Source organism: Azospira restricta (assembly GCF_016858125.1).
GTDB classification, from domain to species: Bacteria; Pseudomonadota; Gammaproteobacteria; order Burkholderiales; family Rhodocyclaceae; genus Proximibacter; species Proximibacter restrictus.
Map to the genome: position 1 here is coordinate 3,856,068 of NZ_CP064781.1, position 54,634 is coordinate 3,910,701.

Genomic DNA, 54,634 nt, shown 5'->3' on the forward strand with positions numbered 1-54,634 from the left:
CTGTTCACCGGCGGACTGGGCGCCCACTACGGCGCCGAGAAGCTGGGCTGCACGGTGATCCCGATGTCCGGCGGGCAGACCGAGAAGCAGGTGCAGCTGATCATGGACTTCCAGCCGGACATCATCATGGTCACGCCGTCGTACATCCTCAACATCGCCGACGAGTTCAAGCGCCAGGGGATCGACCCGCGCGACACCAAGCTGCGCATCGGCATCTTCGGCGCCGAGCCGTGGACCGACCAGATGCGCAAGGAGATCGAGACCACCTTCGGCATCGACGCGATCGACATCTACGGCCTGTCGGAAGTGATCGGCCCCGGCGTCGCCAACGAGTGCATCGAAACGAAGGACGGCCCGGTGATCTGGGAGGACCACTTCTATCCCGAGATCATCGACCCCAGCACCGGCGAGGTGCTGCCCGACGGCGAGCACGGCGAGCTGGTGTTCACCTCGCTGACCAAGCAGGCGCTGCCGGTGGTCCGCTACCGCACGCGCGACCTGACCCGGCTGTTGCCGCCGACGGCGCGCTCGATGCGGCGGATGGGCAAGATCACCGGCCGCTCCGACGACATGCTGATCATCCGCGGCGTGAACGTCTTCCCGTCGCAGATCGAGGAACTGATCCTGAAGCGCGACAAGCTGTCGCCGCACTACGTGATCGAGGTGTACCGCGACGGCCATCTCGACGCGATCACCGTGAACGTCGAGATGAAGCCGGAATTCCAGTACGCCACCGCGGTCGAGAAGGAGTTCGCGGCGAGCGACCTGCAGCACCACATCAAGTCCTACATCGGCATCTCGGCGAAGGTGCGCGTGGTCGAGATCGGCGGCATCGAGCGCTCGATCGGCAAGGCCAGGCGGGTCATCGACAAGCGCCCGAAGTAAGCCGGCAGGCCGGCGGCGGGCCGCCGCCGGCGTTGTTTGCTATCATGCCGCTGGTTTTCCGGCGGCCTGCCGCCGCCCCTCCACCCTGCCCTGCCGATGCTGCCCACCCCCAAACACAGCGCCGACGTCATCCTTCCCGCCGGACGCGACAAGAACACGGCCTGGCCGACCGAGAAGCTGATCGCCATCGGCACCTCGACCGGCGGCACGCAGGCGCTCGATTCGGTGCTCCGCCGGCTGCCCAGCGCGGTACCCGGCATCGTCGTCGTCCAGCACATGCCGGCGCAGTTCACGACGACCTTCGCCGAACGCCTGAACACGCACTGCGCGATCGAGGTGCGCGAGGCGACGGACGGCGACCGCGTCGAACCCGGGCTGGCGCTGATCGCGCCCGGCGGCAAGCACATGCTGGTCCGCCGCAGCGGCGGGCATTACTGCGTGAGCGTGATCGACGGCCCCCCGGTCAATCGCCACCGGCCGTCGGTGGACGTGCTCTTCCGCTCGGTCGCCAACTGCGCCGGGCCGGCGGCGACCGGCATCATCATGACCGGCATGGGCGACGACGGCGCCCGCGGCATGAAGGAGATGGCCGACGCCGGCGCGCACACGGTGGCTCAGGACGAGAAATCCTGCGTCGTCTTCGGCATGCCGAAGGTGGCGATCGAACTCGGCGCGGTCCGGGAAGTGCTGCCGCTCGACCGCATCCACGAGGCGATCGTCGCCGCCGGCCGGCGCTGAGCGCCCGCCCCCTCCCTCACACCAAACGGATCTTCAGTTCGCCGACGCCGGCTACGCCGCCTTCCAGCACGTCGCCGCGCACCACCGTCGACACGCCGGCCGGCGTGCCGGTGAAGATCAGGTCGCCCGGCGCCAGGCGGACGAAGGTGGACAGGTTGGCAACCACCTCGGCGACCTTCCACGACATGTCGGCGAGGTCGCCCTGCTGCCGCATCTCGCCGTTCACCCTGAGCCAGATCGCGCCCTGCTGCGGGTGGCCGATCGCCGCCACCGGATGCAGCAGGCCGGTCGGCGCCGAGGCATCGAAGCCCTTGCCCATGTCCCACGGATGCCCCTTTTCCTTCGCCCGGGCCTGCACGTCGCGGCGCGTCAGGTCGAGGCCGACGGCGTAGCCGTAGACGCACTGCAGCGCCTTCGCCACCGGGATGTCGGCGCCGCCGTTGCCGTGCGTCGCGGTCTCCGGGCCGAGGGCGACGACCAGCTCGACCTCGTGCTGCAGCTTGGCGGTGGCCGGCGGATAGGGCACGTCGCCGCCGGCAACGACGGCGTCGGCCGGCTTGGAGAAGAAGAACGGCGGCTCGCGGCCGTCGGCCTGATCAAACGCGCCCATCTCGCGCGCGTGGTCGGCGTAGTTGCGGCCGACGCAATAGACGCGGCGGATCGGAAAGCGGGCGGTACTGCCGGCGACGGCGAGGCCGGGCTGCGGGGCAGGGGGAAAGACGTAGCTCATGGGCTTCCTGTCGTTGTGTTGTCGTGTCAGACGGGGTTATCGATATCGACGAATTCGCAGTCGAGGCCGAAGCGCTCGGCGAGGTGCGCGGCCAGCGCCGCCGCGCCGCCGCGCTCGGTCGCGTGGTGGCCGGCGGCGAGGTAGGCGACGCCGGACTCGCGCGCGAGATGCACGGTCTGCTCGGAGATCTCGCCGCTGACGTAGGCGTCGACGCCGAGCGCGATCGCCTGCTCGAACCAGCCCTGCGCGCCGCCCGAGCACCAGCCGATGCGCGCCACCGGCCGCGACGACTCGCCGACCAGCAGCGGCTGGCGGCCGAGGCCGGCGGCGATCGCGGCAGCGAGGTCGCCGGCGGTGGTCGGCGCCGCCGGGCGGCCGAGCCAGGCGATGTCCTGCTCGCCGAAGCGGCCCTCGGCGATCCAGCCGAGGCGGGCGGCGAGCTGCGCATTGTTGCCGAGCTCGGGGTGTGCGTCGAGCGGCAGGTGGTAGGCGTAGAGGTTGAGGTCGTGGGCGAGCAGCGCGCCGATGCGCGCGCGGCGCAGGCCGGTGATGCGGCCGTCCTCGCCCTTCCAGAACCAGCCGTGGTGCACCAGCAGCGCGTCGGCGCCGCGCGCGACGGCGGCGTCGATCAGCGCCTGGCTGGCGGTGACGCCGGCGACGATGCGCCGCACCTCGGGTCGTCCTTCCACTTGCAGGCCGTTTGGGCAATAATCCCGGAAGCGCGCCGTGGCAAGGGTTTCGTCCAGGTAGCGCGCCAATTCGTCACGATTCATGCGGGGTTCCGTTCGCTGGCTATGAACAGGTTGTGGCTGATTTTTGCACAAACGGTGACGGTTAGTCTTGCCGTCTTCTTCGTCGTCAGCACGCTGAAGCCGGAGTGGCTGGGCGAGAAGCCGGGGATCGTGCGCATCCGCGAGGCAGCGACGAGCGGCGAGCCGGCGAAGGCCGTCGCCTCCTACAACGACGCGGCGCGCAAGGTGGTACCGAGCGTCGTGCACATCTACACGACGCAGGCGCCGCGCAAGCAGCGCCACCCGCTGCTCGACGACCCGATCTTCCGCCATTTCTTCGGCGACGGCCTCGAGGACGAGCAGCGCAGCCGCTCCGGGCTCGGCTCGGGGGTGATCGTCAGCGACGAGGGCTACGTGCTGACCAACTACCACGTGGTCGAGATGGCCGACGCGATGGAGGTGGCCCTGAACGACGGCCGCAAGCTGCGCGCCAAGGTCGTCGGCGCCGACCCGGAGACCGACCTCGCGGTGCTGCGCATCGTCGCCGACAAGGCCAACGGCAAGGCGGAGGATCTGCGCCTGACGCCGATCACCTTCGGCCAGATCGACAACGTCCGCGTCGGCGACGTCGTGCTGGCGATCGGCAACCCCTTCGGCGTCGGCCAGAGCGTGACGATGGGCATCGTCTCGGCGCTCGGCCGCTCGCAGCTCGGCATCAACACCTTCGAGAACTTCATCCAGACCGACGCGGCGATCAACCCCGGCAACTCCGGCGGCGCGCTGACCGACGCCGCCGGCAACCTGATCGGCATCAACACCGCGATCTACTCGCGCTCCGGCGGCTCGCTCGGCATCGGCTTCGCGATCCCGGTGTCGACGGCGAGGAACGTGATGGAGCAGATCATCCAGACCGGCAGCGTCACCCGCGGCTGGATCGGCGTCGAGGCGCAGGAGATCACCCCGGAGCTGGCCGAGAACTTCGGCCTGCCGGATACGCGCGGGGCGCTGATCGCCGGCGTCGTCCGCGGCAGCCCCGCCGACGGCGGCGGCATCCGCCCCGGCGACGTGCTGCTGGCGGTCGACGGCAAGCCGGTGAACAATCCGCAGGGCATGCTCGACCTGATCGCCGCGCTGAAACCGGGCGAGGCGGTACCGTTCAAGCTGCGCCGCGACAAGGCGGTGGTCGACGCGCAGGTGAAGATCGGCAAGCGTCCGGCGGCGACGCGCAGCCCGCGGGAGTAACGGAGGCGCACCATGTGCCAGCTGCTGGGGATGAACTGCAACGTCCCCACCGACATCTGCTTTTCCTTCACCGGCTTCCAGGCGCGCGGCGGCGCCACCGACGTGCATGCCGACGGCTGGGGAATCGCCTTCTTCGAGGGCCGCGGCGCGCGCGTCTTCCTCGATCCGCAGCCCTCGTGCCGTTCGCCGATCGCGGCGCTGGTGCGCCAGTATCCGATCCGCTCGAAGAACGTCGTCGCCCACATCCGCAAGGCGACCCAGGGCGTCGTCGCGCTCGAGAACACGCACCCGTTCATGCGCGAGGCCTGGGGCCGCTACTGGATCTTCGCGCACAACGGCAATCTGCTCGGCTTCGGCCCGGCGCTCGACGGCAGCTTCCTGCCAGTCGGCAACACCGACAGCGAACGCGCCTTCTGCTGGCTATTGCAGCGGCTGCGGCAGGCCTGCGGCGCGACGCCGCCGAGCCATGAGCGGATCTTCGACGTCGCGCGCGAGGTCGCGCTGGAAGTCGGGGCGCTCGGCGAGTTCAACTTCCTGCTCGCCGGCAGTGACTTCCTGCTTGCGCACGCCTCGACGCAGCTCGCCTACATCGTCCGCCAGGCGCCGTTCGCGCAGGCGCACCTGAAGGACGAGGACGTCACCGTCGACTTCAGCGAAGTGACGACGCCGGACGACCGCGTCGCGGTGATCGCGACGGTGCCGCTGACCGACAACGAGGACTGGCAGACGATGCCGCCGGGAACGCTGTGGCTGTTCGCCGAGGGCGAGCCGGTGCGGCAGGCGGCGACGGTGCCCGGCGCCAAGCGCAAGGCGGCGGACGCCGCCGCGGGGGATCAGGAGCGGTCCTGAATGCGCCGCTCGTCGGCCTCGCTGGCCGGCGCCCAGGCGTCGGCCGGCGCTTCCTTCGGCGGCGGCGCGCTGACGAAGCGGGCGAAGAGGATGCCCAGTTCGTAGAGGATGCACATCGGAATCGCCAGCGCCAATTGCGAGACGACGTCCGGCGGCGTGACGATGGCGGCGATGATGAAGGCGATGACGACGAAGTACGCGCGCCACTCCTTCAGCTTGTCGATCGTCACCACCCCCATCTTGACCAGCACGACCAGCACCACCGGCACCTCGAAGGCGACGCCGAAGGCGAGGAACATGGTCATCACGAAGGACAGGTAGGCCTCGATGTCCGGCGCCGGCGTGATGCTCTTCGGCGCGAAGCTGTTGATGAAGGTGAACACCTGGCCGAAGACGAAGAAGTAGCAGAAGGAGACGCCGATCAGGAACAACAGGTAGCTGGCCACCACCAGCGGCAGCGCCAGCCGCTTCTCGTGCGCATACAGGCCGGGGGCGACGAAGGCCCACAGCTGGAACAGGATCACCGGCAGCGCGAAGACGAAGGCGACCAGCATCGTCACCTTGATCGGCACCATGAACGGCGTGATGACGCCGATCGCGACCATCTTCGTGCCCTCGGGCAGCGCCTGCGTCAGCGGCAGCGCCAGCACGTCGTAGACCTCGCCCGGACCGGGGTAGATGCAGAGGCCGACGAAGACGACGGCGAGCGCGATCAGGCAGCGCAGCAGCCGGTCGCGCAGTTCGACGAGATGGGAAACGAAGGATTCTTCCGGCTGGCTCATGCGGGCTCGCGTGCGGCGCTCAGGCCTTGGCCGCCGGCTCGGCGGCAGGGGCGGCCGGCGGCGTGGCAACGGCATCCGCGCCCGGCACCGGTTGCGCAGCCAGCGCCGAGAGGCCGGCGACGGCATCGTCGACCGTCGCCTTCGGCGTCTCGGCGACGCTGTTCGCGACCTCGTTGAGCGAGGCCTCGGCCGACTGCATTTCGGTGCTGATGCTGCGTTCGAGGCTGCGTGCCGAATCCTGGACCTGCGCCTGCAGCTTCTTCAATTCCTCCAGCTGCATCTCGCGGTTGATGTCTGCCTTGACGTCGCTGACGTAGCGCTGCAGCCGCCCGAGCAGGTGGCCGGCGGTGCGCGCCACCTTCGGCAGCCGCTCGGGGCCGAGCACGACCAGCGCCACGACGGCGATGACCACCATTTCGGAGAAGCCGATGTCGAACATGTAAGGATGGAATCAGGCGGCGGAACGCAGCCGGCACCGGGATGAGGCCGGCGCCTGCGGGCTCACGCGCAAGCGCTCAGGACTTGGTCTTTTCCTTGACCTCGCCCTCGATCGTCTGGCCGGAGCCGGAGACCTGCGGCGGCGTCTGCGCGGCGTCGGCCGGCTTGTCGCCGTCCTTCATCCCTTCCTTGAAGCCCTTCACCGCGCCGCCGAGGTCGGAGCCGATGTTGCGCAGCTTCTTGGTGCCGAAGACGAGGAGGATGATGACGAGGACGATCAGCCAGTGCCAGATGCTAAAGCTACCCATGTGTGTCTCCTAAGATTCTGTCTCAGATTCTTTTCAGCATCGGCCCGACCGGTTCCGGCCCGCCGACGATGTGCAGGTGCAGGTGCGGCACTTCCTGGTTGCCGATCCGCCCGGTGTTGATGATGATGCGGAAGCCGTCGGGGCTGCCCTGCTCCACCGCGATGCGGTTGGCGACGGCGAGCATCCGCCCCAGCACCGGCGCGTCGGCGTCGGTGACGTGCGCCAGCGACTCGACGTGGCGCTTCGGGATGACCAGCACGTGCACCGGCCGCGCCGGGTTGATGTCCTTGAAGGCGAGCAGCTCGTCGTCCTCGTAAACCTTGCCCGAGGGGATCTCGCCGCGGACGATCTTGCAGAAGATGCAGTTCGCGCTCATGCCGAGGTTCTCGACTTCTTCTCGTCGACGCCGGAGATGCCCTCGCGACGGCGCATCTCCTGCAGCAGGTCGTCGATCGACAGGTTGTTGAAGGCCAGCAGCACCATCAGGTGGTACATGACGTCCGCCGATTCGCGCACGACGTGCAGCTTGTTGCCTTCCTTGCCGGCCATGATCAGCTCGGCGCATTCCTCGCCGATCTTCTTCAGGATCGAATCCGGCCCCTTGGCGAACAGCTGCGCGGTGTAGGAACTCTCCGGGTCGGCATTGCGGCGCGAGGTCAGCGTCTCCGACAGGCGGTGCAGTACGTCATGCGTGTTGTGCATCATTTTGCGTAGATTTCCTTCGGGTCTTTGACAACCGGATCGACGGGCACCCAGCGCCCGCCCTGCAATTCGTGGAAGAAGCAGCTCTGCCGGCCGGTGTGGCAGGCGATGCCGCCCTCCTGCGCGATCGCCAGCAGGATCACGTCGCCGTCGCAGTCGGTGCGGATCGCCGACACCTTCTGGTAGTGGCCGGATTCCTCGCCCTTCTTCCACAGCCGGGAACGCGAACGCGACCAGTATACCGCGTTGCCGCTGCGCACCGTCTCCTCCAGCGCCTCGCGGTTCATCCACGCGAACATCAGCACGCGGCCGCTTTCGGCGTCCTGCGCGATCGCCGGCAGCAGGCCGGCGTCGTCCCATTTCAGCGCCTCCAGCCACGGCAGGGCCGGGTTCAGGTCGCTCACAGCCGGACCTCGATGCCGCGCTCGCGCATGCGCTCCTTGGCCTGGCGCACGGTGTATTCGCCGAAGTGGAAAATCGACGCGGCGAGCACCGCGTCGGCATGCCCCTCGAGCACGCCGTCGGCGAGGTGGTCGAGGTTGCCGACGCCGCCCGAGGCGATCACCGGGATGTCGACGGCGTCGGCGACGGCGCGGGTCAGCGCCAGGTCGAAGCCGTTCTTGGTCCCGTCGCGGTCCATGCTGGTCAGCAGGATCTCGCCGGCGCCCAGCTGCTGCACCCGCTTCGCCCATTCGATGGCGCACATGCCGGTGCCCTTGCGGCCGCCGTGCGTGAACACTTCCCAGCGCCCCGGCGCCGACTGCTTGGCGTCGATGGCGACGACGATGCACTGGTTGCCGACCTTGGCCGACGATTCGGCGACGAGGTCGGGATTCTGCACCGCGGCGGTGTTCATGCTCACCTTGTCGGCACCGGCGTTGAGCAGGCGGCGCACGTCGGCGATCGCGCGCACGCCGCCGCCGACGGTGAGCGGGATGAAAACCTGCTCGGCGCAGGCCTCGACGATGTGCAGGATGATGTCGCGCTGGTCCGAGGACGCCGTGATGTCGAGGAAGGTCACCTCGTCGGCGCCCTGCTCGTCGTAGCGGCGCGCGATCTCGACCGGGTCGCCGGCGTCGCGCAGGTCGACGAAGTTGGTGCCCTTGACGACGCGGCCGGCGGTGACATCCAGGCAGGGAATGATGCGCTTGGCGAGCATTACTTCTGGCCGAGCTCGTCGGCGAGCTGCTGCGCCTTGGCGAAATCCAGCGAGCCGTCGTACACGGCGCGGCCGGCGATGGTGCCGGCGATGCCTTCGGCCTCGACCGCGCACAGGTTCCTGATGTCGTCGAGCGAGGACAGGCCGCCGGAGGCGATCACCGGGATGCGCAGCGCCTGCGCCAGCTTCACCGTGGCGTCGATGTTGATGCCGGAGAGCATGCCGTCACGGCCGATGTCGGTGTAGATGATCGCCTCGACACCGTAGTCCTCGTATTTCTTCGCGAGGTCGACAACGTCGTGGCCGGTCATCTTCGACCAGCCGTCGACGGCGACCTTGCCGTCCTTGGCATCGAGCCCGACGATGATGTGGCCGGGGAAGGCGCCGCAGGCATCGTGCAGGAAGCCGGGATTCTTCACCGCGGCGGTGCCGATGATCACGTAGGAGAGGCCGTCGTCGAGACAGCGCTCGATGGTGTCGAGGTCGCGGATGCCGCCGCCGAGCTGCACCGGAATCTCGTTGCCGACCTCGGCGAGGATCGCCTTGATCGCGCTCTCGTTCTTCGGCTTGCCGGCGAAGGCGCCGTTCAGGTCGACCAGGTGCAGGCGGCGGGCACCCTGCTCCACCCACGCGCGCGCCTGCGCGGCGGGGTCGAGGTTGAACACGGTCGCCTCGTCCATGAGGCCTTGCTTGAGGCGGACGCACTGCCCGTCCTTCAGGTCGATCGCGGGAATGATCAGCATGGGAAAACGCTAGATGCGATAAATGAGTGAACCGGAACGCGGATGGCCGAACAGCTCAGGGTTTCCAGTCGATGAAGTTGGCCAGCAGGGCGAGACCCGCCTGCGCGCTCTTCTCCGGGTGGCATTGGACGGCAAAGATATTATCCCGCGCACAGGCACTGGTAAAGGGGATGCCGTAGTCGGTGGTGCCGGCGATGCAGCCCGCGTCGTCGGGGGCGACGTAGTAGCTGTGCACGAAGTAGAAGCGCGCACCGTCGGCGATGCCGTTCCACAGCGGGTGTGGCCGGGTCTGCCACACCTCGTTCCAGCCCATGTGCGGCACCTTCAGCTTCTGGCCGTCGGCCGTATGCATCTTGTCCGCCGGGAAGCGGCGGACCTGGCCGCGCAGGATGCCGAGGCCGGGCACGTCGCCCTCCTCGGAATGCTCGAACAGCATTTGCTGGCCGATGCAGATGCCGAGGAAGGGCTTGTTCGCGGCGGCGTCGATCACCGCCTGCCGGAGGCCGCGGGCCTCCAGCTCGCGCATGCAGTCGGGCATCGCCCCCTGGCCGGGGACGACCACGCGCTCGGCGGCGGCGACCGCCGCCGGGTCGGCGGTGACGAGCACCGGCTTGCCGCCGGCGACGTGCTCGAGCGCCTTCGCCACCGAACGCAGGTTGCCCATGCCGTAGTCGACGACGGCAATGGTGCCAGCCGCCATCACAGCGCACCCTTGGTCGAGGGAATCGCGCCGGCGGCGCGCGGATCGGCCTCGGCGGCCATACGCAGCGCGCGACCGAAGGCCTTGAACACCGTCTCCGCCTGGTGGTGGGCATTGTTGCCGCGCAGGTTGTCGACGTGGATCGTCACCAGCGCGTGGTTGACCAGCCCCTGGAAGAATTCGTTGACCAGGTCGACGTCGAACTGGCCGATCCAGGCGCGGGTGAAGGCGACGTGGAACTCCAGCCCGGGGCGGCCGGAGAGGTCGACGACGACGCGCGACAGGGCCTCGTCGAGCGGCACGTAGGCGTGGCCGTAGCGGCGCAGCCCCTTCTTGTCGCCGAGCGCCTTCGCCAGCGCCTGGCCGACGGTGATGCCGATATCCTCGACGGTGTGGTGCGCGTCGATGTGCAGGTCGCCCTTGGCCGACACCTCGAGGTCGATCGCGCCGTGGCGGGCGATCTGGTCGAGCATGTGGTCGAGGAAGGGGACGCCGGTGTCGAACTTGCCGACGCCGCTGCCGTCCAGGTTGATCTTCACCGAGACCTGCGTCTCGAGCGTGTTGCGAGTGATTTCGGCCTGCCGCATGGTAGCTGCCACAAGGGGTTGGAACAGGGGGGCATGATACCATTTCGCCCTTCGAACGGTCTGGATCGATGCCCCCATGAGCAAGTACTGGAGCGCCGTCGCGCGCGGCCTGACCCCCTACGTCCCGGGCGAGCAGCCCAAGCTCGACCGGCTGGTCAAGCTGAACACCAACGAGAACCCCTACCCGCCCAGCCCGCGCGCGATCGCCGCGCTGCGCGACGAACTGGGCGACGACGGCGCGACGCTGCGCCTGTACCCGGACCCCAACGCCGACCGGCTGAAGGCCGCCGTGGCCCACCACTTCGCCGACTGCGGCCTGGCGCCGGCCAATGTCTTCGTCGGCAACGGCTCCGACGAGGTGCTGGCGCACGCCTTCCAGGGACTGCTCAAGCACGACCGGCCGATCCTCTACCCGGACATCACCTACAGCTTCTATCCGGTCTATTGCGGGCTGTACGGCGTCGATTATGAACAGGTCGCGCTGAACGCGCAGTTCGAGATCGAGGTCGGGGACTACCTGCGGCCGAACGGCGGCATCATCTTCCCCAACCCGAACGCGCCGACCGGCCGCCTGCTGCCGCTCGCCGCGGTCGAGCGCATCGTCGCCGGCAACCCGGACGCAGTGGTCGTCGTCGACGAGGCCTACATCGACTTTGCCGGCGACGCGATCCCGACCGCCGCCGCGCTGGTGACGAAATACCCCAACCTGCTGGTGGTGCAGACGCTGTCGAAGTCGCGCGCGCTGGCCGGCCTGCGCATCGGCTTCGCGCTCGGCGACCCGGCGCTGATCGAGGCGCTGGAGCGGGTCAAGAACAGCTTCAACTCCTATCCGCTCGACCGGCTGGCGATCGCCGCCGGCGTCGCCGCGATGGAGGACGCCGCGCATTTCGACACGGCACGCAAGGCGGTGATCGGGAGCCGCGAGGCGCTGGTCGCCGAGATGGGCAAGCTCGGCTTCGAGGTCCTGCCGTCGGCGGCCAACTTCATCTTCGCCCGCCACCCGCAGCACGACGCCGGCACGCTGTCGGCGGCGCTGCGCGAGCGCAGCATCATCGTCCGCCACTTCAAGCTGCCGCGCATCGACCAGCACCTGCGCATCACCATCGGCACCGACGCGCAGTGCATGAGCCTGCTCGCCGCGCTCCGGGAGATCCTGTGATGTACGACCGAGACGACCAGGTCGCGGCCGTCGCCCACGTCGACCACGCCATCACCTCGCGCCGCTCGGTGCGCCGCTTCCTGCCGACGCCGGTGCCGCGCGCCACCGTCGAGGAACTGCTGGCGATCGCCGCCCGCGCGCCCTCCGGCACCAACGTCCAGCCGTGGAAGGTCTATGCGCTCGCCGGCCACGCCAAGGACGCGCTGTCGGCGGCGATCCTCGACAAGCTCCACAGCAGCGGCATGGACGGCCGCGAGTTCGACTATTACCCGACCGAGTGGAGCGAACCCTGGCTGTCGCGCCGGCGCAAGATCGGCCTCGACCTCTACGGCCTGCTCGGCATCGGCAAGGAGGACAAGGCCGGCATGAAGCACCAGACGGGGCGCAACTACCTGTTCTTCGACGCGCCGGTCGGTTTCATCTTCACCATGGACCGCAGCCTTGGCCGGGGCATGTTCATCGACTACGGCATGTTCATGGCCAACCTGATGACCGCCGCCCGCGCGCGCGGGCTCGACACCTGCGCGCAGGCCGCCTTCGCCGACTACCACAGGACCATCCGCAACGCGCTCGACATTCCCGACAACGAGCTGGTGGTCTGCGGCATGGCGCTCGGCTACGCCGACAACGAGGCGCCGGAGAACCGCCTGGTCACCGAGCGCGAGCCGGTCGCGGGCTTCACCAGCTTCCGCGGTTTCTGACATGTACTGCCCCGCCCATTTCGCCGAATCGCGGCCGGAGGAGCTGCACGCGCTGATGCGCGAGCACCCGCTGGCGACGCTGGTGACGATGGGCGACCACGGCCTCAACGCCGACCAGATTCCGCTGCTCCTGGAAACGGCCGCCGACGGCACGCCGGTCCTGCGCGGCCACGTCGCCCGCGCCAATCCGATGTGGCAGACCCTGCACCCCGAGATCGAGGCGCTCGCCGTCTTCCGCGGCCCGGAGGCCTACATCACGCCGTCGTGGTACCCGACCAAGCGCGAGCACGGCAAGGCGGTGCCGACCTGGAACTACGCGGTCGTCCATGCCCGCGGCCCGCTGCGCATCATCCATGACGCCGACTGGCTGCGCCGGCAGGTCGATGCGCTGACGCAAATGCAGGAAAGCACCTTCGCCGAGCCGTGGGCGGTCAGCGATGCCCCGGTCGATTACGTCGAGAAGCTGCTCGCCGCGATCGTCGGCATCGAGCTCACGGTCACCGCGCTCGAAGGCAAATGGAAGGCCAGCCAGAATCAGCCGGCAGGGAATCGCACCGGCGTCATCGCCGGCTTGTGCGACCTTGGCCGCACGGACGCAGCAGCGCTGATCGGGCGCGACTAGACGACGCCCGCCAACCCCAGCGCCGCCCCGGCGGCGATACACCACAGCGGGTGATATTTCGTCTTCGTGCAGAAGGCCGCGACGGCGAGCACGAAGCCCCACCCCGCCCAGCCCAGGCCGGCCGACTGGCCGACCAGCGTCGCCCCGGCGAAGATCAGCCCGACCGCCAGCGGCGCGACGCCGAGCTGGACGGCGCGCTGCCAGCGCGCGCCCTGGAAACGGTCCCAGTGGGAAAAGAGCAGGTAGACGACCACGCTCATCGGCAGGCACATCGCCAGCGTCGCGACGAGCGCGCCGGCGAGCCCGGCGACCTGCCAGCCGATCAGCGTCACCACCAGCACGTTCGGCCCCGGCGCCGCCTGCGCGATGGCGTAGAGGTGGGCGAAGGTGGTCGCGTCCATCCAGCGGTGATTGTCGACGACGACGCGGTACAGCTCCGGCAGCAACGCGGTGGCGCCGCCGAAGGCGACGAAGGAGAGCAGCGCGAATTCGCCGAACAGCTCGAGCAGCGTGCTCATGCCCCTTCTTTCTTCAGCAGGCCGTAGGCGACCGCGCCCGAGAGTGCGACGCCGGCCAGCATCACCGCCGGCAGCGGCCAGCGCAGCAGCGCGACGGCGACGAAGACGAGCGCGGTGAAGGGGAGGAAAAACGGCTTCCGTTTGATCGCCAGCGCCATGCGGAAAGCCATCGCGAAGAGCAGGCCGGAACCGGCGGCGGCGATGCCGCGCAGCATCGCCTGCGCCTGCGGCAGCGCGCCGTACGCATCGTAGAGCAGCGCCAGCAGCAGCACGATCGCGACCGGCCCGGCGAGCAGGCCGAAGGGCGCGAGGCAGGCACCGGCCAGCCCGCCGTAGCGGCGGCCGACGACCACCGCCAGATTGACCACGTTCGGCCCGGGCAGGAACTGGCACAGCCCCAGCTGCTGGTTGAATTCCTCGGCCGTCAGCCAGCGGCTGGTGTCGACCAGATAGTGCCGCGCGAACGGCAGCACGCCGCCGAAGCCGGACAGGCCGATCCTCGAGAAGCCGAAAAAAAGCGCCGCGAGCGAAACCGCCGGCGGCGCCTGCTTTTCGCCGACCACGCTCAGTCGAGCCGGAACTCGGCCGACTTGGCGTGCGCCGGCAGGCCTTCGCCGTGCGCCAGCGTCGAGGCGATGCGGCCGAGCGTCTGCGCGCCGGTTTTCGACACGCGGATCAGGCTGGAGCGCTTCTGGAAATCGTAGACGCCGAGCGGCGACGAGAAGCGCGCCGAGCCGGAGGTCGGCAGCACGTGGTTCGGGCCGGCGCAGTAGTCGCCGAGCGATTCCGAGGTGTACGGGCCGATGAAGATGGCGCCGGCGTGGCGGATCTTCGGCACCCACTGTTCGGCGTCGGCGATCGAGAGTTCGAGGTGCTCGGGCGCGATGCGGTTGGCGATGGCGCAGGCTTCCTCCATGTCGCGCACCTGGATCAGCGCGCCGCGGCCGGAGAGCGAGGCCTCGATCACCGCACGGCGCGGCATCGTCGGCAGCAGCTTCTCGATCGAAGCCGCGACGCGGTCGAGGTAGGCGCCGTCCGGGCAGACGAGGATGGACTGCGCCAGTTCGTCGTGCTCGGCCTGCGAGAAGAGGTCCATCGCCACCCAGTCCGGGTCGGTCGAGCCGTCGCAGACGACGAGGATTTCCGACGGGCCGGCGACCATATCGATGCCGACGATGCCGAAGACGCGGCGCTTGGCGGCGGCGACGTAGGCGTTGCCCGGGCCGACGATCTTGTCCACCTGCGGCACGGTCGCGGTGCCGTAGGCGAGCGCACCGACGGCCTGCGCACCGCCGATGCAGAACACGCGGTCGACGCCGGCCAGCGCGGCGGCGGCCAGCACCAGCTTGTTGTGCTCGCCGTCCGGCGTGGGCACGACCATGATCAGCTCACCGACGCCGGCGACGTGCGCCGGAATCGCGTTCATCAGCACCGACGACGGATAGGCGGCCTTGCCGCCCGGCACGTAGAGGCCGACGCGGTCGAGCGGCGTCACCTTCTGGCCGAGCAGCGTGCCGTCGGCCTCCTCGTACTGCCAGCCCTGCAGCGGCTGCTTCTCGTGGTAGGCGCGCACGCGTGCGGCAGCAGCTTCGAGCGCAGCACGGCGCTCGGCCGGCAGGCTGGCCAGCGCCGCTTCGAGTTCGGCGCGCGACAGCTCCAACTCGGCCATGCTCTTCGCCGACAGGCGGTCGAAGCGGTTGGTGTATTCGATCACCGCCGCGTCGCCGCGCTTCTTGACGTCGGCGAGGATGGCGGCGACGGTCTGTTCGATCCTGTCGTCCTGCGCGCCCTCGAAGGCCAGCAGTTCGTCGAGCGCGACCGTGAAGCCGGCGTCGGCGGAATTGAGTCGCTTGATCGCTACCATGGTCAGTCCTTCTTTACTGCGCCGGCGAAGGCGTCGAGGATCGGCGCCAGCGTCTCGCGCTTCAGCTTCAGCGCGGCCTGGTTGACGACCAGGCGCGACGAGATCGGCATGATCTCCTCGACCGCGACCAGCTTGTTGGCCTTCAGCGTACCGCCGGTCGACACCAGGTCGACGATGGCGTCGGCCAGCCCGGCCAGCGGCGCCAGTTCCATCGAGCCGTAGAGCTTGATCAGGTCGACATGCACGCCCTTCGCGGCGAAGTGCTCGCGCGCGGTCTTGATGTACTTGCTCGCCACCTTCAGCCGCGCGCCCTGGCGCACGGCGCGCGCGTAGTCGAAGCCCTCCGGCACGGCGACCATCATCTTGCATTTGGCGATGTTCAGGTCGAGCGGCTGGTAGAGCCCTTCGCCGCCGTGCTCGATCAGCACGTCCTTGCCGGCTACGCCGAGGTCGGCCGCGCCGTACTGCACGTAGGTCGGCACGTCGGTGGCGCGGACGATGACGACGCGCACGTCGTCACGGTTGGTACCGATGATCAGCTTGCGCGAGGTTTCCGGGTTCTCGACCGGCACGATGCCGGCCGCCGCCAGCAGCGGCAGCGTTTCGTCGAAGATGCGGCCCTTGGAAAGGGCGATGGTGATGCCGGTCACGGGATCAGGCCTTTGAATGCACGGAAAAGAAGGGGGATTTTAACGCAAAGTCCGGCGGCGGCCTTGCACCGCAGCATCGCCGCCGACCCCGGGGCCGGGCGCGACCGTCAGCGCAGCAGAAACAGCAACGCAAGACCGGTCACGGCGATGACGATCAGCAGCGTGCGCCGGCCGTCTCCGGACGAGATGCCATACAGCGAAGCGAGCCGGAGCCTTTCCGGGCGGCTCATCGAATTCGGCAACGGGCCGCAGAGCTTCTCCATTTCCCGCAGCCGCTGGTGGTCGTTGCGGCCGATGTCGCGGTCCGCGCGCAACAGCAGCACGAGGAAAACGAGCAGGATGCCGGCGAAGACGATCTCGGCCGGCATGCCGATCAGTGCGCCCGCCGCACGCGGGCGCCGAGCTTCGCCAGCTTCTCCTCGATGCGCTCGTAGCCGCGATCGAGGTGGTAGATGCGGTCGATCGTCGTCTCGCCCTGCGCGACCAGGCCGGCGATGACCAGGCTGGCCGAGGCGCGCAGGTCGGTGGCCATCACCGTCGCGCCCTCGAGCCGGTCGACGCCGCGCACGATGGCGTTGCTGCCCTCGATCTGGATGTCGGCGCCCAGCCGCATCAGCTCGTTGGCGTGCATGAAGCGGTTCTCGAAGATCGTCTCGCGGATCGTCGCGACGCCGTCGGCGACGGCGTTGATGGCCATGAACTGCGCCTGCATGTCGGTCGGGAAGGCCGGATACGGCGCGGTGCGCAGGCTGACCGCCTTCAGCCGCTGCGGCGCCTTGAGGCGGATCGCGTCGCGCTCGGTGACGATGTCGCAACCGGCATCCATCAGCTTGTCGACGACGGCATCGAGGTACGCCGCCGAGGTCTGCGTCAGCCGCACCTCGCCGCCGGTTGCGGCGGCGGCACACAGGTAGGTGCCGGTCTCGATGCGGTCGGGCATGATGCGGTGCGCTGCGCCCGAGAGGCGCTCGACGCCGCGGATGCGGATCACGTCGGTGCCGGCGCCGGAGATGTGGGCGCCCATCGCCACGAGGCAGTTGGCGAGGTCGACGACCTCCGGCTCGCGCGCGGCGTTCTCGATGATCGTCTCGCCGTCGGCGAGCACGGCGGCCATCATCAGGTTCTCGGTGCCGGTGACGGTGACCATGTCGGTGCAGATGCGCGCGCCCTTCAGGCGCTTCGCCTTGGCATGCACGTAGCCGGCCTCGACGGTGACCTCGGCGCCCATCGCCTGCAGGCCCTTGATGTGCTGGTCGACCGGCCGCGCGCCGATCGCGCAGCCGCCGGGCAGCGACACGCGCGCTTCGCCGCAGCGGGCGACGAGCGGGCCGAGGACGAGGATCGAGGCGCGCATCGTCTTCACCAGGTCGTAGGGCGCGAGCGGGTTGTTCAGCCCTTTCGCATCGAGCACCAGCCCGGCCGGACCGTCGAGCGTGACCTCGACGCCCATCTGCGCCAGCAGGCGCAGCATCGTCGAGATGTCGTTCAAGTGCGGCAGGTTGGTCAGCTGCAGCGGCTCGGCGGTGAGCAGCGATGCGCAGAGGATCGGCAGCGCCGCATTCTTGGCGCCGGAGACGGCGACTTCGCCGGCGAGCGGCATGCCGCCGGTGATGATCAGCTTATCCACGTTGCGCCTCCCACTCTTCCGGGGTCAGCGTCCTCATCGACAATGCGTGCAGCACGCCGGTATCGAAATGGCCCTTGAGCACGGCGTTCACGCGCTGCTGGCGCTGCACTCGGCTCTTGCCGGCGAATTCGGCGCTGACGATCACCGCCTGGAAGTGTTGGCCGTCGCCCTCGACGGTCAGGTAATCGCAGGGCAGGCCCTCGCGCAGCAGGGCTTCGATGGTTTCGGGGTGCATCATGGTGCTTCAGTTCCTGAGTTTGTAGCCGCGCTGCAGCAGCGCGAGGGAAAAAGCGGAGACGGCGACGAAGGCGCCGGCGACGACGGCCAGACTGAGCAGCGGCGAGACGTCGGAAGCGCCGAAGAAGCCGTAGCGGAAGCCGTCGATCATATAGAACACGGGGTTGAAATGCGACACCCGCTGCCAGAAGGCCGGCAGCGAATGGATCGAGTAGAAGACGCCGGAGAGCATCGTCAGCGGCAGGATCAGGAAGTTCTGGAAGGCGGCGAGCTGGTCGAACTTGTCGGCCCAGATGCCGGCGACGACGCCGAGCGCACCCATGATCGCGCCGCCGAGCAGCGCGAAGACGAGAATCCACAGCGGCTGCTGGAAGCCGGGCGGCGCGAACCAGACGGTGACCAGCAGCACGCCGAGGCCGACGGCGACGCCGCGGATCGCCGCGGCGATCACGTAGGCGAGGAAGAATTCGAGGTAGGAGATCGGCGGCAGCAGCACGAAAACGAGACTGCCGGTGACCTTCGACTGGATCAGCGACGACGACGAGTTGGCGAAGGCGTTCTGCAGCACCGACATCATCACCAGCCCCGGGATCAGGAAGGCGGTGTAGCGCACCGATTCGTAGACCCGCACGTGCTCGTCGAGCACGTGGCTGAAGATCAGCAGGTAGAGCAACGCCGTCACCACCGGCGCGGCGACGGTCTGGAAGCTGACCTTCCAGAAGCGCAGCAGCTCCTTCCAGAGCAGGGTGCGGAAGCCGATCACGACACCCTCCCCCGCTGCATGACGCGGACGAAGGCCTCTTCCAGGTCCGGCGGCGTCAGCCGCATGTCCTCGATCGCGATGCCGGCCTCACGGAGGGATGCGAGCACCCGTTCGACCGCAGCAAAGTCGGGCAGACTGAGCAGCCAGCTGCCGTCCGCCTGGGCGCTGGCCATGCCGGCCAGCGCCGCCGGCAACGCGGCGCCGCCGGCGAGCCGCAGGCTCAGCGCGTGGGCGGAGAATTCGCGCAGCAGGTTCTCGGTCGAATCGAGCGCGACGACCCGCCCCTGCTGCAGCATCGCGATGCGGCCGCACAACGCTTCCGCCTCTTCCAGATAGTGCGTGGTCAGGATGATCGTGTGGCCCTCGCCGTTCAGCCGGCGGATGAACTGCCACAGCCCCTGCCGCAGCTCGACGTCGACGCCGGCGGTCGGCTCGTCGAGGACGATCACCGGCGGCTTGTGCACCAGCGCCTGCGCCACCAGCACGCGCCGCTTCATGCCGCCGGACAGCCGCCGCATGTTGGTGTCGGCCTTGTCGGCGAGGTCGAGGTTGGCGAGGATCTCGTCGATCCACGCGTCGTTGTCGCGCAGGCCGAAGTAACCGGACTGGATGCGCAACGTCTCGCGCACCGTGAAGAAGGGGTCGAAGACCAGCTCCTGCGGCACGACGCCGAGCAGCCGCCGCGCTTCGCGGTAGTCGGCGACGACGTCGCGGCCGAGCACGGCGAGGCGGCCGGCGTCCGGCCGGGCGAGGCCGGCGAGGCAGGAGATCAGCGTCGTCTTGCCGGCGCCGTTCGGTCCGAGCAGACCGAAGAACTCGCCTTCGGCGATCTCCAGCGAGATGCCGGCGAGCGCCTGCAGCGCACCGAAGCGCTTCTCGACCTGCTGAATGGAAACGGCAACGCCCATGGCGCTCAGGAAGTCCGAAAAAACAAAAAGCCGCTCAGGCGAGCGGCAGGAATTCATCGACGCCGTAGAGCGCCGCGAGGCTCATCAGCCCGGCGGGCGGATGGGTGATGCGCAGCTCGGCATTCTGCCGCCTGGCGTCGCGCAGCCAGGCGAAGAGCACGGCGAGCGCCGACGAATCGGCATCGGCGTCGCCGATCGCCGACAGGTCGATCTCGCGGACCTCGTCGGTCAGCGCCGCGCGGCCGGCCGCCAGAAGCGACGCCGCGCCGGCGTACAGCATCGGCGCGGTGATTTTCAGACAGGACCCGGAGCGTTCGAGCATCAGGACTTCTTCTCGGCCTTCTCCGCGATCTGCTTGTTCTTCGCCGCGATCGACGCGATCAGGCCGTCGATGCCGCCGGCGCGCACTTCCTGGGCGAAGGTCTCGCGGTAGTTGGTGACCAGGCTGATGCCGGCGACGACGACGTCGTACACCTTCCACGCGCTGTCCTGCTTCTCCAGCCCGTAGTCGAGCAGCACCGGCTGCTGGCCCGGCTGGCGGATCTCGGTGCGCACCAGCACGTCGGTCTCGCCGGGCTGCATCTTCAGCGGCTTGTAGACGACGGTCTGGTTCTTGTAGGCGGTCAGCGCGTTCGAGTAGGTGCGCACCAGCAGCGTGCGGAATTCCTCGGCGAGGCGCTTCTTCTGCTCGGGATTGGCCTTGTTCCAGTCCTTGCCGACCGCCAGCGCGGTCATCCGGGTGAAGTTGAAGTGCGGCAGCACCTTGGCTTCGACCAGCTCGATCGCCTTCTTCGTGCTGCCGCCCTGGATGTCCTTGTCGGCGCGGACGATGGTCAACACCTCGTCGGTGACCCGCTTGACCAGGGCATCCGGCGTTTCTTCACTGGAAAATGCGTTGCCGCAGAGGAGGAACAACCCTGCGAACAGGGAAAACAGCTGCTTCATGAACTTGCCTTGAATGGTTCGGAAATTAGCGGCCCGCAGGCTTCTCCGGGCTCGACTTCAGCTCGACCGGCGCCTTGCCGTCGGGCACTTCCAGTTCGCGCGGCGGATTGCCGTCGTACACCGCGTTGCGGCGGTGCTGCAGGTAAGCATCGCGGATATAGGCGTACTTGTCGAGCGCGCCTTCCTCGATGATCTTGTCGGTCGGCAGCAATGCGGCGCGCTGGTCGACGTAGCGCAGGCCGACGAAGCTGTTGCGCACGGCGATCGGTTCGACGTACCACACCGGGTCGGCGTAGGAGTCGACGACGAAGCCGGCGGTGTCGCGCACCGTGCGCGGCCCGATGATCGGCCAGAACAGGTAGGCGCCCTCGTCGACACCCCAGCTGCCCATGGTCTGGCCGAAGTCCTCGTAGTGCTTGTCGAGCCCCATCTCGCTGGCGACGTCGAAGGCGCCGCCGATACCGACGGTGGTGTTCACCAGCACCCGGCCCCAGTCGTTGAAGGCTTGGCCGGGCTTGCCCTGCAGCAGGTTGTTCACGCCGATCATCACGTCGGCGATATTGCTGAAGAAGTTGCCGACCACGGCCTTCACCGGCAGCGGCGCGACATAGTCATAACCCTTGGCAAGCGGCTTGGCAACCGCCGTGTCGAGACCCTCGTTGACCGCGAACATCGCGCGGTTGAAGCCTTCCGCCGGATCCTTCGGATTGTCCGCAGCGACCACGCTGCCGGACAGGACGGCGCCGACTGCGAGCGAAACGACCGACTTCACGAGTGTCTTCTTCACAATAATCCCTCAGAGTTGTTGTGACTTCACTTCTGTTCCGGCCCTTCGGAGGCCTTGTTGAATAGGAACTGGCTGATCAGCTTCTCCAGCACGACGGCCGACTGCGTCTTGGCAATCGTGTCGCCGGCCTTCAGCATCTTTTCGTCGCCGCCGACATCGAGGCCGATGTACTGCTCGCCGAGCAGGCCGGAGGTCAGGATCGACGCGAAGGTATCTTTCGGGAAGCGGTAGCGGGTGTCAACGTTCATCGTAACGACCGCCTCATAGGTCGCCGGGTCGAATTGTATGTTTGCAACACGTCCGACGACGACGCCGGCGCTTTTCACCGGCCCGCGCACTTTGAGGCCGCCGATATTATCAAATTTCGCTTGCAATACATAGGTTTCCGCGAAATTGGCGGAGGACAGATTGCCCACCTTGAGCGCCAGGAACAACAGCGCCGCCATGCCGATGGCAACAAAGAAGCCGACCCACAGGTCGAGTACCGTCCGATTCATCAGAGGCTCCGGAACATGAATGAGGTGAGGACGAAGTCCAGGGCAAGAATGGCCAGCGCCGAGGTCACGACGGTGCGGGTGATGGCGCGGGAAACGCCCTCCGCCGTCGGAATCGAATCGTAGCCCTCGAAGACGGCGATCAGCGAAACCGCGACGCCGAAAACGAAACTCTTGATGACGCCGTTCAGCACGTCCTCGCGGAAATCGACCGCGGACTGCATCTGCGACCAGAAGGCGCCTTCGTCGACGCCGATGAAGACGACGCCGATCAGGTAGCCGCCGAAGACGCCCATCATCGAGAACAGCGCCGCCAGCAGCGGCATCGAGATGACGCCGCCCCAGAAGCGCGGCGCGGCGACGCGGGCGAGCGGATTGACCGCCATCATGTCCATCGCCTTCAGCTGCTCGGTGGCCTTCATCAGGCCGATTTCGGCGGTCACCGCCGAACCGGCGCGCGACGCAAACAACAGACCCGCAACCACCGGCCCGAGTTCCCGGACCAGCGACAGCGCGACGAGAATGCCGAGGGCCTCGGACGAGCCGTAGCGCTGCAGCGTGTCGTAGCCCTGCAGGCCGAGCACCAGGCCGACGAAGAGGCCGGAGACGAGGATGATGATCAGCGACAGCACGCCGCAGAACCAGATCTCGCGCAGCAGCAGGCGCGGGCGCAGGAAGGTCTGCCCGGAGTAGACGAGCAGCATGACAAAGAAGCGCATCGCGAAGCCGAGCCGCCAGATGCGGTCGGTGACGCGCGAACCGAGGCCGACGAGGAGCGTGTGCAGCTTATCCACGGGCACCGGCCCTCAGCAGATCCGCGGCGAAGTCGCCAGCCGGATAGTGGAAGGGCACCGGGCCATCGGCCTCCGCATAGAGGAACTGGTGCACGAAGGGATCCTTGGTGGCGCGCAGCTCGTCCGGCGTGCCTTCGGCGACGACGCGGCCGTCGGACATGAAGTAGATGTAGTCGACGATCAGCATCGACTCCTGGATGTCGTGCGTGACCATCACCGAGGTCGCGCCGAGCGCGTCGTTGAGCTTGCGGATCAGCTGGCCGATGACCCCGAGCGAGAGCGGGTCGAGGCCGGTGAACGGCTCGTCGTACATCATCAGCATCGGATCGAGCGCGATCGCGCGCGCCAGCGCGACGCGGCGGGCCATGCCGCCGGACAGTTCGTTCGGCATCAACGCGTGCGCACCGCGCAGGCCGACGGCGTTGAGCTTCATCATCACCAGGTCGCGGATCAGCTCTTCCGGCAGGTCGGTGTGCTCGCGCATCTGGAAGGCGACGTTGTCGTAGACCGAGATGTCGGTGAACAGCGCGCCGAACTGGAACAGCATGCCCATCCGGCGGCGCATCTGGTACAGCTCGTCGTGCTTCATCTCGTGCACGACGCGGCCGTTCACGGTGACCGAGCCGGACGACGGCCGCAGCTGCCCGCCGATCAGGCGCAGCAGCGTCGTCTTGCCGCAACCCGAACCGCCCATGATCGCAACCACCTTCCCGCGCGGGAATTCCATGTTGATTCCCTTGAGGATGGCGCGATTGTCATAGGAGAAGTTCAGATCGCTGATCTTGACCAGGCTGTCGGTCGACACAAAAAATCCCGCTTTAAGCAAATTTTTCAATTCTACCAGAACGACCCTGCCACCCCCGCGAATTCATTACGCTGTACTAACCCCCTCCGCGAAGCCGGCCTTCGCCGCCCCCAGCTGCGGCGCCTCCGCAGGCTCTGCAGGACGCCCAGCCGTACGTCGGCAGTGTCGCTAGGCGACGGAGCCCCTCCCGCACCAGCCGAAATAACCCATTGACATAGAGCGCATCTTTGCGTTCTATTATTCACCTCGCATACACGCGCCAATGGGACAACGCACGATGCCGACACGCCCACTGAACGCCTGCCTTCTCGCGCTGCTGCTCGCCGCCTGCGCCTCGCCGACGATCAGGGAGCCGTCGCCCGCGCACCTGCGCGCCGAAGCGGCGCCGCCGGTGGGACAGCCGCTGCCGCAGCCGGTCACCCGGTCGCTGACGCCGCCGCGCCCAAAACCCGCCGCACCGACCGAGACCTACAGCGTCGTCGTCAACAACGTGCCGGTGCACGACCTGCTGTTCGCGCTGGCCCGGGACGCCCGGATCAACGTCGACATCCACCCCGGGATCGGCGGCAACGTCACCCTCAACGCGATCGACCAGACCCTGCCGCAATTGCTCGCCCGCATCGCCCGGCACGTGGATATGCGCTTCGAGATCGACGGCCCGAACCTGGTCGTGATGCCGGACACACCCTTCCTCCGCAACTACCCGGTCGATTATGTGAACATGAGCCGGGACACCGCCGGCAGTGTCACCGTCAACACCCAGCTCGTCGGCGTCGCCGCCGGCGGCATCGGCGCACCGACGATCGGCGCCGGGTCGAACAACTCGACGACCAAGGTCGACAACAAGGCGCAGCACCGCTTCTGGGAGACGCTGATCCAGAACGTGAAGGACCTCCTGCGCGAGACCGACAAGGTCCTGCCCGAGGGGTCCAGCGAAACCGTCGTCGAGCAGGCCGGCACCCAGACCACCAGCGGCACCGGTGCCCCGCCGGCGACCGCCGGGCCGCGCGCCGGGCAGGCGGCGCCGGGACTGGCCGGCAGCCCGAACCCGGCGACGCTGCAGGCCGCTGGCACCACCCTGGTCCGCCGCACGACCTTCCGCGAGGCCGCCGCGGTGATCGCCCATCCGGAGAGCGGCATCCTCGCCGTCCGTGCCACCTCGCGGCAGCACGAGAAGATCAGGGAATTCCTCGACCAGGTGCTGGCCAGCGCCCGGCGCCAGGTCATGATCGAAGCGACGATCGTCGAAGTGCAGCTGTCGAACAACTACCAGCAGGGGATCGACTGGGGCCGGCTGCCGCTGTCCACGGGACTGGGCTTCGCCCTGCAGTCGAAGACCTTCGACAGCACGCAGGGACTGTTCACCGCCCAGTACAAGAACGACCGCTTCAGCAGCGCCATCCGGCTGCTCGACGACTTCGGCACGACCAAGGTCCTCTCCAGCCCGAAGATTTCGGTCGTGAACAACCAGAGCGCCGTGCTCAAGGTGGTGGACAACGAGGTCTATTTCACGATCAAGGCCGACACCACGCAGAACCAGACGACTACGGTGACCACCTACACGACGACGCTGCACCAGGTGCCGGTCGGCTTCGTCATGAACGTGACCCCGCAGATCAGCGACGCCGACACCGTCCTGCTCAACGTGCGACCCAGCGTCTCGCGCATCGTCGGCACCGTCCAGGACCCGAACCCGGCCCTCCGCAAGTCCGCAGCCAACAACTTCGCCGACGACATCAAGAGCGAAATCCCGATCATCCGCATGCGCGAGATGGAATCGATCCTGCGCGTGCAGAACGGCAACATCGCGGTGATGGGCGGGCTGATGGAGGACCAGCTGCAGAACCGGGACCAGTCGGTGCCCGGTGCCGGACGCATCCCGCTCGTCGGCGAGCTGTTCACCCAGCGCGACGACGCCGCACGCAAGACCGAACTGGTCGTCTTCCTGCGTCCGACGATCATCCGCGACCCGAGCGTCGCCGGCGACTTTTCCGGCCTGCGCGAGCACCTGCCGAAGAGCGATTTCTTCACTCGCATCCCCGACCCGCAGACGCCGGGCGACAAGGTCGATGCCCCCGGGAGCGGCCGGTGAGCCGCCTGCTCGACGCGCTGGAGAAGGCCGAGGGGGCGAGCCCGCCCCCGCCGACGGCCGCCGCGGCGAACGAAGCGGCGCGGGAAGCAGCCACCCCGCGCCTGATCGAACTGGCCGCCCGCCTCGACGCAACCGACGCCGCCCTGGCGGCGGCCGCCGCCACCGGCCAGGAAGCCCGCGAACCGCGGCCGGCGACGTTGCATGACGATGCCCGGCGCACGTCGCGGCGGATCGGGATCGCCGCCGGCCTCGTCGTTGTGGCCATCGGCAGCGGCTTCTGGTGGCTGGCGCCGACGCCCCGCGGCGCACTGGCGGCCGCGGCCCCGCCACCAGCTGCCGCCGCACTGTCCCTGCCCGCGTCGCCGGTAACGCCGGCGACAGCCCCGATCGTGGAGGCGGCCCCGCCGCCGCCCCGCGTCGGTGCCGGGGCGGTGCCACGCGCAGCCGCCCCAGCGCCGGCGCAAGCCGCGGCAGGCGCGACGGCCGCCGCCGACACCCCGCTACGCCTCAGTCGCAGCCGGCCGCGCGTCGCCCCGGCCCTGGCCCGGGCTTACGAACAGCTGCTCGCGGACGACGTCGAAGGCGCCGAAACGGCCTACGGCGAAGCGCTGCGCGACGACCCGCGGAGCGTCGACGCGCTGCTCGGCATGGCCAGCATCGCGCTGCACCGGGAGTTGCCGCAGGCTGCCGAGGAGTGGTTCCTGCAGGCGCTGGCCGCCGACCCGAAGAACGTCGACGCGCAGGCCGGGCTGCTCAACCTGCGCGGCGCGGCCGACCCGAGCGCCGCCGAAAGCCGGCTGAAAAGCCTGCTCGCCGCGCAGCCGGAAACGGCGACGCTGCACTTCGCGCTCGGCAACCTATACGCCGGCCAGCAGCGCTGGGCCGAGGCGCAACAGGCCTACTTCAGCGCCTATGCCGCCGACGGCACGAACCCCGACTACCTGTTCAACCTCGCCGCCAGCCTCGACCATCTGCACCTGCCGCAGCTGGCGCTCGGCTACTACCGGGCGGCGCTGGCCGCCGGCGCCGGACGCCGGGCCGCATTCGACGCGGCACGCGTGCGCGCGCGGATCGCCGAGATCGCGCCGTGAGGCCGCCGCGATGAACGCCCCCGCCGCCCAACGCCGAGCGCTCGGCCAGATCCTGATCGCCCAGGGCATCCTCAGCGAGGACCAGTTGCGCATCGCGCTGCTCGAGCAGGCAAAGTCGAAGCAGCCGGTCGGCAAGCTGCTGGTCGCGCTCGGTTTCGTCAGCGAGGCGACGCTGCGCGAGGCGCTCTCGGAAAGCCTGGGGCAGCGGAGCATCGACCTCGCCCGGGCGATCGTCGATCCGGCAGCGCTGAAACTGGTTCCGCACACGCTGGCAAAGTGCCACCGCCTGCTGCCGCTCGACCTCGACCCGCCGCAACGGCGCCTGACGCTCGCCGCCGCCGACGTCGACGACCTGGTCGCCATCGACCAGGTGCGCGCGCTGCTGCCCGAAGGCTTCGCGGTCGACACGCTGCTCGCCGGCGAAGCGGAGATCGAGCGGGCGATCGACCAGTACTACGGCCACGAACTGTCGATCGACGGCATCCTGCACGAGATTGAGACCGGCGAGGTCGATGTCCGCAGCCTGCAGGCCGGCGCCGAATACCGCCAGCCGGTGGTGCGCCTGATCGACGCGATCCTCGCCGACGCGGTCAAACACGACGCCTCCGACGTGCATTTCGAGCCGGAGGCGAACTTCCTGCGCATCCGCTACCGCATCGACGGCCTGCTGCGGCAGATCCGCGCGCTGCACAAATCGTACTGGCCGGCGATGGCGGTACGCATCAAGGTGATCAGCGGCATGAACATCGCCGAGACGCGCGCGCCGCAGGACGGCCGCATCAGCCTGACGATCAGCGGCCGGCCGGTAGACTTCCGCGCCGCGGCGCAACCGACGATCCATGGCGAGAACGTCGTGCTGCGCATCCTCGACCGGCAGAAGGGAATCGTCCCCCTCGCCGGGCTCGGACTGGCCGACGACCACCTCGCCCAGCTCAAGCGGATGATCGCCCGCCCGGAGGGGATCCTGCTGGTCACCGGGCCGACCGGCAGCGGCAAGACGACGACGCTCTATTCGCTGCTCAACCACATCAACTGCGAGGGCATCAACATCATGACCCTCGAGGATCCGGTCGAGTACCCGATGGCGCAGGTCCGCCAGACCTCGGTCGCCGAAGCCGCCAAGCTCGACTTCGCCAACGGCATCCGCTCGCTGATGCGCCAGGATCCGGACGCCATCCTGGTCGGCGAGATCCGCGACGCCGACACCGCCGAGATGGCCTTCCGCGCGGCGATGACCGGCCATCAGGTCTACTCGACGCTGCACGCCAACTCGGCGGCCGGCGCCCTCCCGCGCCTGCTCGACATCGGCATCCGCCCGGACATCATGGCCGGCAACATCATCGGCATCGTCGCGCAGCGCCTCGTGCGCCGGCTGTGCCCGCACTGCAAGGTGCCGTCCCCGGCCGCGGGCGGCGAACTGCGCCTGCTCGCCAGCGCGCCGGAGGCGCCGCGACCGACGCTCTTCCGCGCCCACGGCTGCGCGCGCTGCGACTTCCGCGGCTACCGCGGCCGCCTGGCGATCATGGAGCTGTTGCGCATCGACGGCGAGCTGGACGAACTGATCGCCGGCCGCGCCAGCGCCCGCGAAGTCCAGGCGGCCGCCCGCGCCAGGGGCTTCCGGACGCTGGCCGACGACGGCCTGCGCCGCGTACTCGACGGCTCGACCGCGATCGAGGAAGTCGGGCGCGTCGTGGACCTGACCGACCGGATGTAGCGATGACGATCTTCCGCTACCGGGCGATCACCGCCGACGGACGCGTCGCCCACGGGCAAATCGACGCGCACAACCCGGCCGACCTGGAAATGCGCCTGCAGCGGATGGGGCTCGACCTGATCCGCGGCGAGCCGACCGGCAGCCACGAGCGCAGCCGCGTCGGCGGCCGCGTTCCGCGCCGGGAACTGATCGCCTTCTGCGTCCACCTCGAGCAGCTGCTGCGTGCCGGCGTGCCGATCGTCGAGGGCCTCGCCGAGCTGCGCGACAGCATCGGCCACCCGCGGCTGCGCGCGACGATCGCCGGCGTCATCGAATCGATCGCCGGCGGCGACCCGCTGTCGACGGCGATGGGCCGCCAGCCGCGGGCCTTCGACCCGGTCTTCGTCAGCCTGATCCGCGCCGGCGAATGCGGCGGCCGGCTGCCCGACGTGCTGCGCCACCTGACCGAGTCGCTGAAGCTGGCGGACGAGCTTGCCGCGCACACCCGCACGCTGCTGATCTATCCGTGCTTCGTCGGCGGCATCGTGCTCGCCGCGACGATCTTTCTGCTGGTCTACCTGGTGCCACAGCTGAAACCGTTCCTCCGCAACCTCGGGCACGACCTGCCGACGCAGACCCGCCTGCTCTTCTTCGTCGCCGATACGCTGGCCGCCCACTGGCACCTCGCGCTGCTGCTGGCGCTCGCCGCCACGATCGCCGCTGCCGTCGCGCTGCGCGCCAGCCCGGCGGCGCAGCGGGCGGTCGACGGCCTCAAGCTGCGCCTGCCGCTGCTCGGCACGATCCTGCACAAGATCATCCTCTCCCGCTTTGCCGACATCTTCGCGCTGCTCTACGCCGCCGGCATTCCGGTCCTCGACGCCCTGCGCACGACCCGGGAGGTGGTCGGCAACCGGCAGGTGGCGGCGGGGCTGGCCCGCGTCGAGCGGCTGATCGCCGACGGGCACGGCGTGACCCAGGCGTTCGCCAGCAGCGGCCTCTTTCCGCCGCTGGTGATCCGCATGCTCCGCGTCGGCGAGGGCAGCGGCGCGCTCGACCAGGCCCTGGCCAACGTCAGCTACTTCTACAACCGCGACGTGCGGGAAGCGGTCGGCCGGGCGCAGGCGATGCTCGAGCCGCTGCTGACCGTGCTCCTCGGCGGCATCCTCGGCTGGATCATGCTGTCGGTGCTCGGCCCGGTGTACGACGCGATCGGCCGGGTCAGGATCTGATGGCCGGGCGGCGCATTCTCTACCTCAGCGCCCACGAGCTGACAGCCTACCGCTGGCAGGCCGGCGAAGTCTGCGCCGACGGCAGCTTCGCGGACTCGGCGGCGGGGCTCACGGCCTTTGCCGATTACCTGCGGGCGCAGCCGAAGGTCCCGTGCACGCTGCTCGCCAACCTCGCCGAGGAAGCCTTCCACGCGGAGACGATTCCCTGCCTGCGGGCGGGAGACCGCCGCGCGCTGATCGCGCGCAAGCTGGCGCAGCGCTTCCCCGCGACCGACTACGCCTGCGCCGTCTCGCTCGGCCGCGAGCGCAACCGGCGCCAGAACGAGCGTCTGCTGCTGGCCGCGCTCACCGCGCCGGCGGCCCTCGCCCCCTGGCTGGCGATCCTGCGCGACCTGCAGGCGCCGCTTGCCGGCGTCTGCTCGCTGCCCTTCGCCGGCGCGGTGCTGCTCGAAAAACTGCGCCTCGGCGGCGAGCCCTGCCTGCTGCTGACCGTGCAGGACCGGAGCCTGCGCGAAAGCTACTGCGTGCGCGGCCGCCTGCGCTTCAGCCGCCTGCTGCCGCTCGCCCAGGCCGGGGACGACCTCGCCGAAACGCTGGCGACGGAAGCGGCGAAGCTGCGCCAGTACCTGCTCGGACAGCGCCTGCTCGCGCCGGACGAGCCGCTGCGCGCGGTCGTCGTCGTCCATCCGCAGCTTGCGGGAGCGGTCGCCGCCCGCTGCATCAACGGCGGCGGGCTGCATTTCGAGATCCTCGACAGCGACGACTGCGCCCACCGGATCGGCCTGAAGACGCCGCCGACGGACTGCCGCCTCGACCTCGCCTACGTCCACCTGATCGCCACGGCACCGCCGGCGGCGCAATTCGCGCCGCCCCCGCTGCGGCACGAGTGGCGCGTCCGGCAAGCGCGGCGGGCGCTCCACGGCTGCGGCGCGGCGGCATTGGCGGCCGCGCTGCTGTTCGCCGGCGGACGTTTGTTCGAGGCCCACGCCCTGAAGCAGGCAACGACGGCCTCCCTGGCCGCAGCGCACGACGCCCGCGAGCGCTACGCGGCGATCGCACGCACCTTCCCGCCGCTGCCGGCGAGTCCCGACGCGCTGCGCCGGATCGTCGGCGAGCACGCCGAACTGGCGCGCGGCGACGCGACGCCGGCCGGCTTCTACCGCGACCTCGGCGCGGTGCTCGCGGCGATGCCGGCGATCGCCATCGACGAGATCGCCTGGACGGCCGGCGACGGCGGCGCACAAACGCTGCGGCTGCGCGGCCGCGTCGAGCTCGGCCCGCACGCGACGCCGCGGCAGCAGCTCGCCGCCCTGCGCCGGTTCATCGCCGCACTCGACGCCAACCCGGCGCTGCGCACCGCGGTCGACCAGGAGCCGCTCGCCGCCGGGCCGGGCCAGACCTTGCACGGCGACGCGGCCGGAATCGACGGCACCGCGCATCCGTTCGCGCTGCAGATCGTCCGACGGAGCAGCCCATGAAGGCCGTTCGCGCCGATCTCGCTCGCCTGCGGGCCAGCCTCGCCGCCGTGCTGGCGCTGCTCGCCGTCGGCGGCGGCATCGCCTGGTTGGCCGAGCGCGACCTGCGCCAGGCCCGCAGCCGGCACGCGGACGCCGAGCGCTTGCGCGCCGAGTTCGCGGGCCGGCTGCTGCGGGTACGCGACGAAGCGCACGAGCTCCGCCAGCTGGCGGACCGCTTCTACGCGCTGCGCGTGCGCGGCATCGTCGGCGACGAGCGGCGGCCGGACTGGGTGGCGCTGATCGGGGACCTCCGGCGCAGGCGACGGCTCGCCGAGTTGCGCTACGAGTTGTCGCCGCAGCAGCCGGCGGCGGCCGAGCACGCTTTCCGCAGCAGCGCGATGCGGCTGCAGATGAAGCTGCTGCACGAGGGCGACCTGCTGGGATTCATCGACGACCTGCGCGCGCAGGCCCAGGCCACCGTCCGCGTGCGCAGCTGCACCGTCCGTCGTAGCGACCGCCCCGCCGCGACGCCCGACGATGCGGCGGGGCTCGACGCCGACTGCACGCTCGAATGGATCACCTTTCCGCCGCCGCAGGAAGGAACATGAGCCGCCGTCGACACCTCCGCCGGAAGGCCGTTGCGCTGGCTGCGGCAAGCCTCGCCGTCGCCGGCCCGGCCGCCGTCGCCGACGACGACGGACTGGGACGGCTGTTCTTCACGCCGGAACAGCGCCAACAGCTCGACCGGCAGCGCCTGCACGCAGCGCGGACGGATGCGGCGCAGCCGCGGATCGTCGTCGACGGCGAGGTCCGCCGCAGCTCGGGACGGCATACCGCCTGGATCAACGGCGAGGCGCAGCGCACCGGGGAAGCGAAGGCCGGGATCGTCGTCCGCCCCGACCCGCGGCAGCCGGGACGGCTCGTCATCGGCACCGACGAGATGCCGGCGGCAGGCACGGCGCACGTCGGCGAAACCGTCGATCGCGACACGCTGGCGACGGGGAGCCCGCTCGGCACGGGCAGGATCGTCGTCCATCGGCGCGCGCCGGGCGATGCGCCCGCAACGACAGCGTCGCGCCCATGAATCGAATGCGAACACGCCCGAGGCCGCCCGCACCTCGGCGGGAGGCCGGCGCCGCGCTGCTGCTGGCCTTGCTGGCGCTGCTCGGCGGCGGCCTGTCGCTGCTGCTTGGCCGGCTCACAGCGGGCGATGCGCGCCAGGCCGCCGAGCGCGGCAGCCAGGCGGCGCTGGCGCGCGCCAAGGCGGCCCTGATCGGCCGCGCCGCCGTCGACGACAACCGGCCGGGCGCGCTGCCCTGCCCGGCCGAGGATGCCAGCGGCGAAGTGCCGCTGCTGCGCGGCAACCACTGCCCGACCTATCTCGGCCGCTTCCCGTGGAAGACGCTGCGTACCGGCGAGCTGCGCGACGGCCACGGCGAACTGCTGTGGTACGCGCTGGCGCCGGCGTTGCGCGACGACGACAGCGCGCGGATCAACAGCCGGACGACGCCCGAGTTGCGCGCAGACGACCAGCCGGACATCGCCGCCATCGTCTTCGCACCGGGTCCGCCGCTGGCGGCACAGCGCCGCCCGGGCAACGCCGTCGCCGACTATCTCGAGGGCGGCAACGCCGACGGCGACGCGGCCTACACGAACGGCCCGGCATCCGCCGCGTTCAACGACCGCCTGCTGCCGATCTCCCGCGACGAGCTGTTCCGCATCGTCGGCAAACGGGTGCTCGCCGAAATTCGCGGCCCCGCGACGCCGACGGCGCCGCCGACCTACGGCTTGCGGCACTATTACCACGCCAGCGCCGCACCGCAGGCTTTCCCGTGGGCCGATGCCGACGGTGACGGCCACGGCGACACCGGGCGCGTCAGCGGACGCCTTCCCCAACGGGACATCCATCTGCTCAGCGCGCCGCCACCGGCTAGACAGCCGGCAGACTGGCTCGAGAAGAACCGCTGGCTCGAGCTGATCGTCTACGAACGCCTCGGTCCGGCCGCGGCGCGACTGAGCCTCGGCGACCTGCACGCGGACGTGGTTCCCTGTCCGGGAGTCCCTTGCCGATGAACCAGCACCATCCGCCCGGACGCCATCGCCGCGGCTTCACGCTGACTGAGGTCGCGATCGTGCTGACCATCGTCGGCCTGCTGCTGACAATGCTGCTGCCCTTGCTCGGCGCGCAGCTCGACCAGCGCAACGAGCACGAGACGCGGCAGGCGCTGGCCGAGGCGCAGGAAGCGCTGATCGGTTTCGCCGTCGCCAACGGGCGCCTGCCGCGACCGGCCACGTCGGCGGTCGACGGCGCCGAGGCGCCGGTCGCCTGCGCCAGCGAGACCGCCTGCACCGGCTTCCTGCCATGGCAGACGCTGGGCGTCCGCCACACCGACGGCTGGGGCAAGCTGTTGCGCTACAGCGTCACGCCGGCCTTCGCCAACGCCGGGTTCACGCTGGCGACCCCGGCCACCAAGAAACTCCAGTCGCGCGACGGGGCGGGCAACCTGGTCTATCAGGTCGGCAACGCCAGCGCCTGTTCCGCCGCCAATCCCTGTGCGCCGGCCGTCGTCTACTCGGCCGGCAAGAACAACTGGGGAACGCGGGCCGACGGGACGGCAGTCGGCGACGCCTCGGCAACCAATGCGGACGAGGATCGCAACGACAGCGCGACGACGCTGTTCATCGTCCGCACACCCGCCGCCGCGGGCGCCGGCGGCGAGTTCGACGACCTCGTCGGCTGGCTGCCGACGACCGTGCTGTTCAACCGCATGGTCGCCGCCGGCCGGCTTCCCTGAGGCTCCGCAGAATCTCAAGCAAGCCTTTGACGCGGCGCGAAAAATCCGTATAATGCGCGGTTCTTCGTTTCACGTTCTGTATGGAGTCCAACATGTACGCGGTCGTAAAAACCGGTGGCAAGCAGTATCGCGTTGCCGCTGGCGAAAAACTTAAAGTAGAACAGATACCGGCGGACGTTGGCGCAGAAATCACGCTTGACCAGATCCTGATGGTAGGTGAAGGCGAGTCCGTGAAGATCGGCGCCCCGCTCGTTGCCGGAGCCACGGTGAAGGCCACCGTGCTGGCCCAGGGCCGTCACGACAAGGTCAAGATCTTCAAGATGCGCCGCCGCAAGCACTACCAGAAGCACCAGGGGCATCGCCAGTATTTCACCGAACTGCGCATCGACGCGATCAACGCGTAAGCGCTGGCCAGAAGCAAGGAGTCTGAAACATGGCACACAAAAAAGCTGGCGGCAGTTCCCGTAACGGCCGCGAATCGGAATCGAAACGCCTTGGCGTGAAGCGCTACGGCGGCCAGTTGGTCGCTGCCGGCAACATCATCGTTCGCCAGCGCGGCACCGAGTTCCACCCGGGCGAGAACGTCGGCATCGGCAAGGACCACACGCTGTTCGCGCTGGTCGAGGGCCGCGTCCAGTTCGCGATCAAGGGCGCTCAGAAGCGCCGCACCGTGAGCATCGTTCCCGCCGCCGAGTGATCGACCGGCGAGGCGCACGCTGACTCGCAAAAAGCCCTATCCGTGCGATAGGGCTTTTTTGTTACTGAGAGACGAAAAATGAAGTTCATCGACGAAGCCAAGATCTACGTGGCTGCCGGCGACGGCGGCAACGGCATGGTTTCGTTCCGCCGCGAGAAATACATCCCCAAGGGCGGCCCCGACGGCGGGGACGGCGGCAAGGGCGGCAGCGTCATCGTCGTCGCCGACCGCAACATCAACACGCTGATCGATTACCGCTACACGCGCAAATTCCTCGCCCAGCGCGGCGAGAATGGCGGCACCGCCGACTGCTACGGCAAGGCCGGCGAGGACATCGTGCTGCGCATGCCGGTCGGCACGGTGATCAGCAATGCCGCCACCGACGAGGTGATCGCCGACCTCGACACGCACGACAAGCGCATCGTCATCGCCCGCGGCGGGCGCGGCGGGCTCGGCAACATCCACTTCAAATCCTCGACCAACCGCGCGCCGCGGCAAAGCACCAAGGGCGAGCCGGGCGAAGAACTGGACCTCAAGCTGGAACTGAAGGTGCTCGCCGACGTCGGCCTGCTCGGCCTGCCCAACGCGGGGAAAAGCACCTTCATCCGCGCCGTCTCGGCAGCCCGGCCGAAGGTCGCCGACTATCCGTTCACGACGCTGCACCCGAACCTCGGCGTCGTCCGCGTCGACGAGAACAAGAGCTTCGTCATCGCCGACGTACCGGGGCTGATCGAGGGCGCCGCCGATGGCGCCGGCCTCGGCATCCGCTTCCTCAAGCACCTCTCCCGCACGCGGCTGCTGCTGCACATCGTCGACCTGGCGCCGCTCGACCCCGAGGCCGACCCGGTGCGCGACGCGCGCGCGATCGTCGGCGAACTCGAGAAGTACAGCCCCGAGCTCGCCGCGAAGCCGCGCTGGCTGATCCTGAACAAGCTCGACCTGATTCCCGAGGAGGAACGCGATGCGCGCATCCAGTCCTTCCTCGACGAATACGGCCACGACGGCCCCTGGTTCGGCATCGCCGCGATCAGCGGCGACGGCTGCCGGCCGGTGGTCTATGCCATTTACGACGCACTGCAGGCGCTGCAGCCGTCGCCCTCGGCAGAACCGAACGCCGACGAATCCGATCCGAACGCCACCACCGACTCCGCCATCGACGAATGACTCCCACCCGCCTTGCCGCTTCCCGCCGACTGGTCGTCAAGGTTGGCTCCGCCCTCGTCACCAACAACGGCACCGGCCTCGACCTCGCTGCGATCGGCGAATGGGCCCGGCAGATCGCCGTGCTGCGCAAGCAGGGCAAGGAGGTGGTGCTGGTCTCCTCGGGCGCGATCGCCTGCGGCATGCAGCGGCTCGGCTGGAGCAAGCGGCCGCACGCCGTCCACGAACTGCAGGCCGCCGCCGCGGTCGGCCAGATGGGGCTGGCGCAGGTCTATGAAAGCGCCTTTGCGAAACACGGCCTCGCCACCGCGCAAGTTCTGCTCACGCACGACGACCTCGCCGACCGCAAGCGCTATCTGAACGCACGTTCGACGCTGACGACACTGCTGCAACTCGGGGTGGTGCCGATCATCAACGAGAACGACACCGTCGTCACCGACGAAATCAAATTCGGCGACAACGACACGCTCGGCGCACTGGTCGCCAACCTGGTCGAGGCCGAGGCGCTGATCATCCTCACCGACCAGCCCGGCTTGTACACCGCCGATCCGCGCAAGGACCCGAACGCGACGCTGATCGGCGAGGCCGCCGCCGGCGAGGCGCGACTGGAGGCGATGGCCGGCGGCGCCGGCACCTCGATCGGCAAGGGCGGCATGATCACCAAGGTACTCGCCGCCAAGCGCGCCGCGCGCAGCGGCGCGCACACGGCGATCGCCAGCGGCCGCGAGCCCGACGTGATGCCGCGACTGGCCGCCGGCGAGGCGATCGGCACCCTGCTCGTCGCCGGCACGCAGCCGCTCGCCGCGCGCAAGCAATGGCTGGCCGACCACCTGCAGTTGGTCGGCAAACTGATCCTGGATGCGGGCGCGGTCAAGGCACTGCGCGACGGCCGCAGCCTGCTGCCGGTCGGCGTCAAGAGCGTGGAAGGGGAATTCGAACGCGGCGCCGCAGTTGCCTGCGTCACCCCGGAGGGCCAGGAACTCGCCCGCGGCCTGACCAACTACGCCAGCAGCGAAACCCGGCTGATCGCCGGCAGGAGCTCCGGCGACATCGAATCGATTCTCGGCTACATCGACGAGCCGGAACTGATCCATCGGGACAATCTGATCCTGTTGGGCTGACAGGCACGTCGCCCCCGTTTCGGTCGCAACAGGCAGCCTCCCCGCCCCTTACCTCTTAAGTTTTCCCCAGCACACCAAAGCAAAACGGGCGCCGAAGCGCCCGTTTTCATTTCCAACTGACTGAACGTCAGATTAGAACGTGTGGCTGATACCCGCGGCGAAGGTGCCGTTACGCTCGTCAAGAGCGGAGACGTAGCCGGCGCCGGCGGCGACCAGGGCGTCGTTGTCGTTCTTGACCGAGGTGTAGGTGGTGTACAGCGTGGTGCGCTTCGACAGGGCGTGCGTGTAGCCCAGGCCCCAAGCCTTCGAATCACCCGCGCCGGAACGGTCCCACGACAGCTTGGCGTAGCTGGCGTGGAGCTTGCCGTTGCCGAAGACCGGAACGGTCGCGCCAACGCTCCAGACCTTGTTGCCGAACTGGGCGGCAGAGGTGTTCACGTCGTCATCCTGATCCTGATAGGACGCGAAGACCTTGACGACCTTGAAGTCGTAGGAGGCGCCGAGCATCCACTCGTCGACATCCTTGCCGTTCTGACCGCCGGTACGGGTCACCGTGCCGGCCCAGTAGCCGGTGCCGGCGGCAACGCTGAAGGCGGCCTGATCCAGACGGGTCTGGTAAGCCAGATCGACGTTCAGCGGGCCGTTGGCGTAGTTCAGGCCGAGACCGGCTTGGCCGACCGAGCCGCTCGACTCGGAAACGGCAGTCGTGCCTGCCTCACCGTAGCTGTAGATACCGCGGACGCTGAAGCCGGCCCAGGTCGGCGACTGGTAGACCGCCGAGTTGTTCCAGCGGGCGTTCGAAGCGGCCTGGATGGTGTTGCCGGCAGCGGTGTTCAGGACGGCCAGCGGGCCAACGCTCGCGCCAGCGAAGGCGTCGTTGCGCACTTGCGTGAAGTAGCCCGGAGCATACTGACGGCCGAGCGTCACGGTGCCGAGCTTGTCGCTGCTCAGACCGACGAACTGCTGGCGAGCCAGGGCGGTACCGACGCCGGCGTTGGCGTCCAGCGACAGGCCGTATTCCAGCGTGAACACAGCCTTCAGACCGTTGCCGAGAGCCTCTTCACCCTTGAAGCCGAGGCGCGAACCAGCCAGGATGCCCGACTCGATGCCGTTCCAGGCATTGTTGCGGCCGTTGTCGCCGTTGGCGTTCACGTAGCCGGCGTCAGCAACACCGTAGATGGTAACGTTGCTCTGCGCGAAGGCAGCCGTCGAAGCCAGACCGGCGACAGCCAGGGCGATCAGTTTCTTTTGCATCAGATTTCTCCTCTGTGATTAAGACGGGTTCTTCGTGTTGCCACTAAAACCGGGCTTACCTCTCTTGAAATGAGGGGTTGGACGGATTCTGGCAAACAGCAATCGTCCGAGCAACGAGCATTTGCCTTCAAGGCGCCCAACAACAGCCTCTTTGTTGCAACAATACAACAAGAATCACTGTCCGCCCTGCCGCCACATTTCCCACATCGCGTTCTCGAAATCCTTGGCGAAATCTACCGGCTGAAAAACAGCGGACCTGGACAAGCGTGCCCGCATCGAGGCACGGGTTTCTGCCAACCGCTCGATGGTGCTCGAAAATGCTGCCGCTTTCTCGACGAAGACAGACTCGTCTGTGGCGACCCAATCACCAAGACCCGCACTTTCGAGAATACCCATCCCTTGCCGCGACAAAAAGCGGCTTCCGGCCAACGTAAGCACCGGCACCCCCATCCACAGGGCCTCTGCAGTAGTCGTAACGCCGTTGTATGGGAACGTATCCAACGCGATGTCGACCGCCCCGTAGGCGGCAAGATGTTCCGCCCGCCTATTTATCGGGCCTAGCAGCTGGACACGGCCGGGTTCGACACCACAAGCCGAGAAACGCGCGTGCGTCATGCGGCACGCCTCGGGATCCTGCAACTGACTTGCTTTAATAATCAGGCGGCTATTCGGAACGGCATGAAGCACGTCCGACCAAACCTTCACAACGCGGCTGCCGATTTTCGACAGATTATTAAACGAGCCAAAAGTAACTCGGCCGGCAGCTAATGCCGGCAAGGGAGCAACGGGAATATCAATTCGGGGCCGAGAGAAACATAGATAACTCCTCGGCATCCTCCAGACCCTCTCAACGAACTGCGCCTCCAATTCGGAGGGCAGTGTCGAGGCATCCGCAAGGTAATACCCCATTGCCGACAGACCTGTAGTGGCACAGTAGCCGAGCCAACAACACTGTACTGGCGCCGGCCTGAGTGCAAACACGGGCAGACGCCCATCCAGTGAATGCCCGGATAGATCAACGAGAACATGTATACCGTCGGCGCGAATCATTTCGGCCGCAGCCCGATCCGTCATGCCGGACAACGGCTTCCACGCTGAAAAATGCGGCAGGATACGTGCTGTCAGTTCGTCGGCACGCCGGTGCGTCGGATATGCGTAGAGCTGAATACGCGACTGATCGACCGAGGATAGGAAATCCTCAAGGAAGTGCCCCACCGAATGCTCGCGCAAATCACCCGACACGAATCCGACTTTTAACCGGCCAGGGTCCGCCTCAACCGACCAACTCGAGAACGGCGCCCCCACATTCCGCTCGACCAGCCGCCCATATTCTCGGGCAAGCCGTATGTTCTCTTCGGCGTCGCAAGTATCCGAATACAAGCCAACGGCAAGCTTTCCAGAGATTGCCGGCAAATTGTCCGGAGACATTGCGAGCACATCGTCAAATCCTTGGCAGGCGCGATCAAAGTCCCCTTTGTCACCATACAGCGCCGCCAGCGAATACTTGGGCTGTATATCATCAGGCGCCAATTCAGCGGCTCGCATAAAAAGGCGTTCAGCCTCGTCAAGCTCCCCATACTTTCGACGACACTCCCCTAGCCACATCAAGGCGTCCGGTGCTCCCGGGGCCAAATCGCACGCCATGGCAAACGCCTCCGCCGCCCCTTCCCGGTCAAGCGAAAGCAAAGATCTTCCTCGCAATAGATGAGCTGCAACATTTTGTCTGTCCAATTTCAAGACATGCTCGCTCACCACCACCGCATCATCGGGGCGACCTGCCTCAATAAGGGTTTCGCAGAACTCGACCAACACCTCGACGTCACTGCCATAAGCGCCGACGACATCACGAAAGGTGGCTACGGCCTGTTGCAAATCACCTTGTGCCCGGCAGAATCTGGCACGGTTAAGCAAGGCGGGAGGAAACCCCTGGCGAAGGTGCAACGCGCGATCGCAGGCAGCCAGTGCCGACCCGACATCCCCCAAGGCGAACTTCATCACGCCAACATTCACCCATCCGGCAACGTGATCAGGAGAGATAGCAACGACGCGCTCTGCATGAATGAGCGCTTCACGATAACGCTTTTGAACACTGAAAGCCTCAGACAGTGCAAGATGCGCCGCCACGTAATTCTTGGACAGAGCAACTGCTCGCTTCAAGCTTTCAATGGCTGACGGTACAGCATCGCTTTTCAGGAGACCTTGGCCCAGATTGTAATGAGCCTCGGCGAAGTCTGGTTTCAACTTGATGCACTTCTTCAGGCACTTAGCCGCCTCGGACGGATCACCACGCTGAAAACACAAAACTCCGAGAAAATTCAGGACATTGATGTCCCGCGGATTGGTTCGAAGCAGACTATGGTATTCAGCGTAGGCCGGCTCCAATAGCCCCTGTTGATGCAAATTTAGCGCGCGACTGAATCTGCTCGAGTAATCATGCATGGTTAAGGTAAAAAACCAGTTACGCGAACAACGCTGCCAAAGCCTCACCCGGCTTAGCCGCACGCATAAAAGCCTCTCCGACGAGGAAAGCGTTAACGGCATTCCGCCGCATCAGCACGACATCGGCCGGCGCCAGAATGCCGCTCTCGGTGACCACCAGCTTGTCTGCTGGAATCCGCGGCAGCAGGTCAAGCGTCGTCTGCAGGCTGACTTCGAAGGTGCGCAGGTTGCGGTTGTTGATGCCGACCAGCGGCGTCTTCAGCTGCAGCGCCAGCTCCAGCTCGTCGCCGTCGTGCACCTCGACCAGCACCGACATGCCGAGGCCGTGGGCGATCGCTTCGAACTCCCGCATTTCGGCCAGACTCAGCGCCGAGACGATGAGCAGGATGGCGTCCGCGCCCATCGCCCGTGCCTCGTAGACCTGGTACGGATCGACGAGGAAGTCCTTGCGCAGCACCGGTAGCGCACAGGCAGCGCGAGCGGCCTGCAGGTAGTCGGGCGCGCCCTGGAAATACTGGCGGTCGGTGAGCACCGATAAACATGCCGCCCCATGCCGCTCGTAGCTCGCGGCAATCTCGGCTGGCCGGAAGTCGGCGCGCAGCACACCCTTCGACGGGCTGGCCTTCTTGATCTCGGCGATCACCGCCGGCCGGCCGGCAGCGACCTTGGCCTGTAGCGCGCCGGCGAAATCGCGTGTCGGAGCCTGCGCCTCGGCTTCGGCGCGGACCACCGCCAGCGGCTTCACCGCGCTCGCCGCGGCCACTTCCTCGCGCTTGGTGGCGAGGATTTTCTTCAGGATATCGCTCATGCGAACTGCTTCGTAAAGGTGACGAAGGCATCGACCTTGGCACGCGCGGCGCCGGAGGCGATGGTCTCGAAGGCGAGGTCGACGCCGTCGGCCAGGGAGCCGGCGACGCCGGAAACATACAAGCTGGCGCCGGCGTTCAGCGCGACGATGTCGCGCGGCGCGCCGAGCTTGTTCTCCAGCGCGCCGAGCAGCATCGCCTTCGATTCCTCGACGGTGGCGACGCGCAGCACCTTCGGGTCGTGCACGGCGAGGTTGAACTGTTCCGGATGCACCGCGTATTCGCTGACGCGGCCGTCCTTCAGCTCGCCGACCAGCGTCTCGCCCGAGATCGAGATCTCATCGAGCCCTTCGCGACCGAAGACGGTGAGCGCCCGCTTGCTGCCGAGACGCTGCAGCACGCGCACCTGGATGCCGACGAGGTCGGGATGGAAGACGCCCATCACCTGCTGCGGCGCATTCGCCGGGTTGGTCAACGGACCGAGGATGTTGAAGATCGTGCGCACGCCCAGCTCGCGGCGCACCGGCGCCGCGTGCTTCATCGCGCTGTGGTGGCTGGGGGCGAACATGAAGCCGAGGCCCAGCTCGTCGATGCAGGTGGCGACCTGCTCCGGGTTGAGCATGATGTTGGCGCCGAGCGCCTCCAGCACGTCGGCGCTGCCCGACTGCGAGGACACCGAGCGGCCGCCGTGCTTGGCGATGCGCGCGCCGGCCGCCGCCGCGACGAACATCGCGGCGGTCGAGATGTTGAAGGTATGCGCGCCGTCGCCGCCGGTGCCGCAGGTATCGACCAGCCGGCTGTCGTCCTGCACCGTCACCTTGGTCGACAGCTCACGCATCACCGAGGCGGCGGCGGCGATCTCGCCGATCGTCTCCTTCTTCACGCGCAGGCCGGTGATGATCGCCGCGATCAGCACCGGCGACACCTCGCCGCCCATGATCTGGCGCATCAGCGACACCATCTCGTCGTGGAAGATCTCGCGATGCTCGATGACGCGTTGCAGGGCTTCTTGCGGCTTCATTTGGCGTGCTCCTCGAGGAAGTTCTTCAAGAGGTCGTGACCGCGCTCGGTCAGGATCGATTCGGGATGGAACTGCACGCCCTCGACAGCCAGCGTCTTGTGGCGCACGCCCATGATCTCGCCGTCGTCGGTCCAGGCGGTGATCTCCAGGCAGTCGGGGCAGGTCTCGCGCTCGATCGCCAGCGAGTGGTAGCGGGTGCAGGTCAGCGGGTTCGGCAAGTCCTTGAACACGCCGACGTCCTCGTGGTGCACCGGCGAAGTCTTGCCGTGCATCAGCTGCCTGGCGTGCACGATACGGCCGCCGAAGGCCTCGCCGATCGACTGGTGGCCGAGGCAGACGCCGAGGATCGGAATTTTGCCGGCGAACTCGCGGATCGCGGCGAGCGAGATGCCGGCCTGCGCCGGCGCGCAGGGACCGGGCGAGATCACCAGGTAATCGGGCTTCAGGCGCGCGATCTCGGCGAGCGAGATCGCGTCGTTGCGGAACACCTTCACCTCCTGGCCGAGCTCGCCGAAATACTGGACGAGGTTGTAGGTGAAGGAATCGTAGTTGTCGATCATCAGCAGCATGGCAGCGCCCTCCTCAATCGATCCGGGTGTCGAGGCCGTGCTCGGCCATTTCCGCGGCACGCAGCACGGCGCGGGCCTTGCTCTGGGTTTCCTGCCATTCGGCGGTCGGGTCGGAGTCGGCGACGATGCCGGCACCGGCCTGGACGTTGAGCTGGCCGTCCTTGATCACCGCGGTGCGGATCGCGATCGCCAGATCCATGTCGCCGTGGAAGCCGAGGTAGCCGATGGCGCCGCCGTAGATGCCGCGCTTCACCGGCTCCAGTTCGTCGATGATCTCCATCGCCCGCACCTTCGGCGCGCCCGAGAGCGTGCCGGCCGGCAGCGTCGCCTTCAGCACGTCGAGCGCGTTCAGGCCCGGCTGCAGCTTGCCTTCGACGTTGGAGACGATGTGCATCACGTGCGAGTAGCGCTCGATGGTCATGTTCTCGGTGACCTTGACCGCGCCGACCTGCGCCACGCGGCCGACGTCGTTGCGACCGAGGTCGAGCAGCTGGACGTGCTCGGCGCGCTCCTTCTGGTCTGCGAGCAGTTCCTTCTCGAGCGCCAGGTCCTCGTCGTGCGACGCGCCGCGACGGCGCGTGCCGGCGATCGGGCGGACGGTGACGATGCCCTCGCCGCCCTCGTGCTCGAGGCGGACGAGGATTTCGGGCGAGGCACCGACGATGTGGAAGTCCTCGCAATCGAAATAGAACATGTACGGCGACGGGTTGAGCGTGCGCAGCGCGCGGTAGAGCGCCAGCGGGCTCGCCGTGAACGGCTTGGTCATGCGCTGCGACAGCACCACCTGCATGATGTCGCCGTCCCGGATGTACTGCTTGGCCTTGGCCACCGCCGACTTGAACGCCGCCTCGCCGAACACCGAGACCGCCGGCTGCGAGGCGGTCGGCTTCTCCTCGGGAATCTGCACCGGCGCACGCAGTTTGGCGAGCAATTCCTTCAGCCGCGCCCGCGCCTTCTGGAAGGCGCCGGGGACGCCCGGCTCGGCGTAGACGACCAGCGTCAGCTTGCCGGAGAGGTTGTCGACGACGGCGATTTCCTCGGAGAGGAAGAGCAGGATGTCCGGCGTGCCGAGGTCGCCCGCGAATTTGCCTTCTTTCTGCGTGCGCGTCAGCTTGGTCTCGACGTAGCGCACGGTGTCGTAGCCGAAGGCGCCGACCAGGCCGCCGCAGAAGCGCGGCAGGTTCGACGACGGCGCCGCGCGGAAGCGGCCCATGAACTTCTCGATGAAGTCGAGCGGGTTGGTGTCGTCCTCGCGTTCGGAGATGCGCTGGCCGGTCAGCACCAGCACCTGGTGGCCGTAGACCGCGATGCGCGTCGGGCTGGAGATGCCGATGAAGGAGTAGCGGCCGAAGCGTTCGCCGCCCTGCACCGATTCGAGCAGGTAGGAATACGGCGAGTCGGCCAGCTTCAGGTAGATGGACAGCGGCGTGTCGAGATCGGCGAAGGTCTCGAGCGTGACGGGAATGCGGTTGTAGCCCTGCGCGGCGAGCGCGTTGAATTCGGTTTCGGTCATGATGCCCTCAAGCGGGAATTTCGTTTTCGGTCCGGGGTTCGTGTGTTCTTGTCCGCCCCGGCGACGGACGGCAGGTATCAGTGTTGGCGCGAACGCCACCACTCGCGGCGCCAGGCGCCGGCGACCATTTCCGTCCGGATAACGAAGGGCTTGCGGGTCACGATGTGGGCAGGGTCTGTCGGTTGATCTCGGCCACGCGGCGCGCGGCTTCAAGCAGATCGGATACTAGCGCATCGCAGTTGGCCGTGTCCACCGGGCCTTCCTCGGTGTAGCCGTAGGGCACGGCAAAGGCACGGCAGCCGGCCGCGCGCGCGGCGAGCAGGTCGTTGTCGGAGTCGCCGATATGCAGGTTCGCTTCCGGGCGAACGCCGAGGATGGCGCAGGCGTGCAGGATCGGCTCCGGATGCGGCTTCCTGTTGGCCGTGGTGTCGCCCGACACGGCGACGACGAAGAAGTCGGCGAGCCCGGTGCGTTCGAGCAGCGGGCCGGTGAAGGCGGCCGGCTTGTTGGTGACGAGGCCGAGCGGCAGGCCCAAGGCGCGGAAGGCCTCGAGCCCCGCGCGCACGCCCGGATATTCGCGCGCCGCGCGGCCGTTGACGACGGCGTAGTGGCGGCGGAAGACGGCGATCGCCCGGGCCAGCAGTTCAGCATCCGGCGCCCGGCCGTCGGCGGCGGTCAGGCAGCGCTCGACGAGTACCGCCATGCCCTTGCCGACGAAGCGGCGGACCTTGTCGACGCCGTGCGGCGCCCGGCCCAGCTCGACCATCGTCGCATCGCAGGCGGCGGCGAGGTCGGCGATGGTGTCGAGCAGCGTGCCGTCGAGGTCGAAGGTGACCGCGCGGATCATCAGACCTTGGCCAGTTCGGCGCGTAGCGCGGCGACCACCGAGTCGTAGCGGTGCGGGTCCGCATCCCGGCCGGCGCCATAGACGGCCGAGCCGGCGACGAAGGCATCGGCGCCGGCGCGGGCGATCTCGGCGATGTTGTCGACCTTCACGCCGCCGTCCACCTCGAGCCGGATGCGGCGGCCGGTACGCGCCGCATAGGCGTCGATCTTCGCCCGCGCCGCGCGCAGCTTCTCCAGCGTCGCCGGGATGAACTTCTGGCCGCCGAAGCCGGGGTTCACGCTCATCAACAGCACCAGGTCGAGCTTGTCCATGACCCAATCCATATGCTCGAGCGGCGTCGCCGGATTGAACACCAGGCCGGCCTGGCAGCCGCTGTCCCTGATCAGCCCGAGCGTGCGGTCGACGTGCTCGGAGGCTTCCGGGTGAAAGGTGATGATGTCGGCGCCGGCCTTGGCGAAGTCCGGCACGATGCGGTCGACCGGCTTGACCATCAGGTGCACGTCGATCGGCGCCTTGGTCAGCGGCCGGATCGCCTCGCAGACCAATGGGCCGATGGTCAGGTTCGGCACGTAGTGGTTGTCCATCACGTCGAAGTGGATCCAGTCGGCGCCCGCGGCGATGACGTTCTGCACCTCCTCGCCGAGCTTGGCGAAGTTGGCCGAGAGGATGCTGGGGGCGATGACGTGCATGGCGATGGCTCCGTGGGTGAAGCGGCGATTTTAGCAAGAACCTCGAGCCGCCCGGCTTGTCTTACCCGGCGCTTTCGTGTGCAATCCCCCGACCACCGACAACGAATCCCCCCTGACATGAGCGACCGCAAGTACGCCATCGAAGTCCGCCCCGCGCCCGAGTTCATCGCCGACCAGTCAAACCCGGAGGACGACCACTACGTGTTCGCCTACACGATCACCATCCGCAACGTCGGCAGCGTCGCAGCGCAACTGGTGTCGCGCCACTGGATCATCACCGACGCCGAGGAGCGGGTACAGGAAGTGCGCGGTATCGGCGTCGTCGGCCAGCAGCCGCTGCTGCAGCCCGGGGAGAGCTTCCAGTACACCAGCGGCTGCGCGCTGCCGACACCGGTCGGCACGATGCGCGGCAGCTACCAGATGGTGGCCGAGGACGGCACGCATTTCGATGCCGAGATTCCCGAGTTCACGCTCGCCGTCCCGCGCGTGCTGCATTGACGCTGCAGACTTCCTACACGCTGATCGCCCCGTTCTATGACGCGGCGATCGACCGGGCGACGCGCGCCGCGCGCCGGGCCAGTCTGGCGCAGCTGCCGGCGGCGCCCGGCCGGGTGCTGGTCAACGGCGTCGGCACCGGACTCGACCTGCCGCTGCTGCCGCGCCAGCACGCCTACGTCGGCCTCGACCTCACCGCCGCGATGCTGCGCCGCGCACTGCCGCGCGCCGACAGGCTCGACTTCATGGCGGTCCAGGGCGACGCGCACGCGCTGCCCTTTGCCGACGCCAGCTTCGACCACGCCGTACTGCACCTGATCCTCGCCGTCGTCCCGAACCCGAACGCCTGCCTCGCCGAAGTGGCGCGCATCGTGCGCCCCGGCGGCAGCGTCCTGGTCTTCGACAAGTTCCTGAGGAGCGGCCAGCCGGCGCTGCTGCGGCGGCTGGCGAATCCGCTGGTGCGGCGGCTGGCGACGCGACTCGACGTCGTCTTCGAGGACGTTCTCGGCGCGACCGCTGGCCTGCGCCTGGAGCGCGACCAGCCGGCGCTGGCCGGCGGCTGGTTCCGGCTGATCCGGCTAAGCCGCGTCTGACGCTGCGTCGGCGTCCTCGGCCGGGCCAAGGGCGTCGGCGATCCAGGCTTCGAGCAGGGTATAGGTCACGGCCAGCACGACCGGGCCGATGAACAGCCCGATCAGCCCGAAACCGAGCATGCCGCCGATGACGCCGGCGAAGATCAGCAAGAGCGGCAGGTCGGCGCCGCGCTTGATCAGCGCCGGGCGCAGGAAATTGTCGAGGGTGCCGACGATCAGGCTCCAGACGAGCAGGAAGATCGCCCAGCCGGTATCGCCGGCCCAGAACAACCAGCCGACCGCCGGCAGCAGCACGACCATCGGCCCGACCTGGGCGATGCACATCATCAGCATCAGCGCCGACAGGAAGCCGGCGAACGGCACGCCGGCGACCGCCAGCCCGATGCCGCCGAGCACCGTCTGCACGATCGCGGTGACGCCGACGCCGAGCGCGACGCCGCGGATCGCCTGGCCGGCGAGGACGATCGCGTTCTCGCCGCGCTCGCCGGCGAGCCGGCGGCCGAAGCGATGCAGCTTGCCGGCCGCCGTCTCGCCGCTGCCGTACATGATCGCCGCCAGCACGACGACGAGCAGGAACTGGACGAGCATGGCGCCCAGGCTGCCGGCTTCGGCGACCAGCCACCTGCCGACGTTCGCGGCGTACGGCGTCGCCCGCCCGAGCAGGCCCTGCGGACCGGCAGCAGCGACGTCGCGCCACAGCGCGGCGAGCTTCTCGCCGACCAGCGGCAGCGCCCGGACGAATTCGGGCGGCGGCGGCAGGCCGTGCTCGGCCAACGTCCGCGCCCAGGTCGCGATGCGGTCGGCGTTGTCGACCAGCGTATCGATCGCCAGCCACAGCGGCACGACCAGCAGCAGCAGCAGCGCCACGGCCATGATCGTCACCGCCAGGCTGCGGCGGCCGCCGAGGCGGCGCTCGATCTGCAGGAACAGCGGCCAGGTGGCGACGACCAGCATCGCTGCCCACACCGCCGCGCCGAGGAAGGGCTTCAGCACCCAGAACGACGCCCCGACCAGCCCGGCAATGCAGGCGATCGCCAGGATCGTGCGGGTCAGGTCGCGGCGGATCTCGGGCACCGTTCAGCTCCGGTAGTCGGCGTTGATCTTCACGTAGTCGTAGGAGAAATCGCAGGTATAGACGCTCGCCGCCGCCGTGCCGCGCCCGAGGTCGATGCGGACGGTGATCTCGGCCGCCTTCATGATGTGCGCACCGGCCTCCTCGCGGTAGCTGGCGGCGCGCCCGCCCTGCTCGGCGACGAGAGTCTCCTCGCCGGCGCTGCCGAGCCAGACGCGGATGCCGTCGACGTCCAGATCATTGATACCGGCGTAGCCGATCGCGGCCAGGATGCGGCCGAGGTTGGGGTCGGAGGCGAAGAAGGCGGTCTTTACCAGCGGCGAGTGACCGACCGCGTAACCGACCTTGCGGCATTCGTCGCGGTCGCGGCCACCCTGCACGGCGACGGTGATGAACTTGGTCGCACCCTCGCCGTCGCGGACGATGGCCTGCGCCAGCTCGCGGGCGACGGCGATCACCGCCTCGCGCAGCTGCGCGTAGCCAGGCGCGGCGGCGTCGGCGAAGCTGGCGCCGGATTGGCCGGTGGCGATCAGGATGAAGGAGTCGTTGGTCGAGGTGTCGCCGTCGACGGTGATGCAGTTGAACGACTCGTCGGCGGCCTCCTTGACCAGCTGCTGCAGCAACGACTGACTGACGCCGGCGTCGGTGGCGAGGTAGCCGAGCATGGTCGCCATGTTCGGCTTGATCATGCCGGCGCCCTTGGAGATGCCGGTCAACGTCACCGTCCTGCCGTCGATGACGATGCGGCGCGAGGCGGCCTTGGCGACGGTATCGGTGGTCATGATGCCGTGCGCGGCGGCATGCCAGTTGTCGGCCTTGAGGTCGGCGGCAGCCGCCGGCAGCCCGGCGACCAGGCGCTCGACCGGCAGCGGTTCGAGGATGACGCCGGTCGAGAACGGCAGCACCTGCGCGTCCGCGACGCCGAGCAGCTGCGCCACTGCGGCGCAGGTCTGTTCCGCCGCCTGCAGCCCCGGCTCGCCGGTGCCGGCGTTGGCGATGCCGGTATTGATCACCAGCGCGCGAATCTCGTTGCCTCCGGCCTGATGGCGGCGGCAGACCTGCACCGGCGCCGCGCAGAAGCGGTTCTCGGTAAACACGCCGGCGACGGTGGCGCCGGCGTCGAGCGCGAGCAGCGTCAGGTCGCGGCGGTTGGCCTTGCGGATGCCGGCCTCGGCGACGCCGAGGCGGACGCCGGCGACGGGGAACAGGGCTGCGGGGGCGGGAGTGGCGTAATTGACGGGCATGGTCGGATCCGGAAAGACGAAGATTGTGCGGGGACGATCAATGACGAAGGCACAGAGGATAACGCATCCGCGTCATGCCCTGTGCCTTCGGTTCGGCCGCAGCCGGGGGTCAGCTCAGCTTGCCGTGGCAGTGCTTGTACTTCTTGCCCGAGCCGCAGGGGCAGGGGTCGTTGCGGCCGACCTTGGGCCCGGCCTGCGCCGGCGGCGGCGCCGCTGCCGCTTCGCCTTCGCCTTCGCCTTCGCCGCTGCCGAGCGCCTCGGCGTAGTCGGCATGGTGGTATTGGACGTTCTGCACCTCGGCGTGCGGCGCGGTTTCCTCGACGTCCTCGGCGGAGCGGATCTGCACCGTCACCAGCAGGCGGGTGACCTCGTTGCGCACCGACTCGAGCAGCCCCTCGAACAGTTCGAAGGCCTCGCGCTTGTACTCCTGCTTCGGGTTCTTCTGCGCATAGCCGCGCAGGTGGATGCCCTGGCGCAGGTGGTCGAGCGCCGCCAGGTGCTCGCGCCAGTGCGTGTCGAGGCTCTGCAGCATGACGTTGCGCTCGAACTGGTGGAAGTTCTCGGCGCCGACCAGTTCGACCTTGGCGGCATAGGCCGCGTCGGCCTGGGCGACGATGCGTTCGAGGATTGCGTCGTCGCCGAGGTTCGGCTCGCTCTTCACCCATTCCTGCACCGGCACCGCCAGCATCAGTTCGCCCTGCAGCGCCTTCTCCAGCGCGGCGAGCTCCCACTGCTCCTCGACCGACTCCTCCGGCACGTGCGTGCGGAAGATCGAATGGATGACGCCGTGGCGCATCGCGGTGATCGTCTCCGAGATGTCCTCGGTCTCGAGCAGCTCGTTGCGCTGCGCGTAGATCACCTTGCGCTGGTCGTTGGCGACGTCGTCGTATTCGAGCAGCTGCTTGCGGATGTCGAAGTTGCGCCCCTCGACCTTGCGCTGTGCCGATTCCAGCGAGCGGCTGACAAGCGGATGCTCGATCGCTTCGCCTTCCGGCATCTTCAGCCGCTCCATGATCGACTTCAGGCGCTCGCCGGCGAAGATGCGCAGGAGCGGATCGTCGAGCGACAGGTAGAAGCGCGACGATCCGGGATCGCCCTGGCGGCCGGCGCGGCCGCGCAGCTGGTTGTCGATGCGCCGCGACTCGTGGCGCTCGGAGCCGATGATGTGCAGGCCGCCGGCAGCGAGCACCTGCTCGTGCAATTCTTTCCACTCCGCGCGCATGGCGGCGATCGTCGCCTCCTTCTCCGCGGCCGGCACACTCTCGTCGTCCTTCAGCGCGGCGATGCCCTTCTCGACGTTGCCGCCGAGCACGATGTCGGTGCCGCGGCCGGCCATGTTGGTGGCGATCGTGATCACCCCCGGCCGGCCGGCCTGGACGACGATCTCGGCTTCGCGCGCGTGCTGCTTGGCGTTCAGCACCTGGTGCGGCAGCTTCTCCTGGTCGAGCAGCTGCGACAGGATCTCCGAGTTCTCGATCGAGGTCGTGCCGACCAGCACCGGCTGGCCGCGACCGTGGCAGTCGCGGATATCGGCGAGGATCGCGTTGAACTTCTCCGGCGTCGTGCGGAAGATCTGGTCGTGGAAGTCCTGGCGCTGGACCGGCTTGTTGGTCGGGATGACCACCGTCTCCAGGCCGTAAATCTGCTGGAATTCGTAGGCTTCGGTGTCGGCCGTGCCGGTCATGCCGGCGAGCTTGCCGTACATGCGGAAGTAGTTCTGGAAGGTGATCGACGCCAGCGTCTGGTTCTCGTTCTGGATGGCGACGCCTTCCTTGGCCTCGACCGCCTGGTGCAGGCCGTCGGACCAGCGGCGGCCGGCCATCAGGCGGCCGGTGAACTCGTCGACGATGATGATCTCGCCGTTCTGCACGACGTACTGCTGGTCCTTGTGGAACAGGTTGTGCGCGCGCAGCGCCGCGTACAGGTGGTGGATGAGCAGGATGTTGGCCGCCTCGTAGAGGCTGCGGCCGCCTTCCAGGATGCCGAGCTCGGCGAGGATCGCTTCGGCGTGCTCGTAGCCCTCCTCGGTCAGCAGCACCTGGTGGCCCTTCTCGTCGACCCAGTAGTCGCCCGGGCCGTTCTCCTCGGCGCAGCGCACCAGCATCGGCGCCACCTGGTTCATGCGCACGTAGAGGTCGGTGTGGTCCTCGGCCTGGCCGGAGATGATCAGCGGCGTGCGCGCCTCGTCGATCAGGATCGAGTCGACCTCGTCGACGATGGCGAAGTTCAGGCTACGCTGCACCCGCTCGCCGGTCGAATAGACCATGTTGTCGCGCAGGTAGTCGAAGCCGAACTCGTTGTTCGTGCCGTAGGTGATGTCGGCGGCGTAGGCCGCCTGCTTCGCCTCGTGGTCCATCTGCGACAGGTTGCAGCCGACCGAGAGGCCGAGGAAGCGGTGCAGCCGACCCATCCACTCGGCGTCGCGGCTGGCCAGGTAGTCGTTCACGGTGATCACGTGCACGCCCTTGCCCGACAGCGCGTTGAGGTAGCAGGGCAGCGTCGCCACCAGCGTCTTGCCCTCGCCGGTGCGCATTTCGGCGATCTTGCCGTAGTGCAGCACCATGCCGCCGATCAGCTGCACGTCGAAGTGGCGCATGCCGAGCACGCGCTTGCCGGCCTCGCGGACGACGGCGAAGGCCTCCGGCAGCAGGTCGTCGAGCGTCTCGCCCTGGTCCAGGCGCGCCTTGAACTCGCCGGTCTTGGCCTGCAGCGCGTCGTCGGAAAGGACTTCCAGCTGCGCTTCGAGCGCGTTGATCTTCCTGACGGTCTGCGAATACTGCTTGATCAGCCGGTCGTTGCGGCTGCCGAAAATCTTCTTGAGGAGGCCGGAAATCATCGTGGAGACGACCGAGGTCGTGGATTCGGGAAAGCGCGGATTCTACCATGCCGGCAGCACGCGCCGCCGGCACGGGAGGCGGGCGGATTACCTGCGGCCGCGCGACGCCTGCGCGAGCTGGCCACCCTGCTGCAGGAAGCGCGAGGGATTCTGCGCGACGCCCTTGTAGCGGACTTCGAAGTGCAGGTGCGGGCCGGTCGAGCGGCCGGTGTTGCCGGACAGGCCGAGGTGCTGGCCGCGCTTGACGAACTGGCCGTCCTTGACCACGAGCTTCGACAGGTGCGCGTAGCGCGTCGAGAAGTCGTTGCCGTGGTCGATCTCGATCAGGTTGCCGTACTGCGGGTGGTTTTCGGCGACGACGACGACGCCGCCGGCCGCGGCGATCACCGGCGTGCCGACGTCGGCGACGAAGTCGATGCCTTCGTGCATGGCGCCGGCGCCGACGATCGGGTCGACGCGCCAGCCGAAGCCGGAGCCGACGTAGTTGCCCTGGATCGGCGTGATCGTCGGCAGCAGCGAGCGGCGCACCTTCTCGTCGAGCAGCTGGGATTCCATCGCGCTCAGCGCGTCGAGGCGGTACTCGACATGGCGGGACAGGCGGTCGAGCGCCTGGCCGAACTCGACCGGCGTCTGTGGCTGCGCCAGCAACAGCGGGCCGCCCTGGCCGCCGCGGAAGTCGATCGGCTTATCCTCGGGCTTGACGCCGGCCAGCGACGACACCCGCTCGCCGAGCGAGTCGAGGCGCAGCAGCTGGGCCTGCATCTGCCCGAGCCGCGCCGCCATCGCATTGAGGTTGTCGCGCATGTAGGCGTCGCTGCGCTCGACCTCCTGCTTATGCACCGACAACACCATGTGCTCGAGGAAAGGCAGCCGGAACTGCACCGACAGCCACGAAAAGAGCGCCGAGGTGGCGAACATCATCGCCAGGAAGACGGTCACCGCGGCGAGCACGAAGCGCGGCGTGATGACGAAGGTCTTGGCGGTTGCCAGGCGGTTGGAGACCAGAATAATATGCACTTCGCTGCACTCCTCCTCTACATCGGATGGCCCATTCTCCCCAGTCTCTCAACAGCTACCTGTCGCACGGTGACGGGGCCGGCCGGCTCATGGCGCATGCCGCGCTGTTGCTGAAGCTGGCGCGCATCTATGAACACACGGCGCCGGGACATCTCGGTCAGGCCAGCAGGGTGGCCAATTACAAGTCGGGGACGGTCGTTATCCACGCCGACAACGGCGCGGTTGCGGTCAAGCTGCGGCAGATGGCGCCGACGCTTGCGCGCGAATTCTCGAATCGGGGAGTCGAGTGTAGCGGCGTCCAGGTAAAAGTGCAAGCCCTTGAAATATCAGACCATTCCAAGGCACCGGTGCAGCGCCTGCTGCCCGCGCGGGCCGGCCGCGAGCTCGCCGAGCTGGCCCACGAGATGCGCCCCTCGCCGCTGCGCGAGGCGATCGAGACGCTGCTCGCGCGCTCGGCTAAAGCGGAATGACGGCAACGCGTTCGAGGATCATCAGCGCGAACACCAGCAACGCGACGATCAGCGCGTAGCGGAAGACCCGCCAGGAGAAACGGATGTATTTCCTGTCGCCGGTAAACAGGTAGGCGACGACGCCGCCGGCGACGAAGATGACGACGAGGACCGCGAGCAGGCGAAGGATCAGCACCGGTCGCCGCCGCCGGAATTCAGGCGCGTCCCGAGGGCACTTGTTCGTGAAGTGCGGCGCACATCACTCAGGCGGCGGCGCTCGCCGCCAGCCAGCGCGAGACGGCGGCCGGCGCCGCGGCGGCCTCGTCGAAGCTGACCAGCTCCCACGAATCGCGCGCGTCGAGCAGCGCGCGGGCCAGCTGGTTGTTCAGCGCGTGCCCCGACTTGTGCGCGGTGAAGTCGGCAAGCAGCGGATGGCCGAGCAGGTAGAGGTCGCCGATCGCGTCGAGCACCTTGTGCTTGACGAACTCGTCGGCGTAGCGCAGCCCGTCGGCGTTGAGCACGCGGTACTCGTCGAGCACCACCGCGTTGTCGAGGCCGCCGCCCTGGGCCAGCCCGTTCTCGCGCAGCCACTCGACCTCCTGCATGAAGCCGAAGGTGCGCGCGCGCGCCACTTCGCGGACGTAGGAATTCTCGGCGAAGTCCACGGTCACTTCCTGGCCGGTGCGGTCGATCGCCGGATGGTTGAAGACGATAGAGAAGGTCAGGCGGAAGCCGTCGTAGGGGGTGAAGCGCGCCCACTTGTCGCCGTCCCTGACCTCGATCGGCTTGATGACGCGGATGAATTTCTTCGCCGCCGCCTGTTCCTCGATGCCGGCGGACTGGATCAGGAAGACGAAGGGCGCGGCGCTGCCGTCGAGGATCGGCACTTCCGCCGCATCCAGGTCGACCCAGGCGTTGTCGATGCCCAGCCCGGCGAAGGCGGACATCAGGTGTTCGATCGTTCCCACCTTGACGCCGTCGCGTTC

General features: G+C 68.2%; 64 protein-coding genes (2 of these 64 only partly in view). 23 read left to right on the forward strand and 41 right to left on the reverse strand.

Features of this window, described 5'->3' with window-relative positions:
* Positions 1 to 885 carry the 3' portion of a phenylacetate--CoA ligase PaaK gene (paaK, locus tag IWH25_RS18315; protein WP_203387195.1) on the forward strand. It extends 417 nt beyond the left edge of the window, so 885 of the gene's 1,302 nt are visible here — the last part of the coding sequence; its start codon lies beyond the left edge, outside the window; the stop codon is at positions 883 to 885.
* Positions 886 to 981: 96 nt separating this feature from the next.
* Positions 982 to 1,623, forward strand: coding sequence for a chemotaxis protein CheB (locus tag IWH25_RS18320; protein ID WP_203387196.1), 642 nt, complete (start codon positions 982 to 984; stop codon positions 1,621 to 1,623).
* 16 nt (positions 1,624 to 1,639) lie between these two features.
* Here the strand turns inward: IWH25_RS18320 and IWH25_RS18325 are convergent, their stop codons facing one another.
* Together IWH25_RS18325 and IWH25_RS18330 are read right to left on the reverse strand one after the other, a co-directional pair.
* The gene (locus tag IWH25_RS18325) at positions 1,640 to 2,353 is read right to left on the reverse strand and encodes a fumarylacetoacetate hydrolase family protein (RefSeq protein ID WP_203387197.1); all 714 of its coding nucleotides are present in this window, start codon (positions 2,351 to 2,353) and stop codon (positions 1,640 to 1,642) included.
* A gap of 26 nt (positions 2,354 to 2,379) precedes the next feature.
* Positions 2,380 to 3,126 (reverse strand): Nif3-like dinuclear metal center hexameric protein, encoded by a 747-nt coding sequence (locus tag IWH25_RS18330; RefSeq protein ID WP_203387198.1) that lies wholly within the window; start codon positions 3,124 to 3,126, stop codon positions 2,380 to 2,382.
* Positions 3,127 to 3,147: 21 nt separating this feature from the next.
* Between IWH25_RS18330 and IWH25_RS18335 the strand changes: the two genes are divergently transcribed.
* Together IWH25_RS18335 and IWH25_RS18340 are read left to right on the forward strand one after the other, a co-directional pair.
* Positions 3,148 to 4,326, forward strand: a complete 1,179-nt coding sequence (locus tag IWH25_RS18335; protein WP_203387199.1) for a trypsin-like peptidase domain-containing protein — start codon at positions 3,148 to 3,150, stop codon at positions 4,324 to 4,326.
* Positions 4,327 to 4,338: 12 nt separating this feature from the next.
* On the forward strand, positions 4,339 to 5,175 hold the full coding sequence (locus IWH25_RS18340; RefSeq protein ID WP_203387200.1) for a class II glutamine amidotransferase: 837 nt from the start codon (positions 4,339 to 4,341) through the stop codon (positions 5,173 to 5,175).
* Here IWH25_RS18340 and tatC read toward each other — a convergent pair.
* From tatC to hisB, 10 genes are all read right to left on the reverse strand, one after another.
* Positions 5,160 to 5,957, reverse strand: coding sequence for a twin-arginine translocase subunit TatC (gene tatC / locus IWH25_RS18345; RefSeq protein WP_203387201.1), 798 nt, complete (start codon positions 5,955 to 5,957; stop codon positions 5,160 to 5,162). The two genes, IWH25_RS18340 and tatC, sit on opposite strands and share 16 nt — an antisense overlap.
* 19 nt (positions 5,958 to 5,976) lie before the next feature.
* Positions 5,977 to 6,396, reverse strand: coding sequence for a Sec-independent protein translocase protein TatB (gene tatB, locus IWH25_RS18350; RefSeq protein ID WP_203387202.1), 420 nt, complete (start codon positions 6,394 to 6,396; stop codon positions 5,977 to 5,979).
* 76 nt (positions 6,397 to 6,472) lie between these two features.
* On the reverse strand, positions 6,473 to 6,703 hold the full coding sequence (gene tatA / locus IWH25_RS18355; RefSeq protein WP_203387203.1) for a Sec-independent protein translocase subunit TatA: 231 nt from the start codon (positions 6,701 to 6,703) through the stop codon (positions 6,473 to 6,475).
* Between the two features lie 22 nt (positions 6,704 to 6,725).
* On the reverse strand, positions 6,726 to 7,079 hold the full coding sequence (locus tag IWH25_RS18360; RefSeq protein ID WP_203387204.1) for a histidine triad nucleotide-binding protein: 354 nt from the start codon (positions 7,077 to 7,079) through the stop codon (positions 6,726 to 6,728).
* Entirely contained in the window at positions 7,076 to 7,408 is a 333-nt protein-coding gene (locus tag IWH25_RS18365) for a phosphoribosyl-ATP diphosphatase (RefSeq protein ID WP_203387205.1), read from the reverse strand. Before IWH25_RS18365 ends, IWH25_RS18360 begins: the two co-directional genes overlap by 4 nt.
* On the reverse strand, positions 7,405 to 7,809 hold the full coding sequence (gene hisI / locus IWH25_RS18370; RefSeq protein WP_203387206.1) for a phosphoribosyl-AMP cyclohydrolase: 405 nt from the start codon (positions 7,807 to 7,809) through the stop codon (positions 7,405 to 7,407). Before hisI ends, IWH25_RS18365 begins: the two co-directional genes overlap by 4 nt.
* On the reverse strand, positions 7,806 to 8,564 hold the full coding sequence (gene hisF, locus IWH25_RS18375; RefSeq protein ID WP_203387207.1) for an imidazole glycerol phosphate synthase subunit HisF: 759 nt from the start codon (positions 8,562 to 8,564) through the stop codon (positions 7,806 to 7,808). The genes hisI and hisF overlap by 4 nt, the downstream gene beginning before the upstream one ends.
* Positions 8,564 to 9,307, reverse strand: a complete 744-nt coding sequence (gene hisA / locus IWH25_RS18380; protein WP_203387208.1) for a 1-(5-phosphoribosyl)-5-[(5-phosphoribosylamino)methylideneamino]imidazole-4-carboxamide isomerase — start codon at positions 9,305 to 9,307, stop codon at positions 8,564 to 8,566. The genes hisF and hisA overlap by 1 nt, the downstream gene beginning before the upstream one ends.
* A gap of 55 nt (positions 9,308 to 9,362) precedes the next feature.
* Positions 9,363 to 10,007, reverse strand: coding sequence for an imidazole glycerol phosphate synthase subunit HisH (gene hisH, locus IWH25_RS18385; RefSeq protein WP_203387209.1), 645 nt, complete (start codon positions 10,005 to 10,007; stop codon positions 9,363 to 9,365).
* A complete protein-coding gene (hisB, locus tag IWH25_RS18390; protein ID WP_203387210.1) occupies positions 10,007 to 10,594 on the reverse strand; it encodes an imidazoleglycerol-phosphate dehydratase HisB in 588 nt (195 codons plus the stop codon). The genes hisH and hisB overlap by 1 nt, the downstream gene beginning before the upstream one ends.
* 76 nt (positions 10,595 to 10,670) lie before the next feature.
* Here hisB and hisC point away from each other — a divergent pair, with 76 nt between their 5' ends.
* The 3 genes from hisC to IWH25_RS18405 are packed head-to-tail and all read left to right on the forward strand — an operon-like array spanning position 10,671 to position 13,076.
* Entirely contained in the window at positions 10,671 to 11,753 is a 1,083-nt protein-coding gene (gene hisC, locus IWH25_RS18395) for a histidinol-phosphate transaminase (RefSeq protein WP_203387211.1), read from the forward strand.
* Positions 11,753 to 12,454 (forward strand): nitroreductase, encoded by a 702-nt coding sequence (locus tag IWH25_RS18400; protein ID WP_203387212.1) that lies wholly within the window; start codon positions 11,753 to 11,755, stop codon positions 12,452 to 12,454. Before hisC ends, IWH25_RS18400 begins: the two co-directional genes overlap by 1 nt.
* A gap of 1 nt (position 12,455) precedes the next feature.
* Complete coding sequence (locus IWH25_RS18405) at positions 12,456 to 13,076, forward strand: FMN-binding negative transcriptional regulator (RefSeq protein ID WP_203387213.1); 621 nt, start codon at positions 12,456 to 12,458, stop codon at positions 13,074 to 13,076.
* On the opposite strand, the gene IWH25_RS18410 is transcribed toward IWH25_RS18405, so the two are convergent.
* From IWH25_RS18410 to IWH25_RS18480, 15 genes are all read right to left on the reverse strand, one after another.
* Positions 13,073 to 13,594, reverse strand: coding sequence for a chromate transporter (locus IWH25_RS18410; RefSeq protein WP_203387214.1), 522 nt, complete (start codon positions 13,592 to 13,594; stop codon positions 13,073 to 13,075). The genes IWH25_RS18405 and IWH25_RS18410 overlap by 4 nt on opposite strands.
* Complete coding sequence (locus IWH25_RS18415) at positions 13,591 to 14,157, reverse strand: chromate transporter (protein ID WP_203387215.1); 567 nt, start codon at positions 14,155 to 14,157, stop codon at positions 13,591 to 13,593. The genes IWH25_RS18410 and IWH25_RS18415 overlap by 4 nt, the downstream gene beginning before the upstream one ends.
* Positions 14,158 to 14,159: 2 nt before the next feature.
* Entirely contained in the window at positions 14,160 to 15,464 is a 1,305-nt protein-coding gene (hisD, locus tag IWH25_RS18420; protein ID WP_203389306.1) for a histidinol dehydrogenase, read from the reverse strand.
* Positions 15,461 to 16,108, reverse strand: coding sequence for an ATP phosphoribosyltransferase (hisG, locus tag IWH25_RS18425; RefSeq protein WP_203387216.1), 648 nt, complete (start codon positions 16,106 to 16,108; stop codon positions 15,461 to 15,463). Before hisG ends, hisD begins: the two co-directional genes overlap by 4 nt.
* A gap of 107 nt (positions 16,109 to 16,215) precedes the next feature.
* Complete coding sequence (locus IWH25_RS18430) at positions 16,216 to 16,476, reverse strand: hypothetical protein (protein ID WP_203387217.1); 261 nt, start codon at positions 16,474 to 16,476, stop codon at positions 16,216 to 16,218.
* A 5-nt stretch (positions 16,477 to 16,481) separates the two neighbouring features.
* Positions 16,482 to 17,735, reverse strand: coding sequence for a UDP-N-acetylglucosamine 1-carboxyvinyltransferase (gene murA / locus IWH25_RS18435; RefSeq protein ID WP_203387218.1), 1,254 nt, complete (start codon positions 17,733 to 17,735; stop codon positions 16,482 to 16,484).
* Entirely contained in the window at positions 17,728 to 17,973 is a 246-nt protein-coding gene (locus IWH25_RS18440; protein ID WP_203387219.1) for a BolA family protein, read from the reverse strand. The genes murA and IWH25_RS18440 overlap by 8 nt, the downstream gene beginning before the upstream one ends.
* Before the next feature lie 6 nt (positions 17,974 to 17,979).
* On the reverse strand, positions 17,980 to 18,735 hold the full coding sequence (locus tag IWH25_RS18445; protein WP_203387220.1) for an ABC transporter permease: 756 nt from the start codon (positions 18,733 to 18,735) through the stop codon (positions 17,980 to 17,982).
* Complete coding sequence (locus tag IWH25_RS18450) at positions 18,732 to 19,643, reverse strand: ABC transporter ATP-binding protein (protein ID WP_203387221.1); 912 nt, start codon at positions 19,641 to 19,643, stop codon at positions 18,732 to 18,734. Before IWH25_RS18450 ends, IWH25_RS18445 begins: the two co-directional genes overlap by 4 nt.
* Positions 19,644 to 19,677: 34 nt before the next feature.
* The gene (locus IWH25_RS18455; protein WP_203387222.1) at positions 19,678 to 19,965 is read right to left on the reverse strand and encodes an STAS domain-containing protein; all 288 of its coding nucleotides are present in this window, start codon (positions 19,963 to 19,965) and stop codon (positions 19,678 to 19,680) included.
* A complete protein-coding gene (locus IWH25_RS18460; protein ID WP_203387223.1) occupies positions 19,965 to 20,588 on the reverse strand; it encodes an MlaC/ttg2D family ABC transporter substrate-binding protein in 624 nt (207 codons plus the stop codon). Before IWH25_RS18460 ends, IWH25_RS18455 begins: the two co-directional genes overlap by 1 nt.
* 25 nt (positions 20,589 to 20,613) lie before the next feature.
* A complete protein-coding gene (locus IWH25_RS18465; protein ID WP_238998954.1) occupies positions 20,614 to 21,375 on the reverse strand; it encodes an MlaA family lipoprotein in 762 nt (253 codons plus the stop codon).
* Between the two features lie 26 nt (positions 21,376 to 21,401).
* Positions 21,402 to 21,872 (reverse strand): outer membrane lipid asymmetry maintenance protein MlaD, encoded by a 471-nt coding sequence (gene mlaD, locus IWH25_RS18470; RefSeq protein ID WP_203387224.1) that lies wholly within the window; start codon positions 21,870 to 21,872, stop codon positions 21,402 to 21,404.
* Positions 21,872 to 22,663, reverse strand: coding sequence for a lipid asymmetry maintenance ABC transporter permease subunit MlaE (mlaE, locus tag IWH25_RS18475; RefSeq protein ID WP_203387225.1), 792 nt, complete (start codon positions 22,661 to 22,663; stop codon positions 21,872 to 21,874). Before mlaE ends, mlaD begins: the two co-directional genes overlap by 1 nt.
* Entirely contained in the window at positions 22,656 to 23,468 is an 813-nt protein-coding gene (locus tag IWH25_RS18480; protein WP_203387226.1) for an ABC transporter ATP-binding protein, read from the reverse strand. Before IWH25_RS18480 ends, mlaE begins: the two co-directional genes overlap by 8 nt.
* 277 nt (positions 23,469 to 23,745) lie before the next feature.
* Between IWH25_RS18480 and IWH25_RS18485 the strand changes: the two genes are divergently transcribed.
* From IWH25_RS18485 to proB, 13 genes are all read left to right on the forward strand, one after another.
* Positions 23,746 to 25,560 (forward strand): type II secretion system protein GspD, encoded by a 1,815-nt coding sequence (locus IWH25_RS18485; protein ID WP_238998955.1) that lies wholly within the window; start codon positions 23,746 to 23,748, stop codon positions 25,558 to 25,560.
* On the forward strand, positions 25,557 to 26,651 hold the full coding sequence (locus IWH25_RS18490; RefSeq protein ID WP_203387228.1) for a tetratricopeptide repeat protein: 1,095 nt from the start codon (positions 25,557 to 25,559) through the stop codon (positions 26,649 to 26,651). The genes IWH25_RS18485 and IWH25_RS18490 overlap by 4 nt, the downstream gene beginning before the upstream one ends.
* 10 nt (positions 26,652 to 26,661) lie before the next feature.
* A complete protein-coding gene (locus tag IWH25_RS18495; protein WP_203387229.1) occupies positions 26,662 to 28,365 on the forward strand; it encodes a GspE/PulE family protein in 1,704 nt (567 codons plus the stop codon).
* 2 nt (positions 28,366 to 28,367) lie between these two features.
* Entirely contained in the window at positions 28,368 to 29,573 is a 1,206-nt protein-coding gene (locus tag IWH25_RS18500) for a type II secretion system F family protein (protein ID WP_203387230.1), read from the forward strand.
* Positions 29,573 to 31,051 carry a hypothetical protein gene (locus tag IWH25_RS18505; protein WP_203387231.1) on the forward strand — a complete coding sequence of 493 codons (1,479 nt, stop codon included), beginning with the start codon at positions 29,573 to 29,575 and terminating at the stop codon, positions 31,049 to 31,051. Before IWH25_RS18500 ends, IWH25_RS18505 begins: the two co-directional genes overlap by 1 nt.
* Positions 31,048 to 31,638: a hypothetical protein gene (locus tag IWH25_RS18510; protein WP_203387232.1), complete on the forward strand. Its 591-nt coding sequence runs from the start codon at positions 31,048 to 31,050 to the stop codon at positions 31,636 to 31,638. The genes IWH25_RS18505 and IWH25_RS18510 overlap by 4 nt, the downstream gene beginning before the upstream one ends.
* Entirely contained in the window at positions 31,635 to 32,114 is a 480-nt protein-coding gene (locus IWH25_RS18515) for a hypothetical protein (protein ID WP_203387233.1), read from the forward strand. Before IWH25_RS18510 ends, IWH25_RS18515 begins: the two co-directional genes overlap by 4 nt.
* Before the next feature lie 5 nt (positions 32,115 to 32,119).
* Positions 32,120 to 33,103: a hypothetical protein gene (locus tag IWH25_RS18520; RefSeq protein WP_203387234.1), complete on the forward strand. Its 984-nt coding sequence runs from the start codon at positions 32,120 to 32,122 to the stop codon at positions 33,101 to 33,103.
* The gene (locus IWH25_RS18525; protein ID WP_203387235.1) at positions 33,100 to 33,825 is read left to right on the forward strand and encodes a type II secretion system protein; all 726 of its coding nucleotides are present in this window, start codon (positions 33,100 to 33,102) and stop codon (positions 33,823 to 33,825) included. The genes IWH25_RS18520 and IWH25_RS18525 overlap by 4 nt, the downstream gene beginning before the upstream one ends.
* A gap of 92 nt (positions 33,826 to 33,917) precedes the next feature.
* Positions 33,918 to 34,229 (forward strand): 50S ribosomal protein L21, encoded by a 312-nt coding sequence (rplU, locus tag IWH25_RS18530; RefSeq protein ID WP_203387236.1) that lies wholly within the window; start codon positions 33,918 to 33,920, stop codon positions 34,227 to 34,229.
* Positions 34,230 to 34,258: 29 nt separating this feature from the next.
* Complete coding sequence (gene rpmA, locus IWH25_RS18535; RefSeq protein WP_203387237.1) at positions 34,259 to 34,522, forward strand: 50S ribosomal protein L27; 264 nt, start codon at positions 34,259 to 34,261, stop codon at positions 34,520 to 34,522.
* Positions 34,523 to 34,600: 78 nt separating this feature from the next.
* The gene (cgtA, locus tag IWH25_RS18540; RefSeq protein ID WP_203387238.1) at positions 34,601 to 35,686 is read left to right on the forward strand and encodes an Obg family GTPase CgtA; all 1,086 of its coding nucleotides are present in this window, start codon (positions 34,601 to 34,603) and stop codon (positions 35,684 to 35,686) included.
* Positions 35,683 to 36,804, forward strand: a complete 1,122-nt coding sequence (proB, locus tag IWH25_RS18545) for a glutamate 5-kinase (RefSeq protein WP_203387239.1) — start codon at positions 35,683 to 35,685, stop codon at positions 36,802 to 36,804. Before cgtA ends, proB begins: the two co-directional genes overlap by 4 nt.
* Before the next feature lie 132 nt (positions 36,805 to 36,936).
* Here the strand turns inward: proB and IWH25_RS18550 are convergent, their stop codons facing one another.
* The 8 genes from IWH25_RS18550 to rpe all read right to left on the reverse strand — a co-directional run bounded on the left by IWH25_RS18550 (position 36,937) and on the right by rpe (position 45,942).
* Positions 36,937 to 38,058, reverse strand: a complete 1,122-nt coding sequence (locus IWH25_RS18550) for a porin (RefSeq protein WP_203387240.1) — start codon at positions 38,056 to 38,058, stop codon at positions 36,937 to 36,939.
* A 174-nt stretch (positions 38,059 to 38,232) separates the two neighbouring features.
* Positions 38,233 to 40,545, reverse strand: coding sequence for an O-linked N-acetylglucosamine transferase family protein (locus tag IWH25_RS18555; protein WP_203387241.1), 2,313 nt, complete (start codon positions 40,543 to 40,545; stop codon positions 38,233 to 38,235).
* Positions 40,517 to 41,305, reverse strand: a complete 789-nt coding sequence (trpC, locus tag IWH25_RS18560) for an indole-3-glycerol phosphate synthase TrpC (protein WP_203387242.1) — start codon at positions 41,303 to 41,305, stop codon at positions 40,517 to 40,519. The genes IWH25_RS18555 and trpC overlap by 29 nt, the downstream gene beginning before the upstream one ends.
* A complete protein-coding gene (gene trpD / locus IWH25_RS18565; protein ID WP_203387243.1) occupies positions 41,302 to 42,324 on the reverse strand; it encodes an anthranilate phosphoribosyltransferase in 1,023 nt (340 codons plus the stop codon). Before trpD ends, trpC begins: the two co-directional genes overlap by 4 nt.
* Positions 42,321 to 42,893, reverse strand: a complete 573-nt coding sequence (locus IWH25_RS18570; RefSeq protein WP_203387244.1) for an aminodeoxychorismate/anthranilate synthase component II — start codon at positions 42,891 to 42,893, stop codon at positions 42,321 to 42,323. The genes trpD and IWH25_RS18570 overlap by 4 nt, the downstream gene beginning before the upstream one ends.
* A 13-nt stretch (positions 42,894 to 42,906) precedes the next feature.
* Positions 42,907 to 44,406: an anthranilate synthase component I gene (trpE, locus tag IWH25_RS18575; protein WP_203387245.1), complete on the reverse strand. Its 1,500-nt coding sequence runs from the start codon at positions 44,404 to 44,406 to the stop codon at positions 42,907 to 42,909.
* 157 nt (positions 44,407 to 44,563) lie between these two features.
* Positions 44,564 to 45,253 (reverse strand): phosphoglycolate phosphatase, encoded by a 690-nt coding sequence (locus IWH25_RS18580; RefSeq protein ID WP_203387246.1) that lies wholly within the window; start codon positions 45,251 to 45,253, stop codon positions 44,564 to 44,566.
* Positions 45,253 to 45,942, reverse strand: coding sequence for a ribulose-phosphate 3-epimerase (gene rpe / locus IWH25_RS18585; protein ID WP_203387247.1), 690 nt, complete (start codon positions 45,940 to 45,942; stop codon positions 45,253 to 45,255). The genes IWH25_RS18580 and rpe overlap by 1 nt, the downstream gene beginning before the upstream one ends.
* Positions 45,943 to 46,059: 117 nt before the next feature.
* Between rpe and apaG the strand changes: the two genes are divergently transcribed.
* Together apaG and IWH25_RS18595 are read left to right on the forward strand one after the other, a co-directional pair.
* Positions 46,060 to 46,440 (forward strand): Co2+/Mg2+ efflux protein ApaG, encoded by a 381-nt coding sequence (gene apaG, locus IWH25_RS18590; protein WP_203387248.1) that lies wholly within the window; start codon positions 46,060 to 46,062, stop codon positions 46,438 to 46,440.
* Complete coding sequence (locus tag IWH25_RS18595) at positions 46,437 to 47,030, forward strand: class I SAM-dependent methyltransferase (RefSeq protein WP_203387249.1); 594 nt, start codon at positions 46,437 to 46,439, stop codon at positions 47,028 to 47,030. Before apaG ends, IWH25_RS18595 begins: the two co-directional genes overlap by 4 nt.
* Here the strand turns inward: IWH25_RS18595 and ydiK are convergent.
* The 4 genes from ydiK to IWH25_RS19260 all read right to left on the reverse strand — a co-directional run bounded on the left by ydiK (position 47,016) and on the right by IWH25_RS19260 (position 53,199).
* On the reverse strand, positions 47,016 to 48,104 hold the full coding sequence (gene ydiK, locus IWH25_RS18600) for an AI-2E family transporter YdiK (protein ID WP_203387250.1): 1,089 nt from the start codon (positions 48,102 to 48,104) through the stop codon (positions 47,016 to 47,018). The two genes, IWH25_RS18595 and ydiK, sit on opposite strands and share 15 nt — an antisense overlap.
* A gap of 3 nt (positions 48,105 to 48,107) precedes the next feature.
* Positions 48,108 to 49,346 carry a bifunctional glutamate N-acetyltransferase/amino-acid acetyltransferase ArgJ gene (argJ, locus tag IWH25_RS18605; protein ID WP_203387251.1) on the reverse strand — a complete coding sequence of 413 codons (1,239 nt, stop codon included), beginning with the start codon at positions 49,344 to 49,346 and terminating at the stop codon, positions 48,108 to 48,110.
* A gap of 109 nt (positions 49,347 to 49,455) precedes the next feature.
* Positions 49,456 to 52,182, reverse strand: a complete 2,727-nt coding sequence (secA, locus tag IWH25_RS18610; RefSeq protein ID WP_203387252.1) for a preprotein translocase subunit SecA — start codon at positions 52,180 to 52,182, stop codon at positions 49,456 to 49,458.
* Positions 52,183 to 52,269: 87 nt separating this feature from the next.
* Positions 52,270 to 53,199, reverse strand: coding sequence for a M23 family metallopeptidase (locus IWH25_RS19260; RefSeq protein ID WP_203387253.1), 930 nt, complete (start codon positions 53,197 to 53,199; stop codon positions 52,270 to 52,272).
* Between the two features lie 89 nt (positions 53,200 to 53,288).
* Here IWH25_RS19260 and IWH25_RS18620 point away from each other — a divergent pair, with 89 nt between their 5' ends.
* A complete protein-coding gene (locus tag IWH25_RS18620; protein ID WP_203387254.1) occupies positions 53,289 to 53,669 on the forward strand; it encodes a DciA family protein in 381 nt (126 codons plus the stop codon).
* Here the strand turns inward: IWH25_RS18620 and IWH25_RS18625 are convergent.
* Both IWH25_RS18625 and lpxC read right to left on the reverse strand, forming a co-directional pair.
* Entirely contained in the window at positions 53,656 to 53,844 is a 189-nt protein-coding gene (locus IWH25_RS18625; RefSeq protein ID WP_203387255.1) for a hypothetical protein, read from the reverse strand. The genes IWH25_RS18620 and IWH25_RS18625 overlap by 14 nt on opposite strands.
* 67 nt (positions 53,845 to 53,911) lie before the next feature.
* On the reverse strand, positions 53,912 to 54,634 hold the 3' portion of the coding sequence (gene lpxC, locus IWH25_RS18630) for a UDP-3-O-acyl-N-acetylglucosamine deacetylase (RefSeq protein WP_203387256.1). 198 nt of this gene lie beyond the right edge of the window; only the last 723 of its 921 coding nucleotides appear in the window; the start codon falls outside the window, past its right edge; the stop codon is at positions 53,912 to 53,914.

Coding starts and splice junctions, on each gene's coding strand:
- IWH25_RS18320 (WP_203387196.1), top strand. CDS start 982: ATGCTGCCCACCCCCAAACACAGCGCCGACGTCATCCTTCCCGCCGGA.
- IWH25_RS18325 (WP_203387197.1), bottom strand. CDS start 2,353: ATGAGCTACGTCTTTCCCCCTGCCCCGCAGCCCGGCCTCGCCGTCGCC.
- IWH25_RS18330 (WP_203387198.1), bottom strand. CDS start 3,126: ATGAATCGTGACGAATTGGCGCGCTACCTGGACGAAACCCTTGCCACG.
- IWH25_RS18335 (WP_203387199.1), top strand. CDS start 3,148: ATGAACAGGTTGTGGCTGATTTTTGCACAAACGGTGACGGTTAGTCTT.
- IWH25_RS18340 (WP_203387200.1), top strand. CDS start 4,339: ATGTGCCAGCTGCTGGGGATGAACTGCAACGTCCCCACCGACATCTGC.
- tatC (WP_203387201.1), bottom strand. CDS start 5,957: ATGAGCCAGCCGGAAGAATCCTTCGTTTCCCATCTCGTCGAACTGCGC.
- tatB (WP_203387202.1), bottom strand. CDS start 6,396: ATGTTCGACATCGGCTTCTCCGAAATGGTGGTCATCGCCGTCGTGGCG.
- tatA (WP_203387203.1), bottom strand. CDS start 6,703: ATGGGTAGCTTTAGCATCTGGCACTGGCTGATCGTCCTCGTCATCATC.
- IWH25_RS18360 (WP_203387204.1), bottom strand. CDS start 7,079: ATGAGCGCGAACTGCATCTTCTGCAAGATCGTCCGCGGCGAGATCCCC.
- IWH25_RS18365 (WP_203387205.1), bottom strand. CDS start 7,408: ATGATGCACAACACGCATGACGTACTGCACCGCCTGTCGGAGACGCTG.
- hisF (WP_203387207.1), bottom strand. CDS start 8,564: ATGCTCGCCAAGCGCATCATTCCCTGCCTGGATGTCACCGCCGGCCGC.
- hisA (WP_203387208.1), bottom strand. CDS start 9,307: ATGCTGATCATTCCCGCGATCGACCTGAAGGACGGGCAGTGCGTCCGC.
- hisH (WP_203387209.1), bottom strand. CDS start 10,007: ATGGCGGCTGGCACCATTGCCGTCGTCGACTACGGCATGGGCAACCTG.
- hisB (WP_203387210.1), bottom strand. CDS start 10,594: ATGCGGCAGGCCGAAATCACTCGCAACACGCTCGAGACGCAGGTCTCG.
- hisC (WP_203387211.1), top strand. CDS start 10,671: ATGAGCAAGTACTGGAGCGCCGTCGCGCGCGGCCTGACCCCCTACGTC.
- IWH25_RS18400 (WP_203387212.1), top strand. CDS start 11,753: ATGTACGACCGAGACGACCAGGTCGCGGCCGTCGCCCACGTCGACCAC.
- IWH25_RS18405 (WP_203387213.1), top strand. CDS start 12,456: ATGTACTGCCCCGCCCATTTCGCCGAATCGCGGCCGGAGGAGCTGCAC.
- IWH25_RS18410 (WP_203387214.1), bottom strand. CDS start 13,594: ATGAGCACGCTGCTCGAGCTGTTCGGCGAATTCGCGCTGCTCTCCTTC.
- IWH25_RS18430 (WP_203387217.1), bottom strand. CDS start 16,476: ATGCCGGCCGAGATCGTCTTCGCCGGCATCCTGCTCGTTTTCCTCGTG.
- IWH25_RS18440 (WP_203387219.1), bottom strand. CDS start 17,973: ATGATGCACCCCGAAACCATCGAAGCCCTGCTGCGCGAGGGCCTGCCC.
- IWH25_RS18450 (WP_203387221.1), bottom strand. CDS start 19,643: ATGGGCGTTGCCGTTTCCATTCAGCAGGTCGAGAAGCGCTTCGGTGCG.
- IWH25_RS18455 (WP_203387222.1), bottom strand. CDS start 19,965: ATGCTCGAACGCTCCGGGTCCTGTCTGAAAATCACCGCGCCGATGCTG.
- IWH25_RS18460 (WP_203387223.1), bottom strand. CDS start 20,588: ATGAAGCAGCTGTTTTCCCTGTTCGCAGGGTTGTTCCTCCTCTGCGGC.
- mlaD (WP_203387224.1), bottom strand. CDS start 21,872: ATGAATCGGACGGTACTCGACCTGTGGGTCGGCTTCTTTGTTGCCATC.
- IWH25_RS18485 (WP_238998955.1), top strand. CDS start 23,746: ATGCCGACACGCCCACTGAACGCCTGCCTTCTCGCGCTGCTGCTCGCC.
- IWH25_RS18495 (WP_203387229.1), top strand. CDS start 26,662: ATGAACGCCCCCGCCGCCCAACGCCGAGCGCTCGGCCAGATCCTGATC.
- IWH25_RS18500 (WP_203387230.1), top strand. CDS start 28,368: ATGACGATCTTCCGCTACCGGGCGATCACCGCCGACGGACGCGTCGCC.
- IWH25_RS18505 (WP_203387231.1), top strand. CDS start 29,573: ATGGCCGGGCGGCGCATTCTCTACCTCAGCGCCCACGAGCTGACAGCC.
- IWH25_RS18510 (WP_203387232.1), top strand. CDS start 31,048: ATGAAGGCCGTTCGCGCCGATCTCGCTCGCCTGCGGGCCAGCCTCGCC.
- IWH25_RS18515 (WP_203387233.1), top strand. CDS start 31,635: ATGAGCCGCCGTCGACACCTCCGCCGGAAGGCCGTTGCGCTGGCTGCG.
- IWH25_RS18520 (WP_203387234.1), top strand. CDS start 32,120: ATGCGAACACGCCCGAGGCCGCCCGCACCTCGGCGGGAGGCCGGCGCC.
- IWH25_RS18525 (WP_203387235.1), top strand. CDS start 33,100: ATGAACCAGCACCATCCGCCCGGACGCCATCGCCGCGGCTTCACGCTG.
- rplU (WP_203387236.1), top strand. CDS start 33,918: ATGTACGCGGTCGTAAAAACCGGTGGCAAGCAGTATCGCGTTGCCGCT.
- rpmA (WP_203387237.1), top strand. CDS start 34,259: ATGGCACACAAAAAAGCTGGCGGCAGTTCCCGTAACGGCCGCGAATCG.
- cgtA (WP_203387238.1), top strand. CDS start 34,601: ATGAAGTTCATCGACGAAGCCAAGATCTACGTGGCTGCCGGCGACGGC.
- proB (WP_203387239.1), top strand. CDS start 35,683: ATGACTCCCACCCGCCTTGCCGCTTCCCGCCGACTGGTCGTCAAGGTT.
- IWH25_RS18550 (WP_203387240.1), bottom strand. CDS start 38,058: ATGCAAAAGAAACTGATCGCCCTGGCTGTCGCCGGTCTGGCTTCGACG.
- trpC (WP_203387242.1), bottom strand. CDS start 41,305: ATGAGCGATATCCTGAAGAAAATCCTCGCCACCAAGCGCGAGGAAGTG.
- trpD (WP_203387243.1), bottom strand. CDS start 42,324: ATGAAGCCGCAAGAAGCCCTGCAACGCGTCATCGAGCATCGCGAGATC.
- IWH25_RS18570 (WP_203387244.1), bottom strand. CDS start 42,893: ATGCTGCTGATGATCGACAACTACGATTCCTTCACCTACAACCTCGTC.
- trpE (WP_203387245.1), bottom strand. CDS start 44,406: ATGACCGAAACCGAATTCAACGCGCTCGCCGCGCAGGGCTACAACCGC.
- IWH25_RS18580 (WP_203387246.1), bottom strand. CDS start 45,253: ATGATCCGCGCGGTCACCTTCGACCTCGACGGCACGCTGCTCGACACC.
- rpe (WP_203387247.1), bottom strand. CDS start 45,942: ATGCACGTCATCGCCCCCAGCATCCTCTCGGCCAACTTCGCCAAGCTC.
- apaG (WP_203387248.1), top strand. CDS start 46,060: ATGAGCGACCGCAAGTACGCCATCGAAGTCCGCCCCGCGCCCGAGTTC.
- argJ (WP_203387251.1), bottom strand. CDS start 49,346: ATGCCCGTCAATTACGCCACTCCCGCCCCCGCAGCCCTGTTCCCCGTC.
- secA (WP_203387252.1), bottom strand. CDS start 52,182: ATGATTTCCGGCCTCCTCAAGAAGATTTTCGGCAGCCGCAACGACCGG.
- IWH25_RS18620 (WP_203387254.1), top strand. CDS start 53,289: ATGGCGCATGCCGCGCTGTTGCTGAAGCTGGCGCGCATCTATGAACAC.